We start from the raw sequence: 54,088 nt of genomic DNA, 5'->3' as shown, positions 1-54,088 counted from the left end.
AAAATTTTAAAGCTTTATAGCCTAGTTGCACATGATAGCGTGACTGGCGGACATAAAAATATTGCCGATCGAGAATACTCAGCTGCACAATGGTGGAGGCGTGGGACAATTTTTTGTATCTGCATAACCACTGCGTGGCTAATATGTAGTCTGGTCTATCTACAGCCTGTCTTGGAACCAGAAAGACTTTTCTGGACTCAGATTGCAAAAGGCATTGCGCTTACTGCGCTCCTCATATCATTCGCAGTTTATGCATCAAAGCAAGCAAATCTGCATCGAATAAACGAGAGAAAAGCCAGAGCTTTTTTCCTTCAGGTTCAGGCATTTGATCCGTTCATTGAGAACCTTCCGGATGACAAGCGCTGGGAAATGAAGCAGGCTCTCAGTGCCCGAATTTTCGGTTCTGAAGATTCAACAATCGAACGCAAGCTCGTTGATGACGCTGACTTTAAGGGTGTTGAACAGGTTATCGGGCTTTTCGAACGCCTGAAGAAAGCAGCAGGCAAATAGATAGTATAACAATTTTTGCGCGATCCTGTAGCTCTCCCCTCACATATGCGCCGCGCAGATTATCGTCGCCAAAGGCACCAAAAGCCTATTTTGGCAGAGTTTGAACTGTAGGATCGCATGGTCTAATTTTTCCAGCGACATCGGATAGATCGTCATTTGGATCATCACTGAAATTCTCGTGGGGATGAAGTCCCAATCGTAACGACTGAGACATGATTTTATTTGGATCAGATAGAGCTACCGGATTAAGTTCAACATCAAGAAATATTCCGTTCTTCTTTGCCACACCAGTAGCCAACAAAACCTTTGATGAGTTTAAAAATTCGACCAGCTCCAAGTCCGCAGTGTTGCCGCCCAATCTTACCGTAGCAAACAGTATAGCCTGTGACCACATGTTCCCAGCGACACATAAAGAATCGCCGCGCACCTCGCCAATAAGAGTGTTTCCATCAGCCTGATCAAATATGAAAACTAGATCTGTGCTTTCAGTGAATTGTGAATAAGGGATATCTACATATCCCTCCGGAAAGTTTGAATAAACCCCGATCCATGCATCTGGAGAGTAAACCTGCGATACAATCTGCGAGATGGCTTCAGGCGTTGATTTCAAGAAAGACAGAATGTTTCCAGGTAGTAAAAATGTGAAAACCATTATTGCTGAGGCTAGAGTGAACCATCTCTCTAAACGACGCGCGATCCCTACTTCGCTAAACTTGCCGTTTGACTTAATGACGTCTCTTTTTTTTTCGCGCGTTCTTCCTCATCTGGAACAGCAAGCGATTGTTAGGTCTTAACATCTATTCAGTCTCCTGATCTCGCTGGAATATACAGACAATCCGCATGGACGCTACGAAAGTTTAAGTGAATCCTCCTTCATATGCACCCCCCGCAGGTCACTGGGAGCGCAGCACGTCCTCCAAAGGCCAGCCGTGGCGCAGGCGGCTGTATATGGTTGATGGTGTCAGACCAGTGATTTTCGACCATGCCAGCACGGTCACGGTCTTGCCTTCGTGCGTGAGCGTTTTCCCGCGTTTGCGTCTGGTCTGAATCCCTTCGTCAGACAGTATCGGCACCCCAGCCACCCGCCTTTGCATCCGCTCCACCAGTGCATCGGACTCTACACCGGCCAAGGAACAGACCGTGGCAAGGTCTTTGCTTGGCGTGGTCAGATACTTGCGGGCCTCGGCTGTTTCCTCATAGGCACTTTCAGGGATCGGCCAAGAGGAAGGATCAAGGCGGGCGTCTGCGATGGTTCGCGACAGCACCTCTTGCCACAACTCGCGCTCAGGCACTGGCCCGTTCCTTGCGCTGTTTCTGGCCGTTGTGACAGTTTGCACAAAGCGCTTGCCAGTTCTGACGGTTCCAGAACAGGGCATCATCGCCCCGGTGCGGAATGATGTGATCTACCACGGTCGCGGGCGCAAAGCAGGATACACAGCACGGATGCAGGGCAAGGAACGCAGCACGGGCCTTACGCCATTCGTGGTTATAGCCGCGCTGTGCCGCTGTAGGACGGCCTGAATCGTGGCGTGCGTTGCGTGCGCGGGTGCTGGCGATCTGACACGCACAGCGGGTGCCAGAGGCCACCAGACGGCCACAGGCGCAGGCACGGGGCGGCGCAGGCATCAGAGGACCGGCAGGATCGTGGCTACGGTCGTGCTGTTCACATCCACCGCATTGTCGATACGCAAAATGCCGCTGATCATGGTGCCACCTGTGACACACTCGCCATAGACGATAGGCACGATACCGCCTTCGCGAAGGGTCACTTGCGGGCCGGTCATGGTGAAGGATTTCTCGGACTCGCTGCCATCCATCTGAGGCGCGAGCATCGTGGCCACGCCGCTCAGGGTCAGGCCGACACCGATGTGACCAACGGCGCTGCCAAGCGTCATAGAACCCCCAGCGCCCAGGGTGGTTGCCATGATCGGCCCGCCAAACATCGCAAGACCAACAAGCAGAAGACCGGCCAGCACCTTGCCAAGACCACCACGGCCACGGCCTTTGATCACCGGTATGATGTGAATGTCTTCGGTGCCGATGTGCTGGCGCGTGATGGTGTTCTCATCCAAGACTTCGCCCTTGGCCTGCGTCTTGCCGATCACCACACGGTAGAACCCATGGCGCAGAAGTTGGATGAAGCGCGGATAGTTCGCGGCAAGGGCTTGGAAGGCTTCGGCGGGGCTTTGGATTTCAAAGCGGTGCGATGGGCCGAACTCTTTCGCCAAGCGACCATAAAGCCGGATCGTGTTCATGTGTGTCTCGCTTTCAATGCTCTCAGCCCCTCGCGATCAAAGGCGGGGTCAAAGCCCTGTTCCTCGATCTTTTGCAGCCGCTCCTTGCTGTATAGGTCGCCACCCTTCGCGGTGTCGGTTGGGATGCCAGCTTTGCGCAACTCGCGATCAGCCTGCATCTCAAGGGCGGTGATGATCTCGGCCACGCTGGCATTCCAGACCTCGGACGGGGGCCAGTGCAGCCAACTGGTCGCCCGGCTGAACAGTTCTGCGAAGAACCGGGCCAGCGGCATCGGATCGGATGGCGTGTCAGAGGGGGCTGCCTCGCCCTCGGCGGGTGGCAACACCGACACCAGAAGGTCAAGGCAGGCCGCTTGCGCTGCATGCACGAACTGCGCAAGCGGATGGGTTGCAGCATAGGCCAGCAGCCGTTCAGCCTCTTGCCGATCCGTGGCACCGGCGCGGATGACTGCGTATAGCGCTGACAGCTTCTGCCGGGCGATCTCATCCCAAGTGGCAGCGATACCGCCCGGCAGTGTCTCAAGGGCCACCGCCACTCGCAAAGAGGCGCGCAACGTCACAGCGTGGGGGCCATGACGCAACAGAACCTCAGAGGCGGGGCGCAGCGGCTCAGGCATGGGATACGCTCAGTGTCGCGCCTGTCTCAGCCCAGACCCAGACAAAGCCAGTGCCACCGCTCGCCACCACACCGGGGAACAGGTGGTGCAAGGGTAGATCGGTCAGCAGCACGCCAAGCGGTCCAAGCTTCACCGCCCCGCGCAGATCATCGGGGGCGGTGTTGGCGGTGGTGACTTGAACGAACAGGCTGGAATGCGGCGACAGGTTTTGCAGGCGCACGGCTGCCACCGCACCGCTCGTTGCCAGCGTGAACAGCTTCGGTGCGATGGACAGCGTGTCGTGCATCGCCTTACGCAGCCATTTTCAGCTTGCGGAACACATCGGTGCGCACCACGCCTGCACCCACCCGGCGGCGGGCGTGGAACAAGGCAATCCCGTTGATCCGCTGCGTCAACAGATCGGGCAGGACGTCCAGCGCAATGCGGTCATAGATGCGGTAGCCCGCCTTGAAGTCACCGAAGATGATGGGCGTGGCACCGGCGGCGATATCCGGCATGTCTTTGGCTTCCACCACCGGGCGACCAAGGATCGTTTCCGGCTGGCCTGCCTGATAGGACGGCTGCCACAAATAGTTGCCGTTCCCGTCCTTGAGGGTGCGGATCACCGCAAGTGTGGTGCCATTCATCACCCAAGACCCTCGGCTGCGATAGGTCGCGGGCATGGCATACATCAGCCGGATCAGCGCATCAGCGGAAAGCGTGGTGGCGTGTCCGTTGTTCGTCTCGGCGATACCGGCGGCGGTCATGTAACCCTGCGGTTCAACAGCCGTAGTTCCCTTGACGAACGACAGCGCCTCTTTCGCGCCAAAGTCTTCGGCCAGCGCAAGGCGCACCTCGGCCTCCACGTTGCTGGAATCTTCCAGCATACGCAGCGAAAGCGGAACAAAGGTTGCGACCTCTTTCACTTCGATCTGCATTTGATCGAATGTCGGTTCGCTGGCGGTGCGGGCGGTCGTCTCGCCTACCCAGACAGCATTCGTGATACCGGTGCGCTTGGGCAGAAGGATCGTATGGCTGCCGGTCGTGCGCACGTCAGCGATGGCGCGGATCGGGCTGAACTCCACCAGATTGCGGATGAACTCGCCCGACGTTTCCTCCGGTGCCAGCACATAGGCCGGGGCATCAGCCGCGACGGTCAGCGCCTTTTTGTCAAAGTCAGCACCTTGCAGAAAGCTGACAAAGGCTTTGCTCTCGGCAGCGCCCTGAACAATGGCAGGCGCACCGGGCCGGTTGCCTTTGGCCTCGATCTTGTCCAGACGGGCCAGAACGCTTTCAAAGGCTTTGGTGTCGATGTGCGGCGCATTGGCCGGGGTTTGGGTTTCTTCAAGTTCCACGGTAAGTTCCTTGTGCAATACATTGGATTTAATAGAGGTAATCTGTGCGCCCGGATGGGCCGGGACAGCGACAACAGAGATTTCATGCAGATCAAGGGCGCTGATCGTGCGCCCCTTTGCGTGTCGCTTCGCCGATCTGGTGACAAAGCCGATAGACAGGCCAGAGACAGCCCCCGCGCGGATCATGGCGCGCACTTCGCGGGCGCGTTCCACGTCATCCACCAAGAGCTTGCCCTTGACGGTCAGACCTTCGGGGCTTTCCGCGATCTCATCCCAAACGCCGATCACTTGGCCTTGGTCATGGGCGAAGAGCATGGGCAATGAGGCCGGGGCGGCGAATGCGCCTTTCTCGATCACATCACCCACCCGGTCGGGCGAACCAAACGGCCACGCAAGGCCGGTGATCTCGCCCGCGTCGGTGACTGACAGCGTGGCCTTGAACTCTAGGCGGTCGGTCATGCGGCCACCTGTTCCGCCTTGCCAGACCAGCGCGCTTCCATGATCTCAAAAGCCAGCGGGAAGGTCTCGGACAGCGGGCGGTTGGCGGCGTAGGTGGCGCACAGGCGCTTGGCGGTCTCAGGGGTGGTGCCAGCGCCGATCAAACCCAGCCGGATGATCTCGATCAAGATCGTGGCCGGATAGGCCATGTTCACCAGCTGCAAATACAGCGCACCGACACCAAGGCCGGTCAGGCGCTCAAGTTCGGCCAGCATCGGATCGGTCAGCGTAAAGGCGTGTTCACCGTCACCGAAGAAAGCGCGGTGCGTGATCTGGTCAGTCATCTTGGGGTTCCTCTTGGGATGGCGCAGGCGTGGCGCTGGTCGTGGTGAAGGGGTTTTGCAGCGCGTTGCCATCAGCCATCGGGGGCAGGTTCAGACCGCTGCGCACTTCATTCGCAGTCATCGCCCCCATGGCGCGGTATTGGCCGTATGCGGTCGCACGGGCGGCGGCAGTGGTGGTCAACAGATCGTCGGTGACGAACTCGATATACAGGCGCTTGCGTTCCTCTGGTGTCAGCAGGCAGCGCGCGTAAGCCCAAGCCCATGACGACAGCCACGGCTTGAGCGTCACCTGTAGGAACTGCCGGGCCATCTCTTCGGTGTTGGACCAAGTGCCACGGGTCAGCTCAAACAGCATCGTCGGCGGCACCCGGAACACGCGGGCGATCTCGCGGATTTGCTCAAGGCGATTTTCCGCGAACTGCGCATCGGTCAGTGTCATGGTGACAGTCTCAAACGACATGCCCTCATCCAGAATGGCAGTGCCACCAGACCGGCCAGCGCCATGGGCGGCGGTCCAGCTTGCGGCCAGCTTCGTCTTCGCCTCATCCCCAAGCGCCTTTTCGCTCTTGAGGATACCGCCGGGCTTGCCACCGTTGGCGAACAGCTTGGCGATATGGGCTTCAAATGACAGGGCCAGTCCGATGGCCTCATGACCCAGCTTGATCGGGGCGATACCACCGAAGGCGCTCAGGTGCAGAATGTCTTGGAACGGCACCGTGCGCTTGGCGTCATCAAAGGCGACGATGTAGGACGGCTCACCATCGGCCAGCGTGTCCACCTGAACAGCGGTCGGCTCAAGCCGGTGCAGTTCAAGCGGTGCGCCCGCATCATTGCGCACGACAAACGCAAAGCCATGGCCGTGCAACAGAGCGTCGGTCGTGATCTGGACGCGCAGCGCCTCGGCACTGGTCCAAGGGTTGGCCTCATCATGGATCAGCGTATAGGCCGGATGATCTTTGACGTTCTCGCGCGTGTCGCGGTCATAGACCTTGGCAGGCAAGCTGCCCGCTGTTTCGGCGATCAGCGACACCGCACAGGCGACAGCCGGAACTTTCATGGCAGAGCGGGGGCCGATCGAAACACCGGCCCCCGTTCCCGTGATACCGAAAAGCTGAAAGGCTTCGGGATCGGTCAGGGTAAAGGATTTCGCCTCTGGCTTTGGACCAAAGGTATATTTGAACCGCTCAACAACACTCTGAAACACACAACACCGGAAATTCGGACACTCGGTAATGTGCCAAGAATCTCACAGGTGGAATCAGGGTTCAAGAGGTTTGTTATGTTATAACGTAATAAGGTGATCCAGATTCAACTTCGGATAAGCAATGGCGTTCACCAGTTCCACCCGTTGCTCAAGCATCCCTTGAGGCATGATGCCATATTTTCCGGTCATGGTCTGTTCAGCATGTCCAAGGATGAAACCGAATTGCTGATCCAAGAAACCACCCCTGCGCAAAGCATCGGCTGCACCATGGCGGAAAGAATAGAGGCTAAGGCCCCTGCCCTCTTTTAATCCGATCTTGGTCAGATACCGCCCGAACTCGCGCGATACATCTGCCATCATCTGCCCGCGCGCATTGCGAACCGCGCCGGGAAACAATGAGGCCCCGCCCTCTTTCACGCGCTTCTCATGGTAGCGGATAAAACCAAGCCGGATCAGTTCAGGGTGAACCGGAACCACGCGCATTGAACCGCCGGTCTTCACCGACTTCCCTTGATCGGTGTCGTCGCCTTCGGTCGTGATGTGCATGATCCATTGCCCATGCTGTTCCCGAACAACTGAAACCGCAAGCTGGCCGATCTCACCGGGTCGCGCCCCAGAGAACAGCATGATCAGCGGCACCCAAAAGCGGTGATCTCTGATCAACACATCACCGGGCTTTGCCACGTTGCGCCATTCATCTGCGCTTTTACAGCCGGTGAACCAAGGCGAGTTGAATAGCTTGGTCAGCTGTTCCGTATTGAAAGGCAAAGTCTCTGCCTTGGCTTCCTTCTTCAACATCAGCCCTTCGGTCGGATTGACAGTCAGATAGCCCTGATCAACCGCCCATGACAGGAATGCGCCAAGGCTGGATAGGTAGCGGTTCACCGTCCTGTCAGCCAGCACGGGCTTGCCCACCTTTTCGTTCGCCTTGATGATCTGGTGAATGTTCATGCCAGCAAAGACTTTGGTTTCAGTGGCCTTGACCGGATACTTGACCAGAAGCTGTTTCCAAGTGCGCACTTCAACTTTCGTGATCTTGGAAAGGGGGAAGCTGGCCCCTACCACGTCTATGAAGGTGCCAATATCGCGCCGTGACTGATCTATGCGATCCTTAGCAACGCCGTTTCTATTCTCACGGGCGAAAATCTCGAAAACTTCCATGATGGTTTCGCCGGGCTTGGCAACTTCGCGGCGCAGGCCCGTGGCAGGCTTCACCAGAGGGTCAGCGGGCTGGCCGGTGTAGTCGCCCCGGTCGCGCTCAAGGGTGCGCTGTAGCGCCTCTATCTCGGCCCGCATCATGTGCCGGGCAAGGCTGATCCAGTCAGGTGTTCCACGCTGCACCAGAAGGCCGGTGCGCTGTAGGTAGTCGTCAACCTCATGGGCGATCAGGGCAGTCTCACCCCTCGCCAAGTGCTTTTTCAGATCGGCCAGCTTTGCCTTGCGCGCCTCTGTGCTGATCTCGCCCGCCTTCTGCATGACTTGCAGGTCCAGCGTGGCGTTCAAGACTGACAGAGGATCAATGCCGGTGATCTCGCCCCGCTCCACCTGTGCAAACAGTTCGGCTTTCTTGGCCTCTATTTCGACCTCTCCCGGTCGTGTCCCGCGATCCTGATCATCGCGGGCGAGTGACGCAGTGTATTGGTCCCAAACAGCGTTCTCACGGTCAGCAGGCACCAGCGCGCGGCGGTTGCGAAGGTCTTCAAACTCGCGCAGCCAACTGGCGATAACCGGGTGCAGGCGGCGCTTCGCTTCGGCCTCATCCTTCGTATGCAATGACAGCTTGAGTGTCGGCTTTTTCAGCACCGGCACCAGATCAAGAGGCACGTCAATACGGGCGTAGTAGACAGAACCACGCCGCCAAAGATACGAAACACGGGCCAAGAAAATCTCTCCAAAATGAGGCATCCGGACCACGATTCCGGAACACCCGCCCGGAACAGTTATGGCTTGAAAAGATATTATTTGTCAATTACATACAGGAAAATAAGGGCTTAGAAAATTCTGTAATAATGTCCTGGCGCCCCAGCCAACCACCTCTTAAATGCAAGTGCTTGAAATCCGGTTATTTCGGTTTTGATATGCGCCTAGCGCATAGCGGGAAGACCGTTTGCTGCATTGCAGCATGGCGGGTGGAGACCTAGATCCTTGGCATCGCCAATGACAAGGATCAGGAGTTTCAAATGTCATCGTCAGCGCCAGCCGTGCAGGGCTTTTCCTTTGCCACTCAAGCTGTGCTATCCCGGATTGCAGACGCCTTCACGATGTTCTCGGCCGCTGTTGCTGCCTCGAATGCGGTCGAAGCCGGTCGGCGTCCTGATGACGCCGTACTCAAGACACTCGGGATCGCGCCAGACGCGCTGCCATCCAGCCTGACCTGAAGCGCGCAATGGATTGTGGCCAAGTCCCACGGGTAATGGTGGGACTTGGCATGATCCGTGTCAGCCTCTTGCCGCCAAAGCTTCGGCCAGAAGGGCTTTCACCGCTTCTGTCGGAACATCCGTGGCCACAAAGGCGTCGCCGATGCCGCGTGCGAGGATAAAGCGCAACTGGCCATCGACCACCTTTTTATCCTGCGCCATCATCGCAAGCAGGACATCGACATCAGGCAAATCGCCGGCAATGTCTTTCAGGTCGACCTTGGTGCCCATTGCGCGCAGATGGGCGCGCACCCGGCTTGGGGCTTCCTGCGCACACAGCCCCAGCCGCTGTGACAGTTCGAATGCCAGCGCGCAGCCTATGGCCACGCCTTCTCCATGCAGCAAACGCTCGGAATACCCGGTGGCCTTTTCCAAAGCGTGACAGAAGGTATGGCCAAGGTTCAGCAAGGCACGCTCACCCTCTTCGGTCTCGTCGCGGCTGACGATCCCAGCCTTCATCTCGACGGACCGGCGCACCGCATATTGTCGCAAGGAGGCATCTTGCGCGATCCTGGGCGCATGAGCTTCGAGCCATTCGAAGAACGCGGCGTCCCCCAAAAGACCGTATTTCACCACCTCGCCATAGCCTGCCAGAAAGTCTCGGTCGGGCAGCGAAGCCAATACATCGATATCAGCCAGAACAAGGGTTGGTTGATGGAACGCGCCGACGAGATTTTTGCCCTGCGCCGTGTTGATGCCGGTCTTGCCACCAACCGAGCTGTCGACCTGCGCCAGCAAGGTGGTGGGAATCTGCACAAAGCGCACGCCCCGCCGCAAGACAGCCGCAGCAAAACCCGCCAGATCACCGATCACACCGCCACCAAAGGCGATCACCAGATCGCGGCGCTCGATTTTCTGCTCCAACAGCCATTCCGTGGTGCGGGCGAAATCAGGCCAGCCTTTGGTGCTTTCGCCTGCCGGCAGGGCAAGCGCCGTGGCCTCGATCCCTTCGGCGGCGAACGAGTCGAGCAAGCGCTGCAAATGAAGCGCGGCGACGGTTTCATCCGTCACCACCGCGACCTTGCGCCGCCGCAAAAACGGCCTGACCTGCGCGCCTGCCGCGTCGATCAGCCCCGGCCCGATCCGCACCTCATAGCTGCGCGCGCCCAGATCAACGGGCACCACATCAAGTGTCATAGCGCTTCTCCTTCCAAGACGTCGGGGCGCGTGCGCAGCGCCTGAATCACTTGGGTTGCCATATCCTCGATCGACAGATCAGGACTTGAATCCACCGTCAGATCGGCTTTTGCATAACTTGGCACCCGCGCCTCATACAGGGCGCGCAGCGTTTCTCGCGGATTGGCGGTGCGCAGCAAAGGCCGGGTGGTCTTGTGCCGCACTCGGCTCCACAACAGATCCACATCGGCCCGCAACCAGACGGCAACGCCTGTGTCAGAGATCAGCTGGCGGTTGGTCTCGGACAAATAGGCCCCTCCCCCTGTCGACAGGATGCAGGCGGGGCCACGCAGCAGACGTGCCAGAACCTCGGTTTCCCGCGCACGAAAAAACGGCTCGCCATCGCGCTCAAAAATCTCGGCGATCGAGCGACTGGCCGCGCGCACGATTTCTTCATCCGAATCGACGAAAGGCACCCCGAGCGCTGTGGCAAGTGCCGTCCCGACCGCGGTCTTGCCCGCGCCCATCATCCCCACCATGGCGACCGTCTTTTTCAGGCGTGCCACGTTGCCTCCTTCGCTTGATGGCCCTGTCAGACCTGTCCCACCGTCTGCGAGCAAGCTTTTGCCCGCATCACGCGCATTTTTTTGTTCATGGCGTGAACTCGCTGCGAATGCCATATATAATCGCGCGCAAGATCGTGGCGATAGCGGCCCACAAGGGCCAAGGCGCGGCGACACTCGCCAAAAACACTGCGTCATAACGGCGGGGTAAACCCGTGGTGCGCAGAAATATCGGGCTGGAAGGGCAGGAAGACATGGTGGGACGTCTCATCAAGATGGTGTTTGTGTTGGGTATCTTGGGATTTGCGGCATTGACGGGCTATGCCTATTTGGCAGATCTGTCCCCCAGTCAGACGGAAGTCACGGTTCCGGTGACGCTGAATGCCGACTAGACTGCCCCACACAGCTGCGCTGATTGTGTTGGTCTGCGCAGCCGGGCCGATCCATGCCCAAAGTCAAGACAGCCCGCTGTCTGCCATTGATTGGCTGTCAAGCTCGGTGGCCACCCCCGCTGGGTCGGCCATTGGCACCCCGGCCCTCCCGCCAGAGGCACCGGTTGTTTCGGGCGGGGCCCTGCCGCAGGATGTGGCGGTTTCCGTTCTGGATGCGCCCTCACCGGACGCCATCGGTCTTTTGTCCAGCGCCACGACGGGCCTGCCCCGCACCCTTTGGGGTTTGGCCATGGAAGAAGAGGTGCGCACGGCCATCGCGCGTGATCGCAGCGATCTTTTGCCCGCGCTGCAGGCCCTGACGATGACGCTGATGTTGGCAGAGGCGAGCCCGCCGCCCGACAGTTCGGGTCAGGGGCGTCTGCTTCTTGCGCGGATCGACAGATTGCTGGCGATGGGCGCGCTGGATCAGGCAGCCGCGCTGCTGGACGCCGCCCCCTCGGGCGATCCCGAGCTGTTTCGTCGTGCTTTCGATGTTGCGCTTCTTACAGGAAATGAAGAGCGCGGCTGCGAGGCGATGCAGGCAACGCCCAATCTGGCGCCCACCTTTCCAGCACGCATATTCTGTGTGGCACGCTCGGGGGATTGGAACGCTGCGGCCCTGACGCTGCGCACGGCGCAGGCCTTGGGATATGTGACCGAGGAAGAAGATTCCCTGCTGTCCCGCTTTTTGGACCCCGACCTGTACGAAGGCGACGCCCTGCCCCCTATCCCCGCACGGATGACTCCCTTGGCATGGCGGATGTTTGAAGCAATTGGCGAGCCGCAGTCCACCGCAACGCTGCCCCTTGCCTTTGCGCATGCCGAGCTGCGCGATACCGCAGGCTGGAAAAGCCAGATCGAATCGGCTGAACGCCTTGCGCGGGCCGGAGTGATTGCCCCCAATGTCTTGCTGGGGCTCTACACCGAGCGTCTGCCCGCCGCTTCGGGCGGAGTGTGGGACAGAGTAGAAGCCTTCCAGCGCTTCGAAACTGCACTGCGCGCGGGCGATCCGGGTGCGGTCGCGCAAAGCCTGCCCGCCGCTTGGGCGCGCATGACCGAGGCCGAGCTGGAGGTGCCTTTTGCAACCCTGTTTGCCGAGCAGCTGTCACGCCTCCCTCTCACGGGAGACGCGGATCGCATCGCCTTTGAGCTTGGCCTTTTGTCCCCCGACTATGAAAACCATGCGAAGGCCCGCACCGCGCGGAGCCCGCGCGAGGCGTTCCTGATCGGGCTCGCCACGGGTTCCCTTGGGGGCGCGATCCCGCCCGACACCTTGGGCCGCGCCATCGCGCCCGCCTTCTTGCACCCCGGCACCGCGCCAGAATTCGCGGCCTTGATGGACCAAAAGCGCATGGGAGAAGCCATCCTTCTTGCCATCGAAAAAATCGGACGTGGCGTGCAAGGCGATCTGTCGGGCGTCACCGACGGTTTGGCCTTTCTGCGCCATATTGGGCTTGAGAACACGGCACGACAGACCGCGCTGGAGCTGATGTTGCTGGAACGGCGCGGATGACCAATCCGCCTGCCCAATCCGAACGATGGATCTCTGCCTTTCTGGAAGCCCATTCCGCAGAGCTCGACGCCGCGCGAAACACGCAATTGGCCTATGGCCGTGATTTGAAAGATTTCGCCGATTGGGTCGCCCATCGTGGCATCATCTTTGCCACAGTGACGCGCGAGGATGTCGAAGCGTATCTCGTGTCTTGCGATGCGAATGGCTTGTCCAAGGCCACCCGGGCGCGGCGCCTGTCGTCGATCCGGCAATTGTTCCGCTTTGCACATGAGGAAGGGTGGCGCGCAGACAATCCGGCCATTCGCATCAAGGGGCCGGGTGCGGTTCAGCGGCTCCCAGATGCCTTAAGTCGGGATGACGTATCACGCTTGCTGGAGGCAGTGCGCAGCCATGGGCGCAACCCCACGGAGCGGGTCCGCAACACGGCAGTTCTGGAACTGGTCTATGCCACCGGCATGCGGGTGACCGAACTGGTGAGCCTTCCGGTTTCGGCTGCGCGGGGTGACCCGCGCATGATCCTTGTGCGCGGCAAAGGCGGCAAAGAGCGCATGGTGCCCCTTTCCGGGCCAGCGCGCGCGGCATTGGCGGAATGGTTATCCCTGCGCGATCAGGCCGAAGATGCAGCGCGGCTGGCAGGACACCCGCCTTCGCGCGCGCTGTTCCCCGGTCCGGGGGCCGAGGGTCATCTGACCCGGCAACATGTGCACCTTATGCTGAAGTCGCTTGCCATCGCGGCCGGTGTGTCTCCCGCGCGCGTCACGCCGCACGCCTTACGTCATGCCTTCGCGACACATCTGCTGGCGGGGGGTGCGGATCTGCGTGTCATCCAGACCTTGCTGGGGCATGCGGATCTCTCCACCACGGAAATTTACACGCATGTGCTTGACGATCATTTGAAATCCTTGGTTCTGACGCATCACCCGCTGGCAAAACCGGGCAAGAGTTCTTGATCCGCTGCCGCTCTGCTTTCATAAACGTCGGACCTCCACTTTAACGGAAAAATCATCACAATGGAAAATTCTGCCCTCGACTCTGCCTTTTGGCTGACCGCCGCGGGAATTTTGTGTCTGCTTGTGCTGTCCTCGTTCTTTTCCGGGTCCGAAACGGCCCTGACGGCGGCATCACGGGCCAAGTTGAAGACTTTGGCCGACAAAGGATCGCGCGGCGCGCAGTCGGCGATGAAGGTCACCGAAGACAACGAGCGGATGATCGGGGCGATCCTGCTTGGCAACAATGTGGTCAACATCCTTTCGGCCTCGCTGGCCACAGCCTTGCTGACACGGGTTTTTGGTGACTCCGGGGTGGCGTTTGCAACGCTGGGCATGACCATCCTTGTGCTGATCTTCGGGGAAGTGCTCCCCAAAACGCTGGCCATCACCTTTCCGGAAGGTGTGGCAACCCGCGTGGCCCCCATCATTCGCCTGCTCATCGTGATCTTTTCGCCAGTCGTCACCGTCGTGCGTATTCTTGTGCGCGGCGTGCTGCGGATCTTTGGGGTTCGTGCGGATCCCGAAGGCAAAATCTTGGCTTTGCGCGAAGAAATCGTCGGTGCCATCGCCTTGGGGCATTCCGAGGGTGCGGTGGAAAAAGAAGATCGCGACCGTCTGCTTGGCGCGCTGGATCTGGGCAGCCGGACGGTCGATGAAATCATGCGCCACCGTCGCCACATAGAGATGCTGGATGCCGACCTGTCACCCGATCAAATTCTGACCAAGGTTCTGGCCTCGCCCCATACCCGCCTGCCGCTGTTTCGTGACGACGAGGAAAATATCTTGGGCGTGGTCCATGCCAAGGACCTGCTGCGCGAGGTGGACCGGCTGTTGCGCACCGCAGATGGCACGCTGGGCTCTTTGAAGGATCTCGACATCGTCAAAGTGGCGATGAAACCCTATTTCATCCCCGACACCACGGCCCTTGATGAACAGATGCGCGAATTCCTGAAGCGGCGCACACATTTTGCCTTGGTCGTCGACGAATATGGCGGTCTGCAAGGTCTTATCACGCTTGAGGACATTCTGGAGGAAATCGTCGGCGAGATCACCGATGAATTCGATGTCGTTCATAAGGAATCGGCGCTGAAGCGCGCCGAGAATGGCGATTTTCTGGTCGAAGGCCAGATGACCATTCGCGACCTGAACCGGGCGATGGACTGGAACCTCCCCGATGACGAGGCCAATACCATCGCGGGTCTTGTGATCCACGAGGCACAGATGATCCCGAATGAGGGTCAGGCTTTCAGTTTTCACGGCTTCCGCTTTGAAGTGGTGCAGAAACGCGAAAATCGCATCGTCAAACTGAAGATGCGCCCGTTGTAAGGGGATCGGGCAGGATCATCCTGCCCGATCTTGCCGTCAGCGCTTTTTGAACAGCGACCCCAACACGCCGCGCACGATGGCTTGGCCTGTGCGGGATCCAAGCTGGCGCGCAAAGCTTTTGGCAAACGCTTCGCCGACGGAATCGCTGCTGCGCCGCGTGGCGGTGGGGCGCGGGGACGGATTGCTCGGGGCGCCATCGTAGCGCCGCCCCCGGTTGAACCCTTCGCTCTCGGGGCGCAGATCGGTTTGCCCTTGGCGCGGCGGCGCAACCTCGGCTTGGGCGGCCGCCTCTGCCGCCGCTTTCTGTTCGCGCGCGCGCAGACGCTCATAAGCGCTGTCGCGGTCAATCAGCGTGTCATACTTTCCCTTCAACGGCGACATCACCATAAGCTGCGCCCGCAAGGCCGGATCAATCGGTCCGACCTGACTGCTGGGGGGGCGGATCAGGGTGCGCTGGACGACACCCGGAATGCCTTTGCGCTCCAGCAAAGAGGTGACAGCCTCTCCGGTGCCGACCTCCCGGATCGCGTCCTCGGTCTTGAAATCGGGATTGTCTCGATAGGTCTGTGCGGCCAAGCGCAGATCCTTCTGATCCTTTGCGGTAAAGGCGCGCAGGGCGTGCTGCACCCGATTGCCCAATTGCCCAAGGATGTTTTCCGGCACATCAGCAGGGTTTTGGGTGATGAAATACACGCCCACCCCTTTCGACCGGATCAGCCGTGCCACTTGCTCCACCTTCTGCACAAGCGCGCGCGGTGCGTCCGCAAAAAGCAGATGCGCCTCGTCGAAAAAGAAGACCAGCTTCGGTTTTTCCGGATCTCCCACCTCGGGCAGGCTTTCAAAAAGCTCCGACAACAGCCAAAGCAAGAAGGTCGCATAAAGCCGTGGGCTGTGCATCAGTTTGTCTGAGGCCAGAATATTGATCCGGCCGCGGCCGTCCGGATCGCGCTGCATCAGATCCTCCAGATCCAGCGCGGGTTCGCCAAAGAACGCGGTTCCCCCCTGATTTTCCAGCACCAAAAGCCGTCGCTGGATCGCCCCGATCGACGCGGATGCCACCAAACCATACCGCGCCGAAATGGCAGCCGCGTTTTCGGCAATGAACACCAGCAGCGCTTGAAGATCCTTCAAGTCGAGCAGCGGCAATTCTTCTTCATCCGCCAATCGGAAAGCGACATTCAGCACCCCTTCCTGCGCCTCTGTCAGTTCCAGCAGTCGTGCCAGAAGCAGCGGTCCCATCTCGGCCACCGTCGCGCGGATCGGATGTCCCTGCGCGCCGAACAGGTCCCAGAAGGTGACTGGAAAGGCCTGATACGTCAGATCCAGTCCAATGGTCGCAGCGCGCTTCATGAAAGGCTCGTGAAGCTTGCCCGTCGCCGATCCCGCAGCGGCGAGGCCGGAAAGATCGCCCTTCACGTCAGACAGGAACACCGGCACCCCGGCCGCGGAAAATCCCTCTGCAAGGATCTGCAAGGTGATCGTCTTCCCGGTCCCGGTGGCACCGGCAATCAGACCGTGGCGATTGCCATATCCCAGCAACAGGCTTTGCGGCACGCCATAATCTGGTCCACCACCACCCACAAAAATCGAAGGCTCTTCCGACACAAAACGTCTCCCTGTTGCGCACATGCACGGCGCCAGTCTGGGGCGCAGATCATGTCACCTTACAATTTTCGCCTTATGATGCCAGTGTCCATCCACACCTCCATTGTGCAACGTCGCGGTGCCCCCTGTCCTGCCCCACATCTGGTCGGACGCACCGGCCCAAACAGCCAAATCCTGCGCCTGATCCTCATGTTTTACAGGCGAAAGCGTGAACAGATTCCCGGTTGACGCCTGCAAAATTCCGCCGTAGCGTCAGCGCCATGAAGTCGGCCAGTCCGACAGGGAGCAAAATAACAAACGTGAAAAAGGGCTGGTTCACCGGCCCTTTTTCATTTTGCGCGGCGCGGATGGCCGCGCTGTTGCACGCACCCATCCTGCCCTTCCGTCCCCTGCGCGGGTCACGCTTTTGGGACCTGACAGGTCCGGCCTGACATGGTAGAGCAGCGCCAGCGGCGCGAGCCACCAAGCGACATATGGACGTGACATGACCTTTGCAACGACCCCGACTTTCTCCAAGTCCTTCGCACTTGCCCTTTTCATGGCCTGCACTTCGGGCGCAGCCTGGGCGCAAGATGCAGCGGCCCCGGCGCCTCAAACTCCCGACACGACGGTAACGGCGGATGCGCCATCCGACGCAGGTCTGGCCATGGGCACCGAAGTGGGCGCAGAGGGTCAGCCCGCTGCCAATGATGGTGTTGGCAGCTCTTACGTCGAGGCCAAGTTCGAGGCGTGGGAACAGCGCTGCATCCGCACCGAGGATGGCTCTGATCCCTGCCAGCTGTATCAGCTTCTGCTGGACAGCGAAAACAACGCGGTGGCCGAGTTCAGCATGTTCAACCTGCCTGCAGGCGGGCAGGCTGCCGCAGGCGCAACCGTGATCGTCCCACTGGAAACCCTTCTGACCGAAAATCTGGTGATGACCGTCGACAGTGCCGCCCCTAAGGTTTACCCCTTCACCTTCTGCTCATCGATCGGCTGCGTGGCGCGGATCGGCTTTACCGCCGCAGAAGTGGAACAGTTCAAACGCGGGGCCAAGGCGGTTCTGACCATCGTTCCGGTGGTGGCGCCGGATCAGAAAGTCAACGTGGACCTGTCGCTCAAGGGCTTTACCGCAGGATACACCGCCGTCTCGGCCACCAATCCTTAAAAGGCGTCAAGTCCGCCAGCCTCAAGGCCGCGCCCGTTCGGGCGCGGCCTTTTTACATGCGGCGGAACACCAGCACTGCGTTCAAGCCCCCAAAAGCAAATGCATTTGACAGGGCCACATCCACCCGCGCTTCACGCGCCGTGTTGGCCACCACGTCAAGCGCGCAATCTGGATCGGCTTGGCGAAAACCCAATGTGGGGGCAATCACGCCCTCTTGCAGAGCCATCAGACAGGCCAGCGCCTCCACCGCACCGGTGCCGCCGATCACATGCCCATGGGCCGCCTTGGTCGAGGAAACAGGCGGCGGCGCCGGGCCGAACACCTCCCGGATCGCGGCCGCTTCATTCGCATCATTGGCCTTGGTGCCCGTGCCATGGGCGTTGATATAGCCCACCTGCCCGGGGCCGATGCCCGCATCTTGCAAAGCGCCGCGCATCGCGCGTAGGGCGCCATCGGTGGCAGGCATCACGATATCATGTGCATCCGCACACATGGAAAAGCCGACGACCTCGGCCAAGATGTTGGCCCCCCGCGCCTTTGCGTGCTTATAGGCTTCAAAGACGAACACCGCCGCACCTTCGCCTTGCACCATGCCATTTCGATCTGCCGAGAATGGCCGACACGCCTCTGGCGACATCACGCGCAGCCCTTCCCACGCCTTCAGCCCGCCAAAGGTCAGCATCGCCTCGGCGCCACCGGTCAACATCACCGGCGCGGCCCCCGAACGCACCATCTGATAGGCCAGCCCCATCGCATGATTGGAACTTGCACAGGCGGTCGACACCGAAAAGGCTGGTCCGCGCAGCCCGTAGGTCATGCTGATATGGCTGACCGCGGCGCTTGCCATCAGGCGTGGCACCGTCAGCGGATGCACCCGGTTCTTGCCCTCTCCGTAAACGGCGCGGTAACTGTCGTCGATGGTTCCCAAGCCGCCGCCCGCCGTTCCCAGCACCACGCCCGCGCGCAAGGCCAAAGCGTCATCAAACTCCAAGCCAGATTGCGCCACCGCCTGCCGGGCAGACCACAAGGCAAACTGTGTCGTCCTGTCATAAAGACTAAGCCCGCGCAGATCGAAATGCTCGGTCGCGGTCCAATTGCGCACCTGCGCGCCCACCCGGTTCGTCAACCTGTCGACATCGGGAATATCAAGCGGACCGATCCCCCCCCGGCCATTGGCAAAAGCCTCGTAGGTCGCGCGCAGGTCATGGCCAAGGGCATTGATGGTGCCCGCGCCTGTGATCACAACTCTTGGCATCGAGAGTCAGGCAGCCTTTTGGGAAACGAGCCCCTCGACCGCAGCGATGATCGCGCCCACCGATGACAGATCAAACCCTTCGCTTCCCGGTTCATTCGCGTTGAAAGGCACGGAAATATCAAAAGCCTCTTCCAAGGCGAACACCAGTTCGACCATGGCCAGACTGTCCAGAGCAAGACTATCAAGCCTTGTCTCCAAGCTCAGATCCTCAGGCTGGAGAAGCGCCTTCTCGGCAATGATCCCGATGATGGTCTGCGCGGTCTGTGTCATGCGGTCATTCCTTCCTGTTCGAGAGACGTATAGAAAGCCTTCATGACTTCTGAATGACTTTCTCCATCGCGGCAACCTTGGTGGCCATTCGCGGCAAACGCCGCAACGCCTTTTGCATCTCGACATGGGTTTCCATCTTGACTGCCGGATAGCCCAAAAGCACCCGACCCGCCGGCGCGTTGGTAAAGACCTTGGTGGCTCCGCCGCAGATCACATCGTCACCCACGAAAATATTGTCATTCACCCCGCATTGCCCCGCCAAGACCACGCGGTTGCCGATCCGCGCGGACCCTGCCACGCCGACTTGACCGCACAGCAAACAATCCTGCCCGACCTGAACATTATGTCCGATGTGCACAAGGTTATCGAGCTTGGTGCCACTGCCGATGGTGGTATCCCGGATGGTGCCCCGGTCGATGCACGCATTCGCACCAATCTCGACATCATCACCAATGCTGACCGCGCCCAAAGAATGAATACGCGTCCAGCTTTGCGCACGAATGGCATCGCGCTGTCCCAGCGTTTCCCGGATCTCTTCCACGCCGGATTTTTCAGGCGTGACAAAGGAAAACCCGTCTGCGCCGATAACAGCACCCGGCTGCACGATCACCCGGGCGCCGATCTTCACCCGTGCGCCGATGCGCGCTCCTTGCAAGATCAGGGCATCCTCCCCAAGACTTGCGCCTTCGGCAATGCTCACATGGCTGGCGATGCGCGCATTGGCCCCCAAGGTCACACCCGGCCCGATGGTGACAAAGGGGCCGATGGCCGCGCCTTCGCCGATCTGTGCACTTGGGTCGACCACGCTCAAGGGATGAATGCCCGGCGCGATGACCGGCCCGGCATCCAGAAGTCGCGTCAACCCGGCCATTGCAAGACGCCCGCGCGGCGCGAAAATCGCGGCCGTCAAACCCAGCGCCTGCCAGTCGGCCCCCGGCCAGAGCATGGCAACCCGGGCCTGCCCCTGTGACAGACCATCCGCATATTTCGGGTTCACGGCCAAGGCCAAGTCCTGCGGCCCCGCGGCCTGTGGCTCGGCTGCGCCGCGCACTTGGAAGGCACCATCCCCCACGAATTCGGCCCCAATGGCGGCGGCAATATCAGCGACGGAATGGGTCATCACGGCTCCTCCAGCCGCACCCGCGCGGCTGCTTGCAGATTTAACCCTGAAGTGAAGGCAAGACCACCCCGGCCTCCTCAAGAGCCTGAAACAGTTTGGCATCCCGGCCATAGACATCAGCGCGATAGGTCATCTGCCCCTTGGCTCCGGGCCATGCGGTGAAATACACCAGATGCACCGGCACCTTCTGCTCCAGCCGCACGGTCGTCTCGTTGCCGGTTTTCAGGTGGCGCTCGAACTCCCCCTTCGGATCGTCCGATTGCAGTGCAAGCAGCGCATAAGCAAAATCGAATGGCTCCGCCAGACGGATACAGCCGTGGCTGTAGGCGCGCACATCATGGCTGAATAGATTTTTGGCAGGCGTGTCATGCAAATAGATGTTGTGCACATTCGGGAACATGAACTTCACCAGCCCAAGCGCATTGCCATCCGAGGGCGGTTGCCGCAACCCGAAGGGAAAGGTGCGGGCCGAATAGCTTGCGAAATTCACGGCACCCCGTGGCACCACCCGCCCCCGGTTGTCGATCACTTGCAAATGGCTGACCGCATTCGGATTCCGCTGCAACAGCGGCAGATATTCCTTCACGATGATCGAGCGCGGCACCCCCCAGCTAGGGTTGATCACCATATGCGCCATCATGTCTGAAAATTCCGGCGTGTGCTGGTCCATCACATCCTTGCCGATAACAGCGCGCGTCTCGAAAGTCACCTTGCCATGATCCACAATTTTGGCAGTGAAATCCGGCAGGTTGACCCAGATATGGCGGTCACCCAAAGGCGTGTCATGCATCCAGCGCACCCGCTCCATCGCCACGACGACTGACTTCAGCCGTTCCTGTGGCGCAATGTTGAGAGCGTCTCTCGTGCGTTCGTCGACATTTCCATTGGCGGGCAAGCCGTGATCAAGCTGAAAGCGCTGCACGGCCGACTGAATCGCGGAGTCATAGCTGCGCGTGGCCGACCGGGTCAGATAGCCCATCGCAATCAGCCGGTCGCGCAGCATCACAACCGCGTCACCCTCCGCCCCTGCACTCAAATCCCCGGCAGGAAGCGTGGGCCCCCATCCGCCAGCGGCGATCTGTGCCTCCAGCGCGAGCTTGGCGCGCATGAGTTGCGCATAGCGCGGCGCGGTCGGCAAAAGCGCCTGCATCACCTCGGCGGGATGGCGAGTTTGGACCTGCGCCAGCAGCAAGGCGGGGTCCGGGCGCGCGATCTCGCGCACTATCCCAGGGTCAACCTTCTTGGGGTCGGTCGCGCCGGTTTTTACGTCACGGGCAAAGGCCAAATAGGCGCGGGTCAAAGCCACCTCGGCGCGGGCTCGATCGCCTTCGGTCCGCGCGGAACTCAGCAAGCCTGCCAGCTTTGCGGCATCGTAGCGCACCACTGGCAATCCATGATCCTCTGCCCGCGAAAGGGCCGCCAGAAGCGCCTCACGCCGCGCCGCATCCTGCGCCGACTCGCCGGTCCAGAGGGTTTGATAGCCTGACTCGGCATAGAAGGCTGCAATTGCCGCATCGGCGGCAGCTTCCGCGGCCACAGTCTGCACGAAAGGGCTTGGCAGGCCCTGCGCCAAAGCCGGCAGCGCAGCGACACCCAAGGCAACCGACAGCAACAGCCCACGCACACCCTTTAACGCCGTCGATCGAGTCATCGTGAACCAATTCCTGTGAAAAACATCAGTCTTTCCACGACTTTCCGCGATGTTGACGGCACTGTCCATTCACGTTCCGGCCAGAAGATCACATTCCCCCTCATTTTTGTTACTTTGCAGCAACAGTTTGATTGGAAAAATGCTGCGTATTCTTTCAGCGGATTTCAGCAAAAATTTGCCGACCTGCCTCAAAGACGGAACCAGCGGAGAATCTGCGCTTGGGTTGCAAAACCTGCTGTGTCATAACCTCGGCACACTCGGGGATGAAGTGCAGACGAACCGCCGTCTAGGTGGTCACAAATTGCGACGGGACAGGCGCCAGAATGACAGATACATCGAAGTTGGGATTGACGCGACGCGGGCTCTTGGGCGCGTTTGCGGCAACCCTCGTGGTGGCAGCACCCACCTACTCCAATGCTTTCGGTCTTTTGCGCGGGGCTGGCGATATTCGCCGAATCCGCATGTACTCGGGCCGCACGGGCGAGAGCATCGACACGATCTATTGGATCGAAGGAAAATACATTCCCGAGGTGATGAAGGAAATCAATCACTTCATGCGGGATTGGCGCTCCAATGATGTCACCAACATTGATGCCCGCACCGTTGACATCATGGCCGCAGCGCATCGTCTGATGGATGTGAAAGAACCCTATATGATGCTCTCGGGCTATCGCAGCCCCCGCACGAATGCGATGTTGCGTTCGCAATCCAGCGGCGTGGCGCGCAATTCCTTGCATCTCAAGGGTCAGGCGGCGGACCTGCGGCTCAAATCCCGCTCTGTGGGGCAGATGGCGAAGGCGGCGGCGGCCTGTGCCTCTGGTGGGGTCGGTCGCTATTCGCGCTCGAACTTCGTCCATATGGATTGCGGCCCCGTCCGCACTTGGGGCGGCTGAGCAGCGTCATCCAGAAAATTCGCAGAATTTTCGTGAAAGGCACCCCGTCGGGTGCCTTTCTTGTTTCACTCGGCGTCATCATCTGCGGCAGCGGATGCCGCAAGCTCGCGCCCGCGGTAGCCCATGGCCACCACGAATTTTTCCGAACTGTCGGAACGGCTGGCGGGCGGCTTCACATTCGCCACCTTGCGGAAGTTCTTCTTCAGCGTCGCCTGCATGGTGTTCTCGGCGCCTCCTGCCAAAACCTTGGCCACAAAGGTGCCGCCGTCTTCCAGCACGTCAAAGGCAAATTCCAGCGCTGCCTCGATAAGCGCCACGATGCGCAGGTGATCGGTGGCCTTGTGCCCCGAAGCCGCCGCCGCCATGTCCGACATCACCACATCGGCGCGCCCGCCCAGCCAGCTCTTGACCAGCGCATCGGCATCATCCGATAGAAAATCCAGCTGATGGATCTCGGCGCCAGAGATCGGCTCCACCTCTTGCAGATCCACGCCCAGAACCGTGCCCACCGGCTTTTTCGGATTCTGTGCCAAGGCATTGACCCGCGCAACGGCCACTTGGCACCATCCCCCCGGCGCACACCCGAGGTCCACCACGCGGGCACCCGGCTTCAGAAAGCCATAGCGGTCGTCCAGCTCAAGGATCTTGTAGGCCGCACGCCCCCGATAGCCTTCCTTGCGCGCGCGGATCACATAGGGATCGTTCAACTGCCGCTCGAGCCATAGCGTCGAGGAGAGTTTGCGGCCCTTGGCGGTTTTCACCCGCACCCGCAGTTCACGCTGGCCCCGGCCAGAACTGTTCTTGTCACTCATGTGAATGGTCCTTCGGTCAACACGCCATCGGCGGTCATCTGGGCATAAAGAAGCCCCTCGCGCAGGCCACGGTCGGCCACGGAAAGGCGATCAGTGGGCCATATCCGCATCAGCGCCTGAAGAATAGCCGCTCCGGACATGATCAGAGCATGACGATCCCGCCCGATGCGCGGATCGACACGCCGTCCTTCAGGCCCCAAAGCGAGATAATCGCGGATCACAAAGTCAATCTGATCGCTTGTCATCTGCAGGCCATCCACCTTGGTCCGATCATAGCGCCGCAAGCCCAGATAGCTTGCCGCGACGGTCGTCACCGTGCCGGAGGTGCCGATGATCTGAAAGCCTTCGCGCGGATTTTCGGCATTGTAAGGGGAAAAGCTTGCCAGTTGCTCTTCGAAAAACCAGCTCATCAAGGCAAAGCGTGCCGCATCGTCATCGACATCGCCGAACTGATCGCGCAACGTGGCCACCCCCAGTGGCACCGAGATCCAGTCAACCACCCGCGCGCCGCCCTCCGGCTGCGCATCAAAGCCGCTGTGCAGCCCCATGATCGCGCGAGGGCGGTTTTCCGGCGCCACACCTGACAGATCGATCCAGACCAATTCCGTCGAGCCGCCACCGATATCCACCACCAAAAGCTGCTCGGTCCGCTCGTTCACCAGAGGCGCGCAGGAAATCACCGCCAGCCGCGCTTCTTCTTCGGGCGGGATGATTTCCAGCGCCAGACCCGTCTCACGCTTCACCTGCCGGATGAAATCGCGCGCGTTGCGCGCCCGGCGGCAGGCTTCGGTGGCCACCAGCCGCATGCGCTGCACCCCGTGCCGTTCGATCTTCTTTTGGCATATCCGCAACGCCTGCACGGTGCGCCCCATCGAGGCACGCGAAAGCCGGCCCGAGGCTTCCAGCCCGATGCCAAGCTGAACAGTTTTGGAAAAACTGTCCACAACCGTAAACTGGCTGCCCTTGGGTTGGGCAATCAGCATCCGGCAACTGTTGGTGCCAAGGTCGAGCGCCGCATAAAGCGTGCCCTGCCCCGGCCTGTGAGGGGGTGACGATTCGGCGACACGAGAACCCTTGTCGGGCTCGATCGGTGTTTGCGACGCGCCCCCCCCTTGGGGACGCTCGGGCGTCATAGCCGCCCTCCATATGTGGTTGCCTTAAACCTAGCGCCCTTCCCCCCCTGCCGCAAGCGCTCATGACGACCCGGTCAGATCTGCCCCTTGCGGCTGCCACTTCGCCATGCGCAGTTGACACGGGTCGCAGATGCGTCGTGCCATGTCGAAAACACACCTCGCCGGCGCTGCGAGGCGATTAGAACAAAGGCAAGAGTGGCAAGGGAATCGAGGCATGGCGGAAGTGACAGTGGTCTTTTGGCGCGACATCCCGGCGCAGGTGATCGTGGGCAAGGGCCGCCGCGGGTCCAAGGTGCAGCTGACCGAGCGTTTCGAGCAGGCGATTGATCGCTGTGCCATGAAAATCGGCGCTAAGGACGCGGATGCCTACCTTGCAGAGTGGCGCAAAGCGCCGCCCTACGAGGTGGAAGGAGACCAAGACGAGGTCGCGCAGGCCGAGGCTGCGCGTTTGGAAGCCGAATACGACACGGCACGTCTGAAAGAATTGATCGCGGCGGACGGCTGGGCCAAGGCCTGAGGCACCGCGCATGACCCTGAGGGAGAGTTTGATGGCTCTGTTCAATTTTCGCGGCAAGACGGCGCAGCCGTCGCCCTCCCCGCAAAACCAGCTGGAGTCCTTTCTGCACGGCTATTCGTTAGAGGTGATGCCGCGCACGGCCGAAAAGGTCGAGGATTTTCGCACGCTTCTGCCCTTGGGCACCCGCGTGTATATCGCCCATATCGATGGCACGCCGATTGAGGACATGGTGGCAACTGCGCGTCGGCTGGCCGATGAAGGCTTTACAGCCATGCCGCATTTCCCCGCCCGCATCATCAAAGACCGCGCCACGCTGACAGATTGGGTGGCGCGCTACCGCGATGTGGGGGTGCGTCAAGGCCTGCTGCTTGCGGGTGGCGTGGCCGCGCCTGTGGGGGAGTTCCACACCTCGATGCAACTGCTCGAGTCAGGCGCCTTTGACGGCTTTGAACGGCTGCACGTGGCGGGCCATCCCGAAGGCAACAGGGACATCGACCCCGATGGTTCGGACCGTATGGTGATGGAGGCCGCGCGCTGGAAATCGGCCTTTGCCGAGCGGACAGATGCCCGGATGGCGATGGCAACGCAATTCTGTTTCGATGCCGCCCCCGTGATCGCATGGGTCGACCGGCTGGCAGCCGAAGGCGTGCGATTGCCCGTGCATATTGGCGTCGCTGGCCCTGCAAAGCTACAAACCCTGATCAAATTTGCCATCGCCTGCGGCGTTGGTCCCTCGCTGAAGGTGCTCCAGAAACGGGCCATGGACGTGACCAAGCTTTTGATGCCCTATGAGCCGACCGAGGTTCTGTCGGCGCTCGCCGCGCACAAAGCCGCGCATCCCGATTTCGGCATCGAACAGGTTCACTTCTTCCCCTTGGGTGGTATCAAGACCAATGCCCAATGGGTGACGGAACATGGTGGTGCGGCTGGCAAACCCGCCAAGGCTGCCTGACAAGAAGGGTCAAGAATGACACGCACAGTGCTCGAATCCAAAACGAAAACCGTGATCATCGGCTTTGACGAGCCCTTTTGCGTGATCGGTGAGCGGATCAATCCAACCGGCCGCAAGAAGCTTGCCGCCGAGCTGGAGGCGGACAATTTCGACACGGTCATCCGCGATGCGCTCGAGCAGGTCGCCTGCGGGGCGACGGTGTTGGATGTGAATTCGGGCGCCGTTTTTACCAACAAGATGGCCGTCGATCCGCGCTATGCCGACAACAACTTTGTCGAACCCCCGCTGATGAAGGCGCTGATCGAGATCATTCAGCAAACGGTTGATGTGCCTCTGTGCATTGACTCATCGGTCCCGGCAGCGCTTGAGGCAGGTCTCGCCAGTTGTGAAGGACGCCCACTGCTGAACTCGGTGACCGGAGAGGAAGATCGGTTGGAACTGGTCCTGCCGCTGGTCAAGAAATACAACGTGCCGGTGGTGGCGATTTCAAACGATGACACCGGCATCTCGCCCGACCCGGATGTGCGCTTTGCGGTGGCCAAGAAAATCGTGGAACGCGCCGCAGACCATGGAATTCCTGCGCATGACATCGTGGTTGATCCGCTGGTGATGCCCGTGGGCGCGATGGCCTCTGCGGGCCAGCAAGTGTTTGCGCTGGTGCGGCGCTTGCGCGAAGAATTGGGGGTGAACACCACCTGTGGCGCCTCGAACATTTCGTTCGGTCTTCCGCACCGTCACGGCATCAATGCGGCGTTCCTGCCCATGGCGATCGGCGCCGGTATGACCAGTGCCATCATGAACCCGGTCCGGCAGCAGGAAATGGAGGCCATTCGTGCCGCCAACTTCCTGATGAACCATGATTCCAACGGTGGCGAGTGGATCCGCTTTGCCAAGGTCTTGGAAGCGGTGGAGGGCGGCATGAGCTTTGCCGAAGCCTCGGCCGCCGCAAGCCAATCTGCCGGAGGGCGTCGCGGTGGCCGTCGCGGACGCGCCTGATAACGTGATCTTAACCATGGCGCGGCCAAGCTTGCGCCATGGAGCACGTCATCAGGCAAAGCAACGCAGATTATTGGATCAATCAGGTCTTCGCGGCCCGTCAGGCGCGCGGTGGCGTTCTGCGGCGCGCCGTGGTTTGGGTAGAGCGCGAGATTGGGCAAGAGCGCTTTGTGCAGGAAGTCCGGATGCGCGGCTTTCATCTCTTGCGAGCGGGAGATCAGTTCATCGTCATCTGCGCTTCACGGCCGGTTCAAATTCTGTTCTGACGAATTTTCTGCGAAAATTCAGTCTCGCGCGTTTTCTGCGAAAACGCCTTAGCGCCACGCCCGTTCTGAACTTTCGCAGAAAGTTCGTTGCCGAGATTTTTCGCAGAAAAATCGTGCCGCCTGTCCCATTGTCGCTGTGTCGGACGCTGCTAGAACGTCGCCAGCAGGAGAAGCCCCATGTCTGACGATGCACTCGTGATTTTTACCCCCTCGGGAAAGCGCGGTCACTTTCCGCTTGGCACCCCGGTTCTGACCGCAGCACGGCAGTTGGGGGTCGATCTCGATTCTGTCTGCGGTGGCCGGGGCATCTGTTCCAAATGCCAGATCAGCCCTGGCTATGGCGCCTTCCCCAAACATGGGGTGACTGTCGAAGACGATGCGCTGACCGAATGGAATGCGGTGGAAGAGCGCTACAAGTCCAAGCGCGGCATGGTTGACGGCCGACGCCTGGGCTGTCAGGCGAAGGTGATGGGGGATGTCGTGATCGACGTCCCCCCGGAAAGCCAAGTCCACAAGCAGGTGATCCGCAAGTCGGCTTCTGACCGCGTCATTGCGATGGACCCGGCGACTCGGCTCCTTTATGTCGAAGTCGCCGAGCCTGACATGCATGAGCCGACAGGCGATTTCGAACGGCTCGCCCTCGCCTTGCGCGACCAGTGGCAGGTGCCCGATGTGGTGGCCGACCTTGCCATCCTGCGGCGCCTGCAGCCCGCCCTGCGCAAAGGGGACTGGACGCTCACCGTGGCACTGCACAAAGGCAACCACGATGCACAGCCCCGCATTTTGGACATCTGGCCCGGATTTTACGATGGCGCGATACATGGGCTCGCCATCGATCTGGGCTCCACCACCATCGCCGCCCATTTGTGCGATTTGCGCGACGGGCGTGTGCTTGCCTCGGGCGGCGTGATGAACCCGCAAATCCGCTTTGGCGAGGATCTCATGAGCCGCGTGTCCTATGTGATGATGAACGCGGGCGGCGATGTTGAAATGACGCGCGTGGTGCGCGAAGCCCTCAACGCGCTTGCGGCCTCCATTGCCGCCGAAGGCGGAGTAGACCCTGCCAGCATTTATGAGGCCGTTGTCGTGTGCAACCCGGTGATGCACCATTTGCTTTTGGGCATTGATCCGGTCGAATTGGGACAGGCGCCCTTCGCCCTTGCCACTTCGGGCAGTGTGTCGCTGGACGCCCGCGATCTTCACCTTGGCACCCTTAACCGCGCGGCGCGGGTTTACATGCTGCCCTGCATTGCGGGGCATGTGGGCGCGGACGCAGCCGCCGTGGCTTTGTCGGAAGAGCCCGGCCGCTCGGATGAGATGGTGTTGATCGTCGATGTTGGCACCAATGCCGAAATTCTGCTGGGCAACAGCTCGCGGGTTCTGGCCTGTTCCTCCCCCACAGGCCCCGCGTTTGAAGGCGCGCAGATCAGCTCGGGACAACGCGCCGCGCCGGGGGCGATCGAACGGGTCGAGATCGACCCTCTCACCAAAGAGCCACGCTTTCGCGTCATTGGCAGCGATCTGTGGTCTGATCACCCAGAATTTGGGCGGGCGACCGAACGCACCGGCGTCACCGGCATTTGCGGGTCCGGCATCATTGAAGCGGTCGCCGAGATGCGTATCGCGGGCCTTGTGGATGCGGGCGGTCTGATCGGCGGTCCGGAGCAGACCGGGACGGCCCGCTGTGTGCCGGAAGGCCGCACGCACAGCTATGTTCTCCATGATGGCACCGCAGCGGGCGGTCCGCGCATTCTGGTCACTCAAGGCGACATTCGCGCCATCCAGCTGGCGAAATCGGCGCTCTATGCCGGGGCGCGTTTGTTGATGGATGAGATGGGCATCGATCGGGTCGACCGCGTGACACTGGCGGGGGCCTTTGGCGCACATATCAGCCCGAAACACGCAATGGTGCTGGGCATGATTCCCGACGCGCCGCTCGCAAAGGTGACAAGTGCGGGTAACGCTGCCGGCACGGGCGCCCGGATCGCACTGTGCAACGTGGCGGCGCGCAATCAGATCGAGGCGACGGTTCACCATATTCATAAGGTGGAAACCGCCATCGAACCGCGGTTTCAAGAACATTTCGTCAATGCCAACGCCATCCCGCATGCGGTGGACAGTTTTCCCTCCCTCGCGGCCATCGTCACCTTGCCCGACGTCTCGTTCAACACGTCAGGCGGACGAGAAGGCAGGCGGCGCCGCGGCTAAGCCCCTGTTTTGGGGCTGGCAACGCCGCTTTTGCGTGATAGCGTCTGGCGCATGAATGCTGCTGCGCCCCGAACCGAGACCTGCCTGTTGCTGGAGCGCATCGCCCAGCAGGACCGGGCTGCCTTCCGCTCCCTCTATCATGAGGCCGGACCGAAACTTATGGGTGTTCTTCTGCGTATCCTTGGCACAAGGTCTGAGGCGGAGGATGCGTTGCAAGAGGTTTTCACACGGGTGTGGCTGCGCGCGGGACGGTTTGATCCGTCGCGCGGAGTGGGCATGACCTGGCTGGTGGCGCTGACACGCAACCACGCGATCGACCGCTTGCGCGCGCGCAAACCCGAACAGAATGACGATGACGCCGCCGCGCTGATCCCCGACACGGCGCCCCGCGCCGAAACCCGGTTGATCGCCAAAGGCGAAGCGCGGCGTGTATCGGACTGCTTCGATACGCTGGAGCCCGCACGCGCCGCCGCTGTCCGTGGCGCCTATCTCGACGGCCTGTCCTACGAGGCACTCGCTGTGCGGCACAGCATTCCCTTGAACACCATGCGCACTTGGCTTCGCCGCAGCTTGCTCAAGCTCAAGGAGTGTCTGGAACAATGACCGACACTGACTTGTCCCCCTTGGAACAGGACGATCTGCTCGCGGCAGAATATGTGCTTGGCGTATTGCCCCTTGCTGAACGTTTGGCGGCAGAGGCGCGGATGAAGACCGATGCGGCCTTCGCAGAGCGCGTTTCGCTTTGGGTCGCGCATTTTGCACCCTTGAATGAAGCCTATGCCAGTGTCCCGGTGCCTCCGGATCTGTTGCCGCGCATCGAATCGCGCCTGTTTCCAAAAGCGGCGGCTTTGCGCCGGGGGTGGCGGCTGTGGCTCGCCGGGGCGATCACCGCTTCTGTCGTGGCAATCGGTGTGTTCCTCCTCATGCCGCAATCGGCGCCCGGATCGGTCATTGCCAGCCTTGAAAGCGAAGGCGCGACACTTGTCTATGAAGCGCGGCACGATGGCACTTCGCTGTCGGTCACCCGACTTGCGGGCACTGCCGCGCCAGAGGGTCAGACACACGAACTGTGGGTGATTGCGCCGGGAGCAGCGCCCGTCTCGCTGGGTCTTCTGGGCAGCGATCCGCTCGAGGTTGAATATCCACGCCCGCCTGCGGGTTGGGTGCTGGCCGTTTCTGTCGAGCCCGCAGGTGGTTCACCCACCGGCGCGCCGACCGGTCCGGTCATTCTCACCGCCGAACTCTAAGATCCGCGCCCGATCACACCGCCGTGATCGGGCGCAAAATTTTGGCAGATCTGAAACTCACCTCCCAAGGCCCTCGTAACTCCAGATGAAGGCAGGACGATCCTGCCTCGGCTTTTTTGGGAGATGTCTGATGAAACTGATGCTTGCCGCTTCGATCCTTGCTCTGTCCACCGTGGCCGCCTTCGCCGAGAACCCGATGGTGGGCGGCGCTGCCATGTTCGAAGACAAGAACATCGTGGAAAATGCCGTGAATTCCGCCGATCACACCACGCTCGTCGCGGCGGTCCAAGCGGCGGGTCTGGTTGAAACCCTCTCGGGCGAAGGCCCGTTCACCGTCTTTGCACCCACCAATGACGCCTTTGCCAAACTTCCGGCAGGCACCGTCGACACGCTCCTCTTGCCTGAAAACAAGGATCAACTGACCAAGATCCTGACCTGCCACGTTGTGGCTGCCAATGCGATGTCAGGTGACATCGTCAAAATGATTGGCGACGGCGGCGGCATGCACAAGATTGGCACCGTCGGCGGCTGCGAGTTCACCGCGGCGTTGGACGGCGACGCTGTCAAGATCACTGACGGACAAGGCAATGTGGCAACCGTCACCATCGCCGACGTCAAGCAGTCGAATGGCGTGATCCATGTCATCGACACCGTGCTCCTGCCCGCCATGTAAGATCGGTAGGACTTGAGGGGCGGCGTGTCACTCCGCCTTGCCCTTTGAGTGCAGCGCCCTTGTCCTGATTGTGTTGTCCCTCGCTCGCGACAGGGGCGTTGCAGCCGGCCCCCGGATGCCAGAAGGCATCCGGGGGCTTTTCTTTTGCCAAGACGCATGGTTGTGTCCTGCCATGCGCCCTGCCCCTGCCCGTTCTTTTCTGTTTCTTCTGTCCTCCGCGCGGAAAGGTGGAAACACCGAGCTTTTGGCGCGTCATGCGGCGGACACCCTCACCTGCCGCTGTGATTGGCTTGATCTTGGCGCCGCCGCTCTGCCTGCCTTTGGCGATCCGCGGCCTGAAGATCCACCACCGCTCAGCCCTCTCATGGCCGATCTTGTGTCTGCGCTGCGGCAGGCCAGTGATATCTGTTTTGTGGCACCGATCTATTGGTACAGCCTGCCCGCCCCGGCAAAGCTTTTTCTTGATCATTGGTCTGGATTGCTGGACCAGCCCGATCTCGATTTCCCGCTTTGGATGCGCGGCAAACGCATATGGTTGATTACCGCACGCGCCGATCCAGACCCAACTGTGCCCGCTTTGTCCGAAGCGCAACTGCAACGCACGGCGCAGTGGCTTGGCATGGTTTGGGGCGGTGCCCTCCACGGGGTCGCCGACGCGCCGGGTGACATCAGGAGAGATGCAGCGTGGCAATCGGCATGCGGCTTCTTCCCCGATGATGCCTGATGCAAGACAGTCCTGCCCCACCTGCGCGAAAGCCAGCGCCAAACCACCACTCGCCACCCCGTGTTGCCGCTTGACGAAGCCGCGCCTCTGGCATAGGTGATACGGCGTTGCGGGTGTAGCTCAATGGTAGAGCAGCAGCTTCCCAAGCTGAATACGAGGGTTCGATTCCCTTCACCCGCTCCAATCCCTCACAGTCCCGGACAGCTGATGCGCTTGGCGATGGCCGCCTGTCTGGCGCTTTTCGCGTTGACGCACGAAGGGTTTCCTGCGGCACCCTTAGCCTTCGCCGGGCGCTGGAATTGTGACCTGCCTGAATTCCGCTTTACGGGCGAGCATTTCACCAACGGCGCCGAGCATCTGACCATCAGCGACGTGGTGCAAGCAAGGAGCGGCTTCGTTTTGTCCTTTGAAGACAATGACCCGCTCTCCCTCTCCGTCAATCCGGATGGCACACTGTCTTGGTTCTCGCCCGTTTCGGATGACCGCTTTACCCGCCGGCGACTGGACGAGCCCCCTTCCCTTTGGAGCGCCCCGCCGCTAGGCAAGCAGGGCAATTTCACTAGCGGAGTTATCCATGAACGACGACATCACCCGCATCGGCACGGGCGCGCGCATGAGCGAGGCCGTCTGCTACAATGGCATCATCTGGTTGGCCGGGCAGGTCGGCAATCCGGGTGCCTCGGTCGCCGATCAGACACGCGCCTGCTTGGCCGAGGTGGACCGGCTTCTGGCAGAAGCAGGCACCGACAAGACGCGCATCCTGTCGGCCCAGATCTGGTTGGCCGATATGGCGGATTTTGCCGAGATGAACGCGGTCTGGGATGCTTGGGTGCCACAAGGGCACACGCCTGCACGCGCGACCGGCGAGGCAAAGCTGGCCACGCAGGCCTACCGCGTCGAAATCATCGTGACCGCCGCGCTCAAGTAAACGCGCTTTTGCACCGGGCGGGGACTTCGCCCGGTGCGCCCCCCTGTCTCAGCTGCGAAACCATGCCGCCAGCTGTGCAGTCGACCCATCCTTGCCCTCGGTGCCTGCCTTACCCTCCAACACAGGTTGCAGGGCCAAAGCCAGCTCCTTGCCCAACTCCACGCCCCATTGGTCATAGGAGTTCAGGCCAAGGATGGCCCCTTCGACAAACACGCGGTGTTCATACAGCGCAATGATCTGACCCAGCACGAAAGGGGTCAGCTGTTCATAGGCCAAGGTGGTGCTTGGACGGTTGCCCGGGAAGACGCGGTGGCGCGCCTGCCGTTCCAGTTCCGCGCCCGTCAGGCCTTTCTTCGCCATGATCTCGGTCGCCTGCGCGAGGGAACGGCCCCGGAGCAAGGCTTCCGACTGTGCCAGACAATTTGCCACCAACAGCAGATGCTGATGCGCCAAATCTGGCTCGTGCCCGCGTTTGGCAACCAGAAACTCACAAGGCACCACCCGCGTGCCTTGATGGATCAGCTGATAAAAGGCGTGCTGGCCATTGGTGCCGGGCTCGCCCCAGACCACGGGACCCGAGTGATAGGGCAGATCGCTCCCATCCATCGCCACCCGTTTGCCATTCGACTCCATCTCCAGCTGCTGCAAATAGGCCGGCAGACGGCTCAGCCTCTGGTCATAAGGCAGCACCGCACGCGTGGCATAACCGCAAAACTGATTGTGCCAGATCCCCACCAGCGCCAGCAGCACCGGCAGGTTCTCTGCAAACGGTGCCGTCCGGAAATGCGCATCCATCGACGCGCCGCCCCGCAAAAATTCGGCAAAATCATCCGGTCCCACTGCCAGCATCAGCGACAGACCGATCGGGCCCCACATCGAGTAGCGCCCCCCCACCCAATCTTCGAAACCAAAGACGCGTTCGCTGGCAATCCCAAAGGCGGCCGTCTTGTCGGCCGCGGTGGACACGGCTGCAAATTGCGTTGCAGGCTCTGCCACCGCCCGCGCCATCCATGCCCGGACCGTTTCGGCATTGGTCATCGTCTCAATGGTGGTGAAGGTCTTCGAGGCCACGATGACCAGCGTGGTTTCCGGGTTCAGCCCGCGCAGAATGTCCGCCGCATGCGCGCCATCAACGTTCGAAATGAAATGACAGCGCGGTCCATCGTGGAACGGGGCAAGCGCCAGCACGGCCATCGCAGGCCCAAGATCGGACCCGCCAATGCCGATGTTTACAACATCGGTGATCTTGCCGCCTTGCCCAGTGAACCGCCCTGTCCGAACGTCCTCGGCAAACCGCCGCATCCGCGCATAAGTGTCACGCAGCGGGCCCGCCACATCCTGCCCGTCCACCACCAAAGATGTGTCCATGTTGCGCAAGGCCGTATGCAGCACGGCACGGCCCTCGGTCTCATTGATCTTCGCGCCTGCAAACATCGCATCACGCTTTTCGGCCACACCGGCGCGGGTGGCAAGCTCCACCAAAAGCGCGCGACCACGGCGATCAATGTTTGTCTTGGCATAGTCAAAAATCATGCCGTCAACCGAAGCGCTGAACTCCTCCGCGCGACGTCCGTCGGCAAACAGATCAAGGATCGACCGCCCATCAACAGCGGCTTGGTGGTCTTTCAGGGCGTCCCAGCTTTGGCTCATGTCATTCTGTCCAATGAACGGTTGCAACATCCAGCACCGCGCGCACCGGCGCTTCGGTGACGGAAAGGCTTTGTGCCCGCTCCAGCGCGGCGCGCTTTTCCGGGCCTTTGATCAGGATATGCGTGTGGAACGCGGTCTTCAGCGCCGGAGCCGACAGTGTGATGCGCGGCTCCCCCGCCGCTTCGGCGCGCAAAGCCATCAGGATCGGCGCCTCGGGTGCCAAGGCCTCTGTCAAACGGTCTGCCCCCGGAAACAGGCTGGCCGTGTGCATATCCGCACCCATCCCCAGAAGCAGGACCGAAATCGGCAAATGCGGCGCGATCCCCGAAGACAGCGCATTGAGCATTTCTTCCGGCTGCTCGGCAGGCGCATACAGCGGCACCAACTGTGCCGCCCCCGCAGGACCGCGCAACAGACGCTCCCGCAGCAGCCGTGTGTTCGACCGCGGGCTGCTTTCGGGCACCCAACGCTCATCGTTCAGAAAGACCGCCACATTGCCCCAGTCAAGATCAAGGCCAGACAGCGTGTCGAACACGGGACCGGGCGTCGTGCCCCCCGGCACACACAGGCTTGCCCGCCCGTCGCGCCGCAGGAAAGACCCCAATTCGCTGGCCATCTGTTTGGCCAAGGCCAGATACATCAATTCTGCATCCGGATAAGCAATGAATTCCATCAGCGTATCTCCCGCCAGCGCCGGCCATCGCGGTGCATCAGCATCAGCGCATCCTCTGGACCCGAAGACCCGGCGTCATAGCCTTGCGGTTTGTTGCCGCGTGCGGTCCAGCCTTCGATGATCGGATCCGTCCAGGCCCAGGCAGCCTCGACCTCATCGCCGCGCATGAACAGGGTCTGGTTGCCACGGATCACATCCATGATCAGCCGCTCATAAGCATCGGGCACATCTTCACCATGCGAAATCGCATCGGCAAAGCTCATGTCCAGCGGCACCTGCATCAAGCGCATCCCGCCGGGACCCGGCTCCTTGATCATCACCATCAGGTTCATGCCTTCATCCGGCTGCAAGCGGATCACAAGCACATTCTCGCGCCAGCCCTTGGCATCATCAAAGATCGAATGCGGCGGCTCCCGGAAGGTGATCGCAATCTCGCTGGCCCGCGCCCGCAGCCGTTTGCCGGTGCGCAGATAGAAAGGTGTGCCCTTCCAGCGCCAATTCGACACATGCACCTTCATTGCGATATAGCTTTCCGTCGTGCTTGACGGGTCTTCGCAATGCTCAAGATAGCCGCCCTGCCCGCCCCCGGCCAGATACTGGCCACGCACGATATCCTGCTGCGCCACAGGGTCCAGCGCCCGGATCACCTTGAGTTTCTCATCGCGCACCGCATCGGGGTCGAAGTGATAAGGCGGCTCCATCGCAATCAAGCACAACAGCTGCATCATATGGTTCTGCACCATATCCCGCATCGCACCCGACTTGTCGTAATACGCCCCACGCCCATCGACGCTTACGGTTTCCGCCACGGTGATCTGCACATGATCCACATATTCCGCCTTCCACAGCGGCTCGAACAGAATGTTGGCAAAGCGCACCGCCATCAGATTCTGCACGGTCTCCTTGCCCAGATAATGGTCGATCCGGTAGATTTGGGTTTCGGCGAAATGCTGTGCCAGCGTCGCGTTCAATGCCTTTGCGGTCTTCAGATCGCGGCCAAACGGCTTTTCCACCACGATGCGCGCCGCCTCATCGGCCACGCCATGTGATTTCAGGCGCAGCGCGATGTCGCCGAACAAAGCCGGGGCGACCGAGAAGTAGAATGCCCGCACCACGCCGTCGCGCATCATGCCCTTCAGCGTGCTCCAGCCGCCCTCGCCCTTGGCATCGATGGCCACATAGTGCAGGCGCGTCAGGAACTCGGCAATCACGGACGCGTCGCGGCGCTCTTCCGGCACAAATTCTTCAATCGCCTCGGCCACCAGTTTGCGAAATTCTTCATCGCTCAATTCCGCGCGCGCGGCCCCGATGATCCGGCTTTCGGCCGTCATCTGCCCCGCCAGAAAGCGGCGGTAGAGACCCGGCAAAATCTTGCGGCGCGCAAGGTCGCCTGTGCCGCCAAAAATCACAAGATCGAACTCATCGACCGGAATGACACGCGATACCATTTGGAAACCCTCGCTCCTGCACGCGCCGTTAGCGCTAACGCAGACTTTCTATCCAAGCAAACAGTCAAAGTCTAGCATTGGGTTGCGCAGGTTCAAAACGCTTTGGGCGTCTGTCGCGCGCCACCCTCGGCCCCGCTTAGCGCATCCGCGCAGACTTGGCCAGAAAGGCACCGGTGCGATTTGGCATTCCACGCGCCTGACGTCTGGGCCAGCTTATGCGGCCGATGCCGCCTTCTCAGCCTCGTCCACCGCCAATTGCGCCATGGCAAGTGCGGCGTCACGTGTCGCTGCGACTGCGATAAAGCGCCCGTTGTGGCAGAACCGGGCACCCGGCACGCCGCTCGCCGCTTCCAGCGCCGCGTCCGTCAGCCCTGCCCAATGCGCGGGCAAATCGGCCCGCTGCGCAAAGCCATCATCGGCCACCCGAATCCCGGTCAGCGCCCAATCCGTCTCGCGCGGATGGATTACGAACAGCAGATGATCCGCCCCTGCCTTTTCAATCGCAGCGCGGAACGGCATTCCTTGCGGCAGTTCCAGCACCCTTCCCGCCCCCGCGGCTGCAATCGCCCGCATGACCACCTCTTCCGCCCGCGCCTTCGCCGCCTTGCGCCGGATCGACGCCTCGACAAAGGCCCGCGCGATGGCAAGCGCCGCGTGAAAACCCTTCGTCTCGGCCTCGGGGTCAGGATCGTCAAAGACCGGTTTCAAGGTTTCCAGCAGCACGGGCAGCGTCAGATCAGCCAGCAGCGGTCCTGCCACCGCCGGGTTCAATGCGCCATTGTCCATCATGTCCACCGGCAAAACGAACCCAGCGTCAAACGCCCGGTGGATCGAGGCCACATCCGCCTCGGGCACGCCAAGTGCGCGCAGATAGTCTTGCCCGAAATGCCGCCAGATCAGCCCAAAAGAGCTGAACGGTTGACCATCGTCGCGCAAAGGGGCGTCGCGTTGATGGTGATCAAAAATCCCGGCGGCGGCATCATAGGCCCGGCCCACATCATACACGATCCGGTCGGGGCCGGGCGTGATCCACCCAGCATCCCGGCTCCGCACGATCTGCGCCTCGGGAAACAGGCGGGTCAGCACCACGGAGGACAAGAGCTCATCTGCATGAAAGCCGCCCGAATGGGTTACCAGCCAAGAAACCGTCATCACGCTGCCTTTCCTGCATCAGGGCCCATCAAAGCCCAATCAGGCCCGCGTCTAACGCAAGGCGCGCAGAAATGCATTCCTATAATTGAAACGGTGTCTCAGGCGTCCAGCTCTGCATCCCAGTAAAGGTAATCCATCCAGCTGTCGTGCAGATAATTCGGCGGGAAGCGCCGCCCATGTGCCTGCATTTCTTCGGCTGTAGGGGCGCGGGGCGCTCGGTTCAGCTGAAGCCCGGATTGCCGCAGTGTCTTCGACCCTTTGCGCAAATTGCACGGGCTGCAGGCGGCCACCACGTTTTGCCAGCTCGTCACACCGCCCTTTGCGCGCGGAATGACATGGTCAAAGGTCAAATCGCCCTTGGCCCCACAATACTGGCAGCAGAATTCATCCCTCAAGAAAAGATTAAAGCGCGTGAAGGCCACGCGCTTTTGAGGTTTCACATAATCTTTCAGCACAACGACCGAAGGTATCCGGAACTCGGCCCTCTGGCTTCGCACCACATGATCATACTCAGCCACGATCTGCACCCGGTCCAGAAAAGCAGCCTTGATCGCCTCTTGCCACGGCCAAAGGCTCAGCGGGTAGTAGCTGAGCGGGCGATAATCCGCATTCAGCACCAGCGCCGGGTAATGTTTCAGCGACGCCGGGTCGCGCACAAATTGAGTTCTGAAATCGCCGTCCATCCGTCGAGTGACCCCACCCATCTCGGTTGCCCATCTGGCCACAGCGCAGGGAACCCTGCCCTGATACACCGGACTATATCTGGCGGAACGCGTCTGGCAAGCCCCCTAACCCATGTGGGCTTACCCCGCGTCTCCGCAGGGCATGGATCGCACAACAAAGTGACAGACAGGTGACGCTCAGCGCCCGATGCGACGGGTGACGGCCGCCGCCTTGCGGGCGCGCTTGGCCGCATCGCGTGCCGGGGACCCATGCCCCCCTGCAACAGGGGCCGCCGGCGTCGCCGTCTTGCCCCGCTTGGCCACCGCCTGCGTGCCTTTCTTGATCCCCCAGTGCACGCCTTTCAAAAGCAAAACGCGCGACACCATGGTGACGATCTTCTTCAGGTTCATCTCAATCCTCGAACAACTCGCTCTGGCCGGAAGTGGCCTCTTCCTCGTCCTCGTCGGGCTTTTGCATCGACCCCGGCAAGGGCCGGTTGTCGAGCAGACCCGCCGCCCGCAATTCCTTGATTCCCGGCAGATCCCGCGCCGATTCCAGCCCGAAGTGGTCCAGAAAATGCTCTGTCACCACAAAGGTAACCGGGCGACCCGGCGTCATGCGCCGCCGCCCCAGCCGGATCCAGTCCAACTCCATCAACTGATCCACCGTCCCGCGCGACACCGCGACGCCCCGGATTTCCTCGATCTCGGCCCGCGTCACCGGTTGGTGATAGGCCACGATCGCCAAGGTCTCGATGGCCGCGCGCGAAAGCTTGCGGCTTTCCACCGTTTCCTTACGCATCAGATGGCCCAGATCGGCCGCCGTGCGCATCGCCCAAGCATCGCCCACCCGCACCAGATGCACGCCGCGCCCTTCATAGCGCTTGCGCAAATGTGCCAGCGCTTCGGCCGGATCGCTGCCGTGCGGCATCCGCGCCGTCAGCTCGGCCACTGTCACAGCCTCAGTGCTGGCGAAAAGGATCGCCTCCACCATCCGCTCTTGCTCGCCCATCGGCGGCGCCTCGAACAGGCTCTTCTCGATCGGATCGGTCATGCCGAACCCCGGCGGATCTGAATGGGCGCAAACATCTCACCTTGCCGCACTTCCACTTGACCGCGCTTGGCCATTTCCAGAATCGCAGCAAAATGCGCCGCCGTCGAAGACCGCCGCCGCATCGGTGTGGCCTCCCAACCCTCGGGCAGAAAACTGGTCAGATCTGACCAGTCGCCCACATAGCCGATCAGCCCGCGCATCCGCTCCAGCGCTTGCTCCATTGTGAACACATGGTCACGATCCATCACGAAGGGGCGGAACTCATCCTTGGTGCGGATGCGCGCATAGGCCCGCATCAGATCCAGCAAAGACGCTTCATACGTCACCGAGCGGTGGTGGCTGATGGTTTCTGGCAGGCCACGCGCAAAGAAATCACGCCCCAACTGATCGCGCGCCATCAAGCGCGCCGCCGCCTCACGCATCGCCTGCAGCCGTTCCAGCTGATAGGCCAGATGCGCCGCCAGATCCTCGGCGCTCGGGCCATCTTCGCCCGGCTCCGGCGGCAACAGCAACCGCGACTTCAGAAACGCCAGCCAAGCCGCCATCACCAGATAGTCGGCGGCCAGCTCAATCCGCAGCGATTGCGCCTTTTGCACAAAGCCAAGATATTGCTCGGCCAATTGCAGCACCGAGATCTTTCGCAAATCAACCTTCTGCGTCCGGCTCAGCGTGAGCAACAGGTCGAGCGGGCCTTCAAACCCGTCGACATCCACGATCAAGGCCTCTGCGGCCATCCGGTCCGCAGGGGCGAGGCGATCTTCGCCCCAATCCTCGGCAATGGGTTCAGGCATACAGCTCCCCGGACATCAGCCCACGAAACTCTGCTTCCAAGGCCTGAATGTCAACGGGGGCGGGCGCATGACGCTGGGCCAGCGCGCGCTCGGCACGCGCCCGTGTCGCCTCGCTTTGCACACCACAAGCCCCGGCCACGGCCAGCATCTCGGCCATGTCGCCCTTGCAATGCAAGGCCATATCGCAGCCTGCTGCGACCGAAGCCGCCGCACGCTCGGCCAAGGTGCCGCGCAAGGCCTGCATGTTCAGATCATCGGTCATCAGCAAGCCCTGAAACCCGATCTCCTCACGGATCACGCGGATCATCTCGGGGCTTTGGGTGGCGGGCTTGTCATCATAGGCGGCAAAGATGATATGCGCCGTCATCGCCATCGGCAGCTGGTTCAGCGCGCGGAAAGGCGCGAAATCGGTCACAGCCAGCACCTCTCGCGAAGCCGTGACGACTGGCAATTCGTGATGCGTGTCCGCTGTCGCCCGTCCATGTCCGGGCAAATGCTTCATAACCGGCACAACACCGCCCGCCAAAAGCCCCTGCGCCACAGCCTCAGACATATCCGACACCACAGCAGCCTCGGTCCCGTAGCAACGGTTCTTCAGAAACGGATGGGTGTGATCACCGGCAATATCCGCGCAAGGAGCGCAATTGGCATCGATGCCCACCCCGCGCAATTCATGCGCAATCAGTCGCGATCGCACCCACATGGCCCGCGCGGGGTCGCGCGCTTGCAGCACTGTGTCCAGCGGCGGCGCCCACTCGCGCCAATGCGGGGCGCGCATCCGCTGCACGCGCCCACCCTCCTGATCGATCAGCACCGGCGCATCGCGCCCCACCGCCGCCCGCAGATCGGTGGTCAGACGCCGCAGTTGCGCCGGATCTTCCACGTTGCGCGCGAACAGGATGAAACCAAACGGATCTGCATCGCGGAAAAACGCCGCTTCATCCGCAGTCAGCACCGGACCGGCGCAGCCAAAGATTGCCGCCAATGTCCCGGTCATCGGTGCGCAACCGGAATGCAGGCTGCATTTTCGGCCAAAAGCGCCGCACAGAACCGCCGAGAGTCGTCCTCGCCCGCAAAACCATGCGCGCGCAGGCGATAGAACGTGCGGCCGCCCGACTGCGCCGATTGCACCACCAAGGATTTCCCGGTCATCAAATCTCCAAAGCGCTCCCGCAGTTTAACCCATTCGCCCCGCGCGATGGCCTCGCTGTCAAAGGCACCCAACTGCACCAACCGCGTGCCCACGGCCAGACTGGCCACGTCCATCTCGGGGCCTGCCGAAACCGCCGCGCTCACAGGCTGGACATCCGACACCCGTGGCGCCTGCGCCAGCGTCGGCCGCGGCCGCGGACGCACGGACGCGACAGCGTCGTTCTCCCCGCTCGCCTCCGCGCCAGCAAGATCCTCCTCGGCCAAGGGGGCCAGTGGCTCGGCCGTGCCCAGTGCCTCGGCCAAGGCAAGAGCCACCGCATCGCCGGTTGTTTGGGCCGCTGCCTCCGCCGGGCCCGCGCCAGCCAAGGCCACATCAGGCGCCAGCGCCACATCCGCAAGCGGCGCCGCACCTGTTTCGACCGGGTCTGCCAGCCCGGTCGGGGCGCTTGCCACCGCCGCCGCCTCCGGTTCCAGTGGCTGAAGCCCTGCCTCATCTTCGGGACTTAAAACAAACGGGGCCGGCGCAAGAATGATCTCTTCAGGCAAAGGCGCAGCGCCGCCCACCGCCGCGACCACGTTCACCGCCATGCCCTGATGGTCCGCGATATCCCCGCCCGGATTGGACGGGGCCACCCGCATCGGGCCTTCCGCGGCGCGGATCACCGGTATGCCGGTTACATCTCGCACGGCAAGCTTGTAGCCCCAGTATCCCACACCAAGGATCAACGCCAAAGAGCAGGCAGCTCCCGCCAAGTGGATCAGCCGCTGTGCCTGCCCGCCCGTGATACGGGGCGGTGCCCCGTAGTCATCATAGTCGATATCCGCCATGCTCTGCCTCGATCAGGCGGGTTTGCCCCGCCCTTATTGCCTGCATCCCCGGCGGGGCGCCGCTGATCAGCGCATTTCCTCAACCGGTGTGACGCCCAAGATACCAAGACCTGAGCAAATGACAACGCCCACGGCCCGCGCCAGCGCGATTTTCGCCTGCGATGTCGCGGCATCATCCTGCAAGAACCGCAAGGACACATCATCATTGCCCCGATTCCACAGCCCGTGCAGGTCGGATGCCAGCTCATAGAGGTAGAACGCCACCCGATGCGGTTCATTCCCGCGCGCGGCGATCTCGACCAGACGCGGCCATTCTGCAATCTTCTTCGCCACCGCAATCTCGGCGGCATGGCTCAGCTTCGCCAAATCCGCCGCCGCAAGCGTGGCGTCTTCAACGTCCAGCCCGGCCTCACGTGCCTTGCGCAGGATGCTGTTCACCCGGGCATTGGCATACTGCACATAGAACACCGGATTGTCCTTCGACTGCTCCAGCACCTTGTCGAAGTCAAAGTCCAGCGCCACGTCGTTCTTGCGCGTCAGCATGATGAACCGGGTGACATCGGCCCCCGCCATTTCCACCACATCGCGCAAGGTGACAAACGTGCCCGCGCGCTTGCTCATCTTGAAGGGCTCGCCGTTCTTCCACAGCTTCACCAGCTGGATCAGCTTGATGTCCAAGGGCACCCGCCCGCCCGACAACGCCGAGACTGCGGCCTTCATCCGCTTGACATAACCGCCGTGATCGGCGCCGAAAATATCGATCAGCTGGTCATATCCGCGCTGCACCTTGTCATAGTGATAGGCGATATCGGGTGCAAAATAGGTCCAGCTGCCATCCGATTTCTGCACCGGGCGGTCCACGTCATCGCCATGCGCGGTGCTGCGGAACAAGGTTTGCACCCGCGGCTCCCAATCTTCGGGCTCCTTGCCCTTGGGCGGCTCCAGCACGCCTTCGTAGATCAGGTCCATGCCCTTCAGCGTCTGGATCGCGGCCTCGATCTTGCCGGTGCCGTAAAGCGCCTTTTCACTGGAATAAAGATCCATTTCCACGCCAAGGGCCGCCAGATCCTCGCGGATCCGCTCCATCATCATTTGCGTGGCAAAAACGCGGACATCCGCAAGCCAGACATTCTCTCCCTTGTCCAGCAGCGTGTCGCCGTATTTCTCTTTCAGCGCCTCACCCACCGGGACCAGATAATCACCCGGATACAGGCCCTCGCGGATCTCGGGCTCCAACCCATGCGCCTCGCGGTAGCGCTCATAGGCGCTGCGGGCCAGAACATCGACCTGCGCGCCACCGTCGTTGATATAGTATTCACGCGTCACGTCCCAGCCCGCGAAGGCCAAGAGGTTGGCCAGCGCGTCGCCCACCACCGCGCCGCGCACATGGCCCACATGCATGGGCCCCGTGGGATTGGCCGAGACGAATTCCACATTCACCTTCTGGCCCTTGCCCACATCGGCCCGGCCAAAATCGGTGCCCCGCTGCAAGGCCGCCTGCACGATGCCCTGCCACACCTGCGGCGCCAGCCGCAGATTCAGAAACCCCGGCCCCGCCACATCGGCGGCGGTGATGCGCGCATCGGCCAAAAGCTTTGCCGCCAGCGCATCGGCAATCGCCCGTGGCGGCATCCCGGCGGGCTTGGCGAGCACCATCGCGGCATTGGTCGCCATATCGCCATGCGCCGCATCGCGCGGCGGCTCCACTGCCACATTGGCAAAATCTAGCCCTGCGGGCAGCGCGCCCTCGGCCTGCATTTGGGTCAAGGCATCCAGCACAGAGGCGCGAATATCGGCGAAGAGGTTCATCTGATCAAATCCTGTCTTGCGCCCAAGGCCATGCCAGAGGGCGCAAGTCAGGTCAAGTTCAGCCGTGGTTGCGCCACTCCTCCAGTGCCGGATTGCCCGCACGCGACCACGCTTCGGCAGGCGATTCCGCTGCGGCGGGCTCTGCCGTCGCGCTCGGCGGGCCGCGTCGGCTGCGCAGGTGATGCGCCTCACGCGCGCCGAAATAGGCGGTGATCACCGCCCCCAACAGCCACCACATGGCCTCTGGCATCGCGTCCAACCCCTCCATGCGCAGTGCAAAACCCGCCGGGTCCAACAACGCATAAAGCATCAGTGCCTGCGTGCCAAAGGCCATCAAGGGCCTCGGCAAACGGTTCACAGCGTCGATCAACCGATCATAGCCCGAACCGGGGCGCGCGGGGGGCAAGGCGCCCGGCGGCGGCGGCGGAAGGGTCTTGATCGCATCCGCCAAACCGCGCGCCAGATCGGGCGCAATCGTCCGCGCGATCTCGCGACTGACCCCGCCCAAAGCGGGGATCGCGCCACGCACCAATCCCAAAGACGACATCAGGCCCATTTTGCCACCCTTTCCTTGTGTTGCGCCACTGTCAGGTGAAAGCGCGGCGCGATGAATGCTTCCGCGCGCGTGATCCAGCCGCCTTTGCCCCCATCGCGGCGGCGGGCAAACTTGCGGCTTTGCGGCCGCGCATCGGCAAGGGCATAGTAGTAATTCCGCCGAGCAATCCCGTAAGCATCCGCGAGATGCCTCGGTGCCGCTTCATAGGCCAACTGCGCCGCCCGGATCGTCTGCGGCCCGATCCGGCCATCGACCACGCAAGGAAAGCCCATATCGGTGATCAGGCGCTGCAAGATCGTCACCGCCTGCACCCCCGCGTTCACATACATATCGAACACCGAGGCCTGCACCGCTTCGGGCAGCGCCGCGATGCCGGGCCCCTTGTGGTAATGCTCAAGATAAATATCCACCGCCTGCGCGGCGGTAAGGCTTCGCACATCCGCCACGGTGATGCGACCGTCCCGGTTTATATCAAGCCCCAACCGGCGCAGCGTTCCAATGGTCACGCCATGCTGGGTGGCGCCGCCCGGATCGTCACGGTCATTCGCAAAGCCGCCCTCCCGGGCGACAATGTCTTCGGCCAATTCCCTTACGCTCTTCATCGCTTGTCCCCGAGGTAAGCCATCTCCCCCAAGGACAAACTTCGCGCGAATGCGTTAACGGGTCTGAAACCCCGCGCGCGCTCTGTGGCTCAATAGCCCCCCGTGCCCACCGCCGGGGCCGCGTCTTCCGCTGCCGCCTCACCGTCCTGATACACGCCCTGTGCCTTCAGCGCATCGATCACCTCGGCGGGCATATAGGTCTCGTCATGCTTGGCAAGAATTTCCGTGGCCACGAAGATCTCCCCATCCATGGACCCGGTGCCCACCATGCCCTGCCCTTCCGAGAACAGGTCCGGCAGAATTCCGGTATAGCGCACCGGAATGGTTTCATTGGTGTCCGTCACCCGAAAGCTCACCGTCTCGCTTTGCCCGCGCACGATGCTGCCTTCCTCGACCAATCCGCCAATGCGGAACACCTCACCTTCGCGCGGCGGGTCCTCGACCACCTGCGTGGGGCTCCGGAAAAAGTTGATCCCGTCCTTCATCGCATAGCCGATCAGAGCGGTCGACACCGCCAAAGCCACAAAGGCAAGCACAATGATCTGCACCCGCCGCTGCTTTTTCAGCCCCTTCATCCCCGCCATGCGCAATCCTCCGCCATCTTTGGCCCAGATGTGGGATGAAAACGCGCCCTTGTCGAGGGATGTGATGCCGCAACCCGCAGACGTGAACGCGGCCAGCCTACTGTTCAGGCGGCCTCAAAGGTGATGCGCCGCCGCAAGAACTGGGTGGACTTGGACGACACCGCTTTGGGATCGCCGGTCGTCAGAAATTTCGATTGCGTGCCACTGCCCAGCATCTCGGGCCGACGCGTCAGATAATCCGCCAAGGACTCCGCCACCAGATTGGCCTGTGAATACACTTTCACCTCGGCCCCCAGCGCTTCCTGAAAGGTGGCCTCCATCAAAGGATAATGCGTGCAGCCCAAGATGGCCGCCTGTGGATGCGGCATACGGCGCTTGAGCGCCTCGACATGGCTGCGCACCAAGGCTTCGGCCAGGATCTCATCACCTTGCTCGATCGCATCCACCACGCCGCCACAAGGCTGCGCCTCGACATCCACGCCGATCGCCCGAAACGCAAGCTCGCGCTGAAATGCCCGGCTGGCCACGGTGGCCGGTGTGGCAAAGAGTGCCACATGCTTGACCGCCACTTCGCGCGGCGGCGAGTTGTCGCCCCATTGCCGCTCGGTCAGCGCCTCGATCATCGGCACAAAGACCCCCAGCACCCGCTTGTCCTTGGGCACCCAAGTTTCCTGCATGCGCTTCAGCGCGGCGGCCGAGGCCGTGTTGCAGGCCAAGATCACCAAATCGCACCCTTCTTCCCACAAGCGCTCCACTGCCGCGCAGGTCAGGTTGAAGATATCCTCATGCGTGCGCACCCCATAGGGCGCATGCGCATTGTCCCCCAGATAGACCAGCGGCAGCTCGGGCAGGCGTCGGGTGATGGCGTCCAGCACCGTCAACCCACCGATCCCGCTGTCAAACACCCCAACCGCCATTGACCCGCCCCCGCTTTGCGCCTGTTGCGGGCAGAAGCCCGGTCAGCGCGTTCTGTATCTTGCCTCAAACTCGTGCCCCGGATCATACGACCCAAGCGGGCGCGGTGAAAGATCGTATGTGGCGCGGCGCAGAAATTCCATCATCCGGGTCGGCTCGGCGCGCAGATGCGCCAGATCCTCGGCCTCAATCGGCTGGCCAATCACCACCCGCACCGGCTCATCCATACGGGCGCGAAACTCCTTGATCAGCAACCCCAAACGCAGCGTGGAATGCACATGGCTGGCAATCTGGAACAGCCGCGAATTGTGCCCGTCAAAAAACACCGGCACCACGGTCGCTCCCGACTTTGCAATCATCTTGGCGGTGAAATTGCGCCAGCCCGGGTCCATCGGGCGCGAGAAAAACGGCTTGGCACTGGTGGAAACCGTGCCGCCCGGAAACACGCCCACCGCGCCACCCTGCCCCAGATAGCGCAAGGCCTCGGCCCGTGTCTCAAGGTTGAGCTTTACCGCCTCCTTGGTCTCGTCAAAGGAAATCGGCAGCACCACCCGGTTCAGCGCCTCGGCGCGCTGAAAGACCGAATTGGCCAGAATGCGGAAATCCCCCCGCACCCGGTCAAGCAGATGCCCCATCATCAGCCCGTCCAGAATACCGAAAGGGTGGTTGGCGATCACCACCAGCGGCCCTGTCTGTGGAATGTTCTCAAGGCTTCCGCCGACCACATCCAAACTCAGCCCATACCGGGCGGGCACCACATCCCAAAAGCTGCGCCCACCTGCAACCTCCGCCTCATAGCCTGCGGCGCGGCGAATCAACGAAAGCCGACCCGTGGCATTTTCCAGCACCCGGATCACCGCCGCCCCCACCGGCCCCGAGGCGGAAGAGGCATAGGAAATATCGCGTGTCACATTCTGCTGCATGGCGCCTCCGATGATGCCCCGGAAGGGGTGTCCGTCGCCCTCAGCATGTCGCGCCGATCGGTAACAGCCCGATGACAGGCATGCGCCATTCCGCCGACCGGGCGAAAAGGCCACGCTTGTCACAGATTATACGGGCCAGAGGCATTTACATGTGAATGATTCTCCCCACATGAGGCGGGCCGTGATAGTGTCGGCCTGTGCTGAAGGGTTAAGGGATGGATTGGGACAAACTGCGCATCTTCCATGCGGTGGCCGATAAGGGCAGCCTCACGCATGCCGGTGATGTCCTGCATCTGTCGCAATCCGCCGTCAGCCGCCAGATCCGCGCGCTGGAGGAAAGCCTGTCGGTCACGCTTTTTCACCGTCATGCCCGGGGCCTTATCTTGACCGAGCAAGGTGAGCTGCTGTTTGACGCGACCCAAGCCATGGTCAAACGGCTGGAAGCCACCGCCGCGCGCATCCGCGATTCCGAGGATGAGGTGTTCGGTGAATTGCGCGTCACCACCACCACCGGCTTTGGCACGCTTTGGCTCGCACCACGTCTGGCCAATCTTTACAAGAAATACCCCAGCCTCAAGATCGACCTCATGCTCGAAGAGCGTGTGCTGGATCTGCCGATGCGCGAAGCCGATGTCGCCATCCGCATGAAAGAACCCTCACAGGCCGATCTCATCCGCAAGCGGCTGATGAACATCAAGATGCGGCTCTATGCATCCCCGGAATATCTGGCCGAGCATGGGACGCCTGCCACAATGGATGATTTCACCCAGCATCGGCTGATCGCCCAACATGCCGGCGTGCCGCAGGTGGCCGCCGGGGCCTCGCTCGTGCAAGAGTTGATGGCGCATGACATTCCCTCCACGCTGACCGTGAACAACTATTTTGGCGTGTTGCAGGCCGTGCTGAACCATCTCGGGATCGGGGTTTTGCCCGATTACATCACCGAGGACTTCCCACATCTCGTGCGCGTCCTACCCGAAACCGAAAGCGCCGAAGTGCCGGTCTTCCTCGCCTACCCCGAAGAACTGCGCCATTCAAAACGCGTCGCCGCTTTCCGGGAATTTGTGACGGAAGAGATTTTCGCCTATCGCAAGCGGCAACAGGTCGACTGAGTTTCAGGCAGAAGCCATGCGCGCACGGCATAGCGGCCATGCTGCATTAGCAGCATGTTCGGCCTTGCCCCGAATCGAACCCGCCCCTAAATCCACCCGTGAAGCAGGCAGTCGAGTTTTGCTCTTGCTTGCTTCATACCTCCCTGTTGGACTTGGGCCGAGCTTTATGCTCGGCCTTTTTTTTGATTTCACGCAGAGTGCCGTCTCTTTAGTCAAACAAAGGCAGCGGCGACCGCTTAGGCAGCAGAGTAAAAAGCGCTCGCATCTCAAACCCTTGCCTCTTTGTGGTTCCGTCACACTTTCGCGCCTCGCGAAAACTTGCCGCCGCTTCTGGCCCAAATCGGCAAAATCTCACGCATGCCCGCCAAAGGCACCGCGCCCCGCGCAAGGCATGCAACCCGAACGCCCACCGCGTGTTGTGTCTGCATGGCTTCTGACAAGGAAGCGTTTTGAAAATGAAGCGAAAGCAAGGAATGACACCATGACCAAACTTCAGAAACTCCTCGTGACCTCCGCTCTGGGCGCCTTCATCGCCTTTCCGTCGCTCGCACAAGTGACCAGCGACACCACCAACATCACGGCGCAGGTTGGCATCACGGCCAAAGCCGATGGCACCAGCAACCTTGGGTCCGAAGCCGGTCAATCGGCCACCGCCGCCTCCGAGGCTTTCGTGGGCAACCCCGTCATGTCCTCTGATGGCGCGATGTTGGGCACCGTAACGACGGCAGCCTCCAAGGAAGATGGCAGCACCGTTCTTCTGGTCGACCTCGCACAGGAATCCGCCCTTCCGGGCGACAACTTCGAAGTGATGCTGGCCCCCGGTCAGGCATCGACGGGTGAAGTGGTGCTGATCTGGCCTAAGGCAGAGATCCTCGCCGCACTGACCACCCAGATCGAGGCGGATGTCGGCTCGGCCGTCAATCAATAACGCCTGCATCGGCCCCGGCACATTGGTGCCGGGGCCTTTGCCTCTTTCCCTTGCGTCTCCTTTCGCCTAAAGCGCTGACAAAGGATCGCATCGGGGAAACCAGCCATGACCGAACCCGCCATCACGCCAGAGTTGATCGCAAAACACGGGATCAAACCCGATGAATACGCGCGGATCCTCGAAATCATCGGACGTGAGCCGAACTTCACCGAACTCGGCATTTTCTCGGCCATGTGGAACGAACATTGTTCCTACAAATCCTCCAAGAAATGGCTGCGCACGCTGCCCACCACCGGTCCGCAGGTGATCTGCGGCCCCGGTGAAAACGCGGGCGTGGTGGATATCGGTGATGGTCAGGCTGTCATCTTCAAAATGGAAAGCCACAACCACCCCAGCTACATCGAACCGCACCAAGGTGCAGCCACCGGCGTGGGCGGCATCCTGCGCGATGTCTTCACCATGGGTGCAAGGCCCATCGCCGCGATGAACGCGCTGTCCTTTGGCCTGCCCTCGCACCCGAAAACCGCGCATCTGGTCAAGGGCGTGGTGGAAGGTGTGGGCAGCTATGGCAATGCCTTCGGCGTGCCCACCGTGGGCGGCGAAGTGCGCTTCCACAAATCCTACAACGGCAACTGTCTTGTGAATGCCTTTGCCGCCGGCCTCGCCGATGCAGACAAGATCTTCTACTCGGTCGCCTCTGGCGTCGGAATGCCCGTGGTCTATCTTGGCGCGAAAACCGGGCGCGATGGCGTGGGTGGGGCCACCATGGCCTCGGCCGAATTCGACGACACGATCGAGGAAAAGCGCCCCACCGTGCAGGTCGGCGACCCCTTCACCGAAAAGCGCCTGTTGGAAGCCTGCCTCGAGCTGATGCAATCGGGCGCCGTGATCTCGATCCAAGACATGGGGGCCGCTGGCCTCACCTGCTCGGCGGTGGAAATGGGCGACAAGGGCGGCCTCGGCATCAAGCTGCAACTGGCCGATGTGCCGCAGCGCGAAACCAACATGACCGCCTACGAGATGATGCTCTCCGAAAGTCAGGAACGCATGCTGATGGTCCTCAAGCCCGAGCTTGAAGACGTGGCCCGCGCGATTTTCGTCAAATGGGACCTCGATTTCGCCATCGTGGGGGAAACCATCCCAGAAGACCGCTTCCTGATCCTGCATGGCAATGACATCAAGGCCGATCTGCCGCTGTCGAAACTGTCGTCCACCGCACCGGAATACGACCGGCCTTGGGTGGAAACGCCAAAGCCCGCGCCTTTGGCCGCTGTTCCAGCCATCACCCCGCTGGACGCCCTGCGCGCGCTGATCTCGGCACCGTCTTATGCGCATAAGGCGTGGGTCTGGGAACAATATGACAGCCAGGTGGGGGCCGACACCATGGTCACCCCCGGCCTGCCCGCCGGTGTGGTCCGGGTGCACGGCACCACAAAAGCGCTGGCCTTCACCTCTGACGTGACCCCGCGCTACGTCAAGGCCAACCCGTTCGAGGGTGGCAAGCAGGCCGTGGCCGAAGCCTATCGCAACCTCACCGCGATGGGCGCCACGCCACTCGCCACCACCGACAACCTGAACTTTGGCAATCCCGAAAAGCCCGAGATCATGGGCCAGCTGGTCGGCGCGATCAAAGGCATCGGCGCGGCCGTGGCGGCGCTGGATATGCCCATCGTGTCGGGCAACGTCTCGCTTTACAATGAAACCGATGGCTCGGGCATCCTGCCCACCCCCACCATCGGCGCTGTCGGCCTGTTGCCCACATTGGATCACCTGATCCACGGCGCGCCGCAGACCGGGGATCTGGCGGTGCTGATCGGGGCCACCGGCAGCCATCTGGGCCAATCCGCCCTTCTGGCCGAAGCCTTCGGGGTCGAGGCAGGCGATGCGCCCGCCGTTGATCTGGCGGCGGAGAAGCGCCACGGCGATTTCATCCGCGCCCAAGCCAAGACGCTGCGCTGCTGCACCGACCTGTCGGATGGGGGCCTCGCGCTGGCCGCCTTCGAGATGGCCGAAGCCGCCGGGCTTGGGGTCGACCTCGAGACCGCCGACATCGCCGCGCTCTTTGGCGAAGATCAGGCCCGTTACCTCGTGGCCATTGATCCACACCAGCTGCACGGGTTGAAAGGCGCAGGCCATGCCGCCGGGGTTCCGGTCACCGTGGTCGGCCGCTTCGGCGGCGACAGCGTCACCCTCGGCGGCGAGACCTCTCCGCTCGAGACGCTGAGCCAGACCTACCGGACGGCGTTTGAAACCGCGCTTGGCCTTTAGGCCGGGCGCACAAAGCCGCAAAGCTTTCTTGCAGCCGACGCAGCCGCACCCTAGATTTGGCAAAACGTCCACGACAGGAGTTCCTTATGCCCATCGACGCCCGCGATATCGAAGCCCTGATCCGCGCCAGCTTTCCGCAGGCCAAGATCACGGTGCAGGGTGACGATGGTCAGCACTTCGCCGCCGAAGTGGTGGACGAGTCGTTTCGCGGGATGAACCGCGTTCAGCAACAGCGCGCGGTCTATGCCGCGCTCAAAGGCAAGATGGATGGGGCACAGGGTGAATTGCACGCCCTCGCGCTCACCACCCGCGCCCCCGAATAATCAAAGGAACAGGCAGATGAGCGCTCAAGACCAGATCAAGGACACTGTTGAAAAGAACGACGTGGTGCTGTTCATGAAGGGCACCAAGATGATGCCACAATGCGGCTTCTCCAGCCGCGTGGCGGGCGTGCTCAATTACATGGGTGTCGATTTCACCGATGTGAACGTGCTCGCCGATGCCGAAATCCGCCAAGGCATCAAGGATTTCTCCGACTGGCCAACCATCCCGCAGCTTTACGTCAAAGGCGAATTCATCGGCGGCTGTGACATCGTCACCGAAATGACCCTCTCGGGGGAACTGGACGCGCTGTTCGAAGCCAAGGGCGTGACCTTCGACAAGGACGCGGCCAACAAGATCCGCGAAGCCAACGCTTCTTGAGAAGTTTCTTCAAGACTACGGCGTAACGCATTGAAAAGCCCGCGAAATGCGGGCTTTTTCACTCTTGCTCTGTGCAGGTCAGGATCACGTTCTCCTGACCGCCTTCGCGCCACAAAATGGTGGTCTCCGCCCCTTTGTTCCAGACCACATAACTGGCGCCCCCCGAAGGCCAGGCATAGCGCGCGCCAGACGCAGCAGGTTCCTGATACAAGAGGAACTGCCCCCCATCGATCTGGAGCACCGCCACCGAATCTTCCGGACCGCTGACAAAGGTCACCGGCACCTCGACATCGCGGTCGCAGAGCAAGCGCGCGTTGTTCACCACCAAAGGCTCGGCAGCAGCCTGACCCGCCACCAGCCCAAGTACCAAAACAGCTGCGCGCCGCATCATCCTTGCGCCTTCTCTTCGATACGCTCGGCCAAAGCCTCGGCGCGGGCTGCGATCTCGGCCATGGTCTCGAACACCTGCGGCGGGATCACCGGCACTTCCACCTTTTCGGGCGGCGGCACCGCGCGCGCTTGCAATGTGGCGATCTTTTCCTTCATCTGGCGGTTCTCATCCTCCAGCGCCGCCGTCTTGTCCGCCAGCATCAGCCCTGACATCAACAGCATCCGCGCCTCGGGCAGGCGCCCCATTTGCTGCACCAGCGGCTCGGCCTCGGCGTTCAGCATCGCGGCGGCCGCGCGCAGGAAATGCTCTTCCCCGGCCTGACAGGCCACCTGAAACTCGCGCCCCCCGATCGAGACTGTCACATCAGGCATTGCGTGCCACCTCCTTTTTGTCGCCCGCCAAAGGGTCCAGCGCCGCGATCAGCTCGTCCAGCT

At 61.4% G+C, this 54,088-nt stretch carries 62 protein-coding genes and 1 tRNA gene (2 of these 63 running past the window's edge); 24 read left to right on the top strand and 39 right to left on the bottom strand.

Features of this window, described 5'->3' with window-relative positions; all coding sequences use genetic code 11:
• On the top strand, positions 1-510 hold the 3' end of the coding sequence (locus CUR21_RS18535) for a hypothetical protein (protein ID WP_157791919.1). It extends 780 nt beyond the left edge of the window; the window shows 510 of its 1,290 coding nt (coding positions 781-1,290); its start codon lies beyond the left edge, outside the window; the stop codon is at positions 508-510.
• An 85-nt stretch (positions 511-595) separates the two neighbouring features.
• Here the strand turns inward: CUR21_RS18535 and CUR21_RS18530 are convergent, their stop codons facing one another.
• From CUR21_RS18530 to CUR21_RS02155, 10 genes are all read right to left on the bottom strand, one after another.
• Positions 596-1,162, bottom strand: coding sequence for a hypothetical protein (locus tag CUR21_RS18530; protein ID WP_157791918.1), 567 nt, complete (start codon positions 1,160-1,162; stop codon positions 596-598).
• A 241-nt stretch (positions 1,163-1,403) separates the two neighbouring features.
• Complete coding sequence (locus CUR21_RS02195; protein WP_100195384.1) at positions 1,404-1,802, bottom strand: hypothetical protein; 399 nt, start codon at positions 1,800-1,802, stop codon at positions 1,404-1,406.
• Complete coding sequence (locus CUR21_RS02190; protein ID WP_100195383.1) at positions 1,795-2,136, bottom strand: HNH endonuclease signature motif containing protein; 342 nt, start codon at positions 2,134-2,136, stop codon at positions 1,795-1,797. Before CUR21_RS02190 ends, CUR21_RS02195 begins: the two co-directional genes overlap by 8 nt.
• Positions 2,136-2,765, bottom strand: a complete 630-nt coding sequence (locus tag CUR21_RS02185; protein WP_100195382.1) for a tail assembly protein — start codon at positions 2,763-2,765, stop codon at positions 2,136-2,138. The genes CUR21_RS02190 and CUR21_RS02185 overlap by 1 nt, the downstream gene beginning before the upstream one ends.
• Positions 2,762-3,382: a hypothetical protein gene (locus CUR21_RS02180; protein ID WP_100195381.1), complete on the bottom strand. Its 621-nt coding sequence runs from the start codon at positions 3,380-3,382 to the stop codon at positions 2,762-2,764. The genes CUR21_RS02185 and CUR21_RS02180 overlap by 4 nt, the downstream gene beginning before the upstream one ends.
• A complete protein-coding gene (locus tag CUR21_RS02175) occupies positions 3,375-3,668 on the bottom strand; it encodes a hypothetical protein (RefSeq protein WP_100195380.1) in 294 nt (97 codons plus the stop codon). The genes CUR21_RS02180 and CUR21_RS02175 overlap by 8 nt, the downstream gene beginning before the upstream one ends.
• 4 nt (positions 3,669-3,672) lie before the next feature.
• Positions 3,673-5,175, bottom strand: coding sequence for a phage major capsid protein (locus tag CUR21_RS02170; RefSeq protein WP_100195379.1), 1,503 nt, complete (start codon positions 5,173-5,175; stop codon positions 3,673-3,675).
• Positions 5,172-5,498: a gene transfer agent family protein gene (locus CUR21_RS02165; protein WP_100195378.1), complete on the bottom strand. Its 327-nt coding sequence runs from the start codon at positions 5,496-5,498 to the stop codon at positions 5,172-5,174. The genes CUR21_RS02170 and CUR21_RS02165 overlap by 4 nt, the downstream gene beginning before the upstream one ends.
• Positions 5,491-6,702, bottom strand: a complete 1,212-nt coding sequence (locus tag CUR21_RS02160) for a phage portal protein (RefSeq protein WP_100195377.1) — start codon at positions 6,700-6,702, stop codon at positions 5,491-5,493. The genes CUR21_RS02165 and CUR21_RS02160 overlap by 8 nt, the downstream gene beginning before the upstream one ends.
• A gap of 78 nt (positions 6,703-6,780) precedes the next feature.
• On the bottom strand, positions 6,781-8,583 hold the full coding sequence (locus CUR21_RS02155) for a site-specific integrase (protein WP_100195608.1): 1,803 nt from the start codon (positions 8,581-8,583) through the stop codon (positions 6,781-6,783).
• Between the two features lie 299 nt (positions 8,584-8,882).
• Between CUR21_RS02155 and CUR21_RS02150 the strand changes: the two genes are divergently transcribed.
• On the top strand, positions 8,883-9,080 hold the full coding sequence (locus CUR21_RS02150) for a hypothetical protein (protein ID WP_100195376.1): 198 nt from the start codon (positions 8,883-8,885) through the stop codon (positions 9,078-9,080).
• Positions 9,081-9,140: 60 nt separating this feature from the next.
• Here CUR21_RS02150 and aroB read toward each other — a convergent pair whose 3' ends face one another.
• The gene (gene aroB, locus CUR21_RS02145) at positions 9,141-10,256 is read right to left on the bottom strand and encodes a 3-dehydroquinate synthase (protein WP_100195375.1); all 1,116 of its coding nucleotides are present in this window, start codon (positions 10,254-10,256) and stop codon (positions 9,141-9,143) included.
• Positions 10,253-10,801: a shikimate kinase gene (locus CUR21_RS02140; protein WP_255413769.1), complete on the bottom strand. Its 549-nt coding sequence runs from the start codon at positions 10,799-10,801 to the stop codon at positions 10,253-10,255. The genes aroB and CUR21_RS02140 overlap by 4 nt, the downstream gene beginning before the upstream one ends.
• Before the next feature lie 212 nt (positions 10,802-11,013).
• On the opposite strand from CUR21_RS02140, the gene CUR21_RS02135 reads away from it, so the two are divergent.
• Genes CUR21_RS02135 through CUR21_RS02120 form a run of 4 tightly spaced genes read left to right on the top strand, consistent with a single transcriptional unit; the run spans position 11,014 to position 15,057 of the window.
• Positions 11,014-11,190, top strand: a complete 177-nt coding sequence (locus CUR21_RS02135) for a hypothetical protein (RefSeq protein WP_157791917.1) — start codon at positions 11,014-11,016, stop codon at positions 11,188-11,190.
• A complete protein-coding gene (locus CUR21_RS02130; protein WP_100195373.1) occupies positions 11,180-12,742 on the top strand; it encodes a hypothetical protein in 1,563 nt (520 codons plus the stop codon). Before CUR21_RS02135 ends, CUR21_RS02130 begins: the two co-directional genes overlap by 11 nt.
• Positions 12,739-13,692 carry a site-specific tyrosine recombinase XerD gene (locus tag CUR21_RS02125; RefSeq protein WP_100195372.1) on the top strand — a complete coding sequence of 318 codons (954 nt, stop codon included), beginning with the start codon at positions 12,739-12,741 and terminating at the stop codon, positions 13,690-13,692. The genes CUR21_RS02130 and CUR21_RS02125 overlap by 4 nt, the downstream gene beginning before the upstream one ends.
• A gap of 60 nt (positions 13,693-13,752) precedes the next feature.
• Positions 13,753-15,057 carry an HlyC/CorC family transporter gene (locus tag CUR21_RS02120; RefSeq protein WP_100195371.1) on the top strand — a complete coding sequence of 435 codons (1,305 nt, stop codon included), beginning with the start codon at positions 13,753-13,755 and terminating at the stop codon, positions 15,055-15,057.
• Between the two features lie 36 nt (positions 15,058-15,093).
• Here the strand turns inward: CUR21_RS02120 and CUR21_RS02115 are convergent, their stop codons facing one another.
• Both CUR21_RS02115 and CUR21_RS02110 read right to left on the bottom strand, forming a co-directional pair.
• Complete coding sequence (locus CUR21_RS02115; protein WP_232622654.1) at positions 15,094-16,662, bottom strand: helicase HerA-like domain-containing protein; 1,569 nt, start codon at positions 16,660-16,662, stop codon at positions 15,094-15,096.
• Between the two features lie 187 nt (positions 16,663-16,849).
• The gene (locus CUR21_RS02110; RefSeq protein ID WP_100195369.1) at positions 16,850-17,035 is read right to left on the bottom strand and encodes a hypothetical protein; all 186 of its coding nucleotides are present in this window, start codon (positions 17,033-17,035) and stop codon (positions 16,850-16,852) included.
• Between the two features lie 165 nt (positions 17,036-17,200).
• On the opposite strand from CUR21_RS02110, the gene CUR21_RS02105 reads away from it, so the two are divergent.
• Positions 17,201-17,809: an invasion associated locus B family protein gene (locus tag CUR21_RS02105; protein ID WP_100195606.1), complete on the top strand. Its 609-nt coding sequence runs from the start codon at positions 17,201-17,203 to the stop codon at positions 17,807-17,809.
• 52 nt (positions 17,810-17,861) lie between these two features.
• On the opposite strand, the gene CUR21_RS02100 is transcribed toward CUR21_RS02105, so the two are convergent.
• From CUR21_RS02100 to CUR21_RS02085, 4 genes are read right to left on the bottom strand one after another with little or no spacing between them, the layout of a single operon-like run.
• A complete protein-coding gene (locus CUR21_RS02100; protein ID WP_100195368.1) occupies positions 17,862-19,064 on the bottom strand; it encodes a beta-ketoacyl synthase in 1,203 nt (400 codons plus the stop codon).
• 6 nt (positions 19,065-19,070) lie between these two features.
• A complete protein-coding gene (locus CUR21_RS02095) occupies positions 19,071-19,334 on the bottom strand; it encodes an acyl carrier protein (RefSeq protein WP_100195367.1) in 264 nt (87 codons plus the stop codon).
• A 40-nt stretch (positions 19,335-19,374) separates the two neighbouring features.
• The gene (gene lpxD / locus CUR21_RS02090; protein WP_100195366.1) at positions 19,375-20,454 is read right to left on the bottom strand and encodes a UDP-3-O-(3-hydroxymyristoyl)glucosamine N-acyltransferase; all 1,080 of its coding nucleotides are present in this window, start codon (positions 20,452-20,454) and stop codon (positions 19,375-19,377) included.
• Positions 20,455-20,494: 40 nt separating this feature from the next.
• Entirely contained in the window at positions 20,495-22,105 is a 1,611-nt protein-coding gene (locus tag CUR21_RS02085; protein ID WP_100195365.1) for a murein L,D-transpeptidase, read from the bottom strand.
• 323 nt (positions 22,106-22,428) lie between these two features.
• Here CUR21_RS02085 and CUR21_RS02080 point away from each other — a divergent pair, with 323 nt between their 5' ends.
• A complete protein-coding gene (locus CUR21_RS02080) occupies positions 22,429-22,998 on the top strand; it encodes a DUF882 domain-containing protein (protein WP_100195364.1) in 570 nt (189 codons plus the stop codon).
• Positions 22,999-23,063: 65 nt separating this feature from the next.
• Here CUR21_RS02080 and CUR21_RS02075 read toward each other — a convergent pair whose 3' ends face one another.
• Entirely contained in the window at positions 23,064-23,810 is a 747-nt protein-coding gene (locus CUR21_RS02075; RefSeq protein WP_100195363.1) for an RlmE family RNA methyltransferase, read from the bottom strand.
• The gene (locus CUR21_RS02070) at positions 23,807-24,943 is read right to left on the bottom strand and encodes a Ppx/GppA phosphatase family protein (protein ID WP_100195362.1); all 1,137 of its coding nucleotides are present in this window, start codon (positions 24,941-24,943) and stop codon (positions 23,807-23,809) included. The genes CUR21_RS02075 and CUR21_RS02070 overlap by 4 nt, the downstream gene beginning before the upstream one ends.
• Positions 24,944-25,157: 214 nt before the next feature.
• Here CUR21_RS02070 and CUR21_RS02065 point away from each other — a divergent pair, with 214 nt between their 5' ends.
• The 11 genes from CUR21_RS02065 to CUR21_RS02015 all read left to right on the top strand — a co-directional run bounded on the left by CUR21_RS02065 (position 25,158) and on the right by CUR21_RS02015 (position 33,454).
• Positions 25,158-25,460, top strand: a complete 303-nt coding sequence (locus CUR21_RS02065) for a virulence factor (RefSeq protein WP_100195361.1) — start codon at positions 25,158-25,160, stop codon at positions 25,458-25,460.
• A 31-nt stretch (positions 25,461-25,491) separates the two neighbouring features.
• Positions 25,492-26,412 carry a 5,10-methylenetetrahydrofolate reductase gene (locus CUR21_RS02060; RefSeq protein ID WP_100195360.1) on the top strand — a complete coding sequence of 307 codons (921 nt, stop codon included), beginning with the start codon at positions 25,492-25,494 and terminating at the stop codon, positions 26,410-26,412.
• Positions 26,413-26,427: 15 nt separating this feature from the next.
• The gene (locus CUR21_RS02055; RefSeq protein ID WP_100195359.1) at positions 26,428-27,408 is read left to right on the top strand and encodes a methyltetrahydrofolate cobalamin methyltransferase; all 981 of its coding nucleotides are present in this window, start codon (positions 26,428-26,430) and stop codon (positions 27,406-27,408) included.
• A gap of 38 nt (positions 27,409-27,446) precedes the next feature.
• Complete coding sequence (locus CUR21_RS02050; RefSeq protein ID WP_100195358.1) at positions 27,447-27,674, top strand: N-(5'-phosphoribosyl)anthranilate isomerase; 228 nt, start codon at positions 27,447-27,449, stop codon at positions 27,672-27,674.
• Between the two features lie 177 nt (positions 27,675-27,851).
• On the top strand, positions 27,852-29,882 hold the full coding sequence (locus CUR21_RS02045; RefSeq protein ID WP_100195357.1) for an ASKHA domain-containing protein: 2,031 nt from the start codon (positions 27,852-27,854) through the stop codon (positions 29,880-29,882).
• A gap of 51 nt (positions 29,883-29,933) precedes the next feature.
• The gene (locus CUR21_RS02040; RefSeq protein WP_100195356.1) at positions 29,934-30,485 is read left to right on the top strand and encodes a sigma-70 family RNA polymerase sigma factor; all 552 of its coding nucleotides are present in this window, start codon (positions 29,934-29,936) and stop codon (positions 30,483-30,485) included.
• Positions 30,482-31,129, top strand: a complete 648-nt coding sequence (locus tag CUR21_RS02035) for an anti-sigma factor domain-containing protein (RefSeq protein ID WP_100195355.1) — start codon at positions 30,482-30,484, stop codon at positions 31,127-31,129. The genes CUR21_RS02040 and CUR21_RS02035 overlap by 4 nt, the downstream gene beginning before the upstream one ends.
• Positions 31,130-31,259: 130 nt before the next feature.
• Positions 31,260-31,802, top strand: coding sequence for a fasciclin domain-containing protein (locus CUR21_RS02030; protein ID WP_100195354.1), 543 nt, complete (start codon positions 31,260-31,262; stop codon positions 31,800-31,802).
• Positions 31,803-31,917: 115 nt separating this feature from the next.
• Positions 31,918-32,526, top strand: a complete 609-nt coding sequence (locus CUR21_RS02025; protein WP_100195353.1) for a flavodoxin family protein — start codon at positions 31,918-31,920, stop codon at positions 32,524-32,526.
• A gap of 109 nt (positions 32,527-32,635) precedes the next feature.
• Positions 32,636-32,709 (top strand) — tRNA-Gly (locus tag CUR21_RS02020).
• A 391-nt stretch (positions 32,710-33,100) separates the two neighbouring features.
• A complete protein-coding gene (locus CUR21_RS02015) occupies positions 33,101-33,454 on the top strand; it encodes a RidA family protein (RefSeq protein WP_100195352.1) in 354 nt (117 codons plus the stop codon).
• A 48-nt stretch (positions 33,455-33,502) separates the two neighbouring features.
• Here CUR21_RS02015 and pgi read toward each other — a convergent pair whose 3' ends face one another.
• From pgi to CUR21_RS01935, 16 genes are all read right to left on the bottom strand, one after another.
• On the bottom strand, positions 33,503-35,104 hold the full coding sequence (gene pgi / locus CUR21_RS02010) for a glucose-6-phosphate isomerase (protein ID WP_100195351.1): 1,602 nt from the start codon (positions 35,102-35,104) through the stop codon (positions 33,503-33,505).
• Position 35,105: 1 nt separating this feature from the next.
• Entirely contained in the window at positions 35,106-35,777 is a 672-nt protein-coding gene (gene pgl, locus CUR21_RS02005; RefSeq protein ID WP_100195350.1) for a 6-phosphogluconolactonase, read from the bottom strand.
• The gene (gene zwf, locus CUR21_RS02000; protein WP_100195349.1) at positions 35,777-37,225 is read right to left on the bottom strand and encodes a glucose-6-phosphate dehydrogenase; all 1,449 of its coding nucleotides are present in this window, start codon (positions 37,223-37,225) and stop codon (positions 35,777-35,779) included. The genes pgl and zwf overlap by 1 nt, the downstream gene beginning before the upstream one ends.
• 213 nt (positions 37,226-37,438) lie before the next feature.
• A complete protein-coding gene (locus tag CUR21_RS01995) occupies positions 37,439-38,377 on the bottom strand; it encodes an MYG1 family protein (RefSeq protein WP_100195348.1) in 939 nt (312 codons plus the stop codon).
• Between the two features lie 98 nt (positions 38,378-38,475).
• The gene (locus tag CUR21_RS01990; RefSeq protein ID WP_100195347.1) at positions 38,476-39,060 is read right to left on the bottom strand and encodes an HNH endonuclease; all 585 of its coding nucleotides are present in this window, start codon (positions 39,058-39,060) and stop codon (positions 38,476-38,478) included.
• A gap of 177 nt (positions 39,061-39,237) precedes the next feature.
• On the bottom strand, positions 39,238-39,450 hold the full coding sequence (locus CUR21_RS01985; RefSeq protein WP_100195346.1) for a hypothetical protein: 213 nt from the start codon (positions 39,448-39,450) through the stop codon (positions 39,238-39,240).
• Position 39,451: 1 nt separating this feature from the next.
• A complete protein-coding gene (scpB, locus tag CUR21_RS01980; protein ID WP_100195345.1) occupies positions 39,452-40,093 on the bottom strand; it encodes an SMC-Scp complex subunit ScpB in 642 nt (213 codons plus the stop codon).
• Positions 40,090-40,884 carry a ScpA family protein gene (locus CUR21_RS01975; RefSeq protein WP_369802492.1) on the bottom strand — a complete coding sequence of 265 codons (795 nt, stop codon included), beginning with the start codon at positions 40,882-40,884 and terminating at the stop codon, positions 40,090-40,092. Before CUR21_RS01975 ends, scpB begins: the two co-directional genes overlap by 4 nt.
• Entirely contained in the window at positions 40,877-41,881 is a 1,005-nt protein-coding gene (gene nagZ, locus CUR21_RS01970; RefSeq protein WP_100195344.1) for a beta-N-acetylhexosaminidase, read from the bottom strand. Before nagZ ends, CUR21_RS01975 begins: the two co-directional genes overlap by 8 nt.
• On the bottom strand, positions 41,878-42,864 hold the full coding sequence (locus CUR21_RS01965) for an SPOR domain-containing protein (RefSeq protein ID WP_100195343.1): 987 nt from the start codon (positions 42,862-42,864) through the stop codon (positions 41,878-41,880). Before CUR21_RS01965 ends, nagZ begins: the two co-directional genes overlap by 4 nt.
• A gap of 66 nt (positions 42,865-42,930) precedes the next feature.
• Positions 42,931-44,673, bottom strand: a complete 1,743-nt coding sequence (argS, locus tag CUR21_RS01960; RefSeq protein ID WP_100195342.1) for an arginine--tRNA ligase — start codon at positions 44,671-44,673, stop codon at positions 42,931-42,933.
• Between the two features lie 58 nt (positions 44,674-44,731).
• Positions 44,732-45,229, bottom strand: a complete 498-nt coding sequence (locus CUR21_RS01955) for a 3TM-type holin (protein WP_100195341.1) — start codon at positions 45,227-45,229, stop codon at positions 44,732-44,734.
• Positions 45,220-45,831, bottom strand: a complete 612-nt coding sequence (locus tag CUR21_RS01950) for a holin-associated N-acetylmuramidase (RefSeq protein ID WP_100195340.1) — start codon at positions 45,829-45,831, stop codon at positions 45,220-45,222. Before CUR21_RS01950 ends, CUR21_RS01955 begins: the two co-directional genes overlap by 10 nt.
• Positions 45,832-45,920: 89 nt before the next feature.
• Entirely contained in the window at positions 45,921-46,406 is a 486-nt protein-coding gene (ccmE, locus tag CUR21_RS01945) for a cytochrome c maturation protein CcmE (protein WP_100195604.1), read from the bottom strand.
• A gap of 113 nt (positions 46,407-46,519) precedes the next feature.
• On the bottom strand, positions 46,520-47,332 hold the full coding sequence (gene murI, locus CUR21_RS01940; RefSeq protein WP_100195339.1) for a glutamate racemase: 813 nt from the start codon (positions 47,330-47,332) through the stop codon (positions 46,520-46,522).
• 42 nt (positions 47,333-47,374) lie between these two features.
• Positions 47,375-48,253, bottom strand: a complete 879-nt coding sequence (locus CUR21_RS01935; RefSeq protein WP_100195338.1) for a lysophospholipid acyltransferase family protein — start codon at positions 48,251-48,253, stop codon at positions 47,375-47,377.
• 215 nt (positions 48,254-48,468) lie between these two features.
• On the opposite strand from CUR21_RS01935, the gene CUR21_RS01930 reads away from it, so the two are divergent.
• From CUR21_RS01930 to grxD, 5 genes are all read left to right on the top strand, one after another.
• Positions 48,469-49,365 carry a LysR family transcriptional regulator gene (locus tag CUR21_RS01930; protein WP_100195337.1) on the top strand — a complete coding sequence of 299 codons (897 nt, stop codon included), beginning with the start codon at positions 48,469-48,471 and terminating at the stop codon, positions 49,363-49,365.
• A gap of 481 nt (positions 49,366-49,846) precedes the next feature.
• A complete protein-coding gene (locus tag CUR21_RS01925) occupies positions 49,847-50,293 on the top strand; it encodes a hypothetical protein (RefSeq protein WP_100195336.1) in 447 nt (148 codons plus the stop codon).
• Positions 50,294-50,398: 105 nt separating this feature from the next.
• Positions 50,399-52,561, top strand: a complete 2,163-nt coding sequence (gene purL / locus CUR21_RS01920; RefSeq protein ID WP_100195335.1) for a phosphoribosylformylglycinamidine synthase subunit PurL — start codon at positions 50,399-50,401, stop codon at positions 52,559-52,561.
• 86 nt (positions 52,562-52,647) lie between these two features.
• Entirely contained in the window at positions 52,648-52,884 is a 237-nt protein-coding gene (locus CUR21_RS01915; RefSeq protein WP_100195334.1) for a BolA/IbaG family iron-sulfur metabolism protein, read from the top strand.
• A 16-nt stretch (positions 52,885-52,900) separates the two neighbouring features.
• A complete protein-coding gene (gene grxD, locus CUR21_RS01910) occupies positions 52,901-53,263 on the top strand; it encodes a Grx4 family monothiol glutaredoxin (RefSeq protein ID WP_100195333.1) in 363 nt (120 codons plus the stop codon).
• A gap of 58 nt (positions 53,264-53,321) precedes the next feature.
• Here the strand turns inward: grxD and CUR21_RS01905 are convergent, their stop codons facing one another.
• The 3 genes in view from CUR21_RS01905 to CUR21_RS01895 are tightly spaced (each overlapping or abutting the next) and all read right to left on the bottom strand, a layout consistent with a single transcriptional unit that may run on beyond the window.
• Positions 53,322-53,654 carry an MliC family protein gene (locus CUR21_RS01905; protein ID WP_100195332.1) on the bottom strand — a complete coding sequence of 111 codons (333 nt, stop codon included), beginning with the start codon at positions 53,652-53,654 and terminating at the stop codon, positions 53,322-53,324.
• Positions 53,651-54,025, bottom strand: coding sequence for a cell division protein ZapA (locus CUR21_RS01900; protein WP_100195331.1), 375 nt, complete (start codon positions 54,023-54,025; stop codon positions 53,651-53,653). Before CUR21_RS01900 ends, CUR21_RS01905 begins: the two co-directional genes overlap by 4 nt.
• Positions 54,018-54,088: the end of a hypothetical protein gene (locus CUR21_RS01895; protein WP_100195330.1), read on the bottom strand. Its footprint extends 484 nt past the window's final position; only the last 71 of its 555 coding nucleotides appear in the window; its start codon lies beyond the right edge, outside the window; it ends in the stop codon at positions 54,018-54,020. The genes CUR21_RS01900 and CUR21_RS01895 overlap by 8 nt, the downstream gene beginning before the upstream one ends.

This window comes from Pseudorhodobacter sp. MZDSW-24AT (assembly GCF_002794355.1).
In the GTDB taxonomy this organism is placed as follows: domain Bacteria; phylum Pseudomonadota; class Alphaproteobacteria; order Rhodobacterales; family Rhodobacteraceae; genus Pseudotabrizicola.
Note: the sequence above shows the minus strand (reverse complement) of the source record. Positions and strands in the feature narration are given on the sequence as shown.

Bases quoted from the DNA above. Each gene is read 5' to 3' on its own strand.
- CUR21_RS18530 (WP_157791918.1), bottom strand. From the start codon at position 1,162: ATGGTTTTCACATTTTTACTACCTGGAAACATTCTGTCTTTCTTGAAA.
- CUR21_RS02190 (WP_100195383.1), bottom strand. From the start codon at position 2,136: ATGCCTGCGCCGCCCCGTGCCTGCGCCTGTGGCCGTCTGGTGGCCTCT.
- CUR21_RS02185 (WP_100195382.1), bottom strand. From the start codon at position 2,765: ATGAACACGATCCGGCTTTATGGTCGCTTGGCGAAAGAGTTCGGCCCA.
- CUR21_RS02180 (WP_100195381.1), bottom strand. From the start codon at position 3,382: ATGCCTGAGCCGCTGCGCCCCGCCTCTGAGGTTCTGTTGCGTCATGGC.
- CUR21_RS02175 (WP_100195380.1), bottom strand. From the start codon at position 3,668: ATGCACGACACGCTGTCCATCGCACCGAAGCTGTTCACGCTGGCAACG.
- CUR21_RS02170 (WP_100195379.1), bottom strand. From the start codon at position 5,175: ATGACCGACCGCCTAGAGTTCAAGGCCACGCTGTCAGTCACCGACGCG.
- CUR21_RS02165 (WP_100195378.1), bottom strand. From the start codon at position 5,498: ATGACTGACCAGATCACGCACCGCGCTTTCTTCGGTGACGGTGAACAC.
- CUR21_RS02150 (WP_100195376.1), top strand. From the start codon at position 8,883: ATGTCATCGTCAGCGCCAGCCGTGCAGGGCTTTTCCTTTGCCACTCAA.
- aroB (WP_100195375.1), bottom strand. From the start codon at position 10,256: ATGACACTTGATGTGGTGCCCGTTGATCTGGGCGCGCGCAGCTATGAG.
- CUR21_RS02130 (WP_100195373.1), top strand. From the start codon at position 11,180: ATGCCGACTAGACTGCCCCACACAGCTGCGCTGATTGTGTTGGTCTGC.
- CUR21_RS02125 (WP_100195372.1), top strand. From the start codon at position 12,739: ATGACCAATCCGCCTGCCCAATCCGAACGATGGATCTCTGCCTTTCTG.
- CUR21_RS02120 (WP_100195371.1), top strand. From the start codon at position 13,753: ATGGAAAATTCTGCCCTCGACTCTGCCTTTTGGCTGACCGCCGCGGGA.
- CUR21_RS02110 (WP_100195369.1), bottom strand. From the start codon at position 17,035: ATGGGTGCGTGCAACAGCGCGGCCATCCGCGCCGCGCAAAATGAAAAA.
- CUR21_RS02105 (WP_100195606.1), top strand. From the start codon at position 17,201: ATGGCCTGCACTTCGGGCGCAGCCTGGGCGCAAGATGCAGCGGCCCCG.
- CUR21_RS02100 (WP_100195368.1), bottom strand. From the start codon at position 19,064: ATGCCAAGAGTTGTGATCACAGGCGCGGGCACCATCAATGCCCTTGGC.
- CUR21_RS02095 (WP_100195367.1), bottom strand. From the start codon at position 19,334: ATGACACAGACCGCGCAGACCATCATCGGGATCATTGCCGAGAAGGCG.
- lpxD (WP_100195366.1), bottom strand. From the start codon at position 20,454: ATGACCCATTCCGTCGCTGATATTGCCGCCGCCATTGGGGCCGAATTC.
- CUR21_RS02085 (WP_100195365.1), bottom strand. From the start codon at position 22,105: ATGACTCGATCGACGGCGTTAAAGGGTGTGCGTGGGCTGTTGCTGTCG.
- CUR21_RS02080 (WP_100195364.1), top strand. From the start codon at position 22,429: ATGACAGATACATCGAAGTTGGGATTGACGCGACGCGGGCTCTTGGGC.
- CUR21_RS02075 (WP_100195363.1), bottom strand. From the start codon at position 23,810: ATGAGTGACAAGAACAGTTCTGGCCGGGGCCAGCGTGAACTGCGGGTG.
- CUR21_RS02070 (WP_100195362.1), bottom strand. From the start codon at position 24,943: ATGACGCCCGAGCGTCCCCAAGGGGGGGGCGCGTCGCAAACACCGATC.
- CUR21_RS02065 (WP_100195361.1), top strand. From the start codon at position 25,158: ATGGCGGAAGTGACAGTGGTCTTTTGGCGCGACATCCCGGCGCAGGTG.
- CUR21_RS02060 (WP_100195360.1), top strand. From the start codon at position 25,492: ATGGCTCTGTTCAATTTTCGCGGCAAGACGGCGCAGCCGTCGCCCTCC.
- CUR21_RS02055 (WP_100195359.1), top strand. From the start codon at position 26,428: ATGACACGCACAGTGCTCGAATCCAAAACGAAAACCGTGATCATCGGC.
- CUR21_RS02050 (WP_100195358.1), top strand. From the start codon at position 27,447: ATGGAGCACGTCATCAGGCAAAGCAACGCAGATTATTGGATCAATCAG.
- CUR21_RS02045 (WP_100195357.1), top strand. From the start codon at position 27,852: ATGTCTGACGATGCACTCGTGATTTTTACCCCCTCGGGAAAGCGCGGT.
- CUR21_RS02040 (WP_100195356.1), top strand. From the start codon at position 29,934: ATGAATGCTGCTGCGCCCCGAACCGAGACCTGCCTGTTGCTGGAGCGC.
- CUR21_RS02035 (WP_100195355.1), top strand. From the start codon at position 30,482: ATGACCGACACTGACTTGTCCCCCTTGGAACAGGACGATCTGCTCGCG.
- CUR21_RS02030 (WP_100195354.1), top strand. From the start codon at position 31,260: ATGAAACTGATGCTTGCCGCTTCGATCCTTGCTCTGTCCACCGTGGCC.
- CUR21_RS02025 (WP_100195353.1), top strand. From the start codon at position 31,918: ATGCCAGAAGGCATCCGGGGGCTTTTCTTTTGCCAAGACGCATGGTTG.
- CUR21_RS02015 (WP_100195352.1), top strand. From the start codon at position 33,101: ATGAACGACGACATCACCCGCATCGGCACGGGCGCGCGCATGAGCGAG.
- pgi (WP_100195351.1), bottom strand. From the start codon at position 35,104: ATGAGCCAAAGCTGGGACGCCCTGAAAGACCACCAAGCCGCTGTTGAT.
- pgl (WP_100195350.1), bottom strand. From the start codon at position 35,777: ATGGAATTCATTGCTTATCCGGATGCAGAATTGATGTATCTGGCCTTG.
- zwf (WP_100195349.1), bottom strand. From the start codon at position 37,225: ATGGTATCGCGTGTCATTCCGGTCGATGAGTTCGATCTTGTGATTTTT.
- CUR21_RS01995 (WP_100195348.1), bottom strand. From the start codon at position 38,377: ATGACGGTTTCTTGGCTGGTAACCCATTCGGGCGGCTTTCATGCAGAT.
- CUR21_RS01990 (WP_100195347.1), bottom strand. From the start codon at position 39,060: ATGGACGGCGATTTCAGAACTCAATTTGTGCGCGACCCGGCGTCGCTG.
- CUR21_RS01985 (WP_100195346.1), bottom strand. From the start codon at position 39,450: ATGAACCTGAAGAAGATCGTCACCATGGTGTCGCGCGTTTTGCTTTTG.
- scpB (WP_100195345.1), bottom strand. From the start codon at position 40,093: ATGACCGATCCGATCGAGAAGAGCCTGTTCGAGGCGCCGCCGATGGGC.
- CUR21_RS01975 (WP_369802492.1), bottom strand. From the start codon at position 40,884: ATGCCTGAACCCATTGCCGAGGATTGGGGCGAAGATCGCCTCGCCCCT.
- nagZ (WP_100195344.1), bottom strand. From the start codon at position 41,881: ATGACCGGGACATTGGCGGCAATCTTTGGCTGCGCCGGTCCGGTGCTG.
- CUR21_RS01965 (WP_100195343.1), bottom strand. From the start codon at position 42,864: ATGGCGGATATCGACTATGATGACTACGGGGCACCGCCCCGTATCACG.
- argS (WP_100195342.1), bottom strand. From the start codon at position 44,673: ATGAACCTCTTCGCCGATATTCGCGCCTCTGTGCTGGATGCCTTGACC.
- CUR21_RS01955 (WP_100195341.1), bottom strand. From the start codon at position 45,229: ATGGGCCTGATGTCGTCTTTGGGATTGGTGCGTGGCGCGATCCCCGCT.
- CUR21_RS01950 (WP_100195340.1), bottom strand. From the start codon at position 45,831: ATGAAGAGCGTAAGGGAATTGGCCGAAGACATTGTCGCCCGGGAGGGC.
- ccmE (WP_100195604.1), bottom strand. From the start codon at position 46,406: ATGAAGGGGCTGAAAAAGCAGCGGCGGGTGCAGATCATTGTGCTTGCC.
- murI (WP_100195339.1), bottom strand. From the start codon at position 47,332: ATGGCGGTTGGGGTGTTTGACAGCGGGATCGGTGGGTTGACGGTGCTG.
- CUR21_RS01935 (WP_100195338.1), bottom strand. From the start codon at position 48,253: ATGCAGCAGAATGTGACACGCGATATTTCCTATGCCTCTTCCGCCTCG.
- CUR21_RS01930 (WP_100195337.1), top strand. From the start codon at position 48,469: ATGGATTGGGACAAACTGCGCATCTTCCATGCGGTGGCCGATAAGGGC.
- CUR21_RS01925 (WP_100195336.1), top strand. From the start codon at position 49,847: ATGACCAAACTTCAGAAACTCCTCGTGACCTCCGCTCTGGGCGCCTTC.
- purL (WP_100195335.1), top strand. From the start codon at position 50,399: ATGACCGAACCCGCCATCACGCCAGAGTTGATCGCAAAACACGGGATC.
- CUR21_RS01915 (WP_100195334.1), top strand. From the start codon at position 52,648: ATGCCCATCGACGCCCGCGATATCGAAGCCCTGATCCGCGCCAGCTTT.
- grxD (WP_100195333.1), top strand. From the start codon at position 52,901: ATGAGCGCTCAAGACCAGATCAAGGACACTGTTGAAAAGAACGACGTG.
- CUR21_RS01905 (WP_100195332.1), bottom strand. From the start codon at position 53,654: ATGATGCGGCGCGCAGCTGTTTTGGTACTTGGGCTGGTGGCGGGTCAG.
- CUR21_RS01900 (WP_100195331.1), bottom strand. From the start codon at position 54,025: ATGCCTGATGTGACAGTCTCGATCGGGGGGCGCGAGTTTCAGGTGGCC.